Below are 56,015 nucleotides of genomic sequence, written 5' to 3'. Positions count from 1 at the left end.
CGCTGCGTCAGGCGTGGGCCTCAGGGCCCAAACGAAGGCCCACCGTCACCACTGGGCCCGCCGGGCCCACCGCACGGCACCGCCCCGGACACGCCTCGACGATCGGCAAGATGCTCAACCTGCCCCGTTTTGACGCCTCTTGTGCAACGACAGTTGCTCTCCAGCTACACAAACGCTGTTCTCCGGTCACAGAGGCGTGGATACAGTGCTCAGGTAGTCACGCAGTGAAGTCGACTCGGTGCGCCGGAGTGACACCCGGCGTTCCGACCGGCATGGGGAAACGGGGAGCTGCGCGTGCCAACTGCCATTGCCGTGACCGGCGCCGACATGGCGCTGCCGCCACAGGACGAACGCACCCTGCCCGCCGTCGTGCTCCGGGACATCGACCGACGCCCCCTGGAGCAGGCGCTGGCCGAGATGCAGGCCCTGGTGGAACACCACGGGCACGTGATCGTGGTCTGCTCACCGGCCGCGCCCACCGCGGTGCAGCGACGGCTGCACACGCTGCGCTCGCTCATGGAGAGCGACCGCATCGCCCTGTTCCGGCCGGACCTGCCACCTCTCGGACTGGCCGTCCTGGCCCGCCAGTTACGTCAGCTCGCCTCCTGCGACATCAGCCCCGGCGTGCTCGCCTCGGCCGGCCGGCTGCTCGTCCACTACATCCACGCCGGCGCGCTGCTGAACTCCGTCGCCCGCCTCGACCGCGTCCCCGTCGGCCTGAAGTCGCACGCCAAGTCCTGGGTGCCAGGCAGCCAGTTCGGCGTCCTCGCCCACCCCGAGCCGCGGCTCGTCAGGATCACCCCCGAAGCCGCCCTGCCCGGACCCGAGTTCGGCACCTGGATGCTGATCGCCAAAGGACAGCTCCAGTCCGACTGGGTCACGGGCACCCTCGCCCCCTCCTGGAAGGTGCAGGGGCTGCGCGAGATCCCGCTCCCGGCCGAATCGCCCGGCTGGTGGGGCACCGGCAAGCTCATCGAGTTCTGCAGCTACCTGCCCGACCTGTCCGTCCTCTACCAGCTGGTCACCTCCGTCCGGCGCAGCCGGTGCCACTGGTGCGGCATCGACGTCATCGGGGACCGCTGCGTGTTCTGCTCGGCCACGCCACCCGCCCACGACAGCCCACCCCACCAGCAGCTCGAGAACCGAACGGCCGTCGGCTGACGCTGACACCGCTCATCAGCACCGTTCCGATCCCGCTCGACCGATATCCACAACGAGGTTGTACGGTTCATGAACTCCCGTCAGCGCCGCGGCGTGATTCTCCTGCTCCTGTCGGTCGTCTGCGCCCTCGGCGCCTTCGCCGGCGTGCTCTCCGTCATCAGCGACGTGAAGTCGAAGGTCGGCCCCGAGGTCGCCGCGTACCGGCTCAAGTCCGACGTGCCGCCCTACACCACCCTCAGCACGGGCCAGTTCGAGAAGATCGAGATGCCCGAACGGTGGCTGTCCGGCAACGCGGTCACCGATCTGCGGGAGATACAGGGCAAGATCGCCGTGACCACACTGCGCGCGGGCTCCCTGCTCCAGTCCGACATGATCGTCCGCCAGCCGGCCCTCCAGCCCGGCCAGCAGGAGGTCGCCATCATGATCGACGCGGCGACCGGCGTGGCAGGCAAGATCACACCCGGCGCCTCGGTCAACGTCTACGCCACCTTCGAGGGCGCCCGCGAGGGCGACCCCGACCAGTCGAAGATCATCGTCACCAACGCCAAGGTCCTCGACGTCGGCGAACTCACCGCGCTCAAGCCCGACGAGGGCAACCGCACCCAGCAGCCCACCGACGCCGTCCCCATCACCTTCGCACTGTCCGCCCTCGACGCCCAGCGCATCACCTACGCCGAGTCGTTCGCCAAGCGCGTCCGGCTCGCCCTCGTCGCGCCCGGCAGCGACACCACCGTCCCCGAGCGGGACCGGACGTACGAACTCGCGAAGGACAAGTGAGAGGCTGCCATGCCCACGAGGATCCTCCCGGCAGTCGGTGACACGGACGCGGTCCGGTCCGTCACGACACTGCTCAGCCAGCTCCCGGACGCCGAGCCCGTCGCACCCGTGGTCGACTCCACCCAGCTCGTCGACACCCTCGCGCGGCTGGCCGCCGAGTCGGTCGACGAGCTGCCCGAGGTCGTGATCGTCCACGAACGGATCGGCCCCGTCCCCGCGCTGGAACTGATCCGCGAAGTGGCCCTGCGCTTCCCGGCCGTCGGCGTCATCCTCGTCACCTCCGACGCGAGCCCCGGCCTCTTCCAGGCCGCCATGGACTACGGCGCCCGCGGCCTGGTCGCCCTGCCGCTGAGCTACGAGGAACTCGCCAGCCGCGTCCAGGCCGTCGCCCAGTGGTCCGTCGGCGTACGACGGCACCTCGGTGCCGGCGGCGACGTGTTCACCGGCGTCGGCGGCACCGTCGTCACGGTCAGCGGCGCGAAGGGCGGCACCGGCACCACCCTGACCGCGATCCAGCTCGCCCTGGCCGCCCAGGCCTCCGGCCGCAGCACCGCCCTGGTCGACATGGACCTCCAGGCCGGCGACATCGCCTCCTACCTGGACGTCCAGTTCCGCCGCTCGGTCGTCGACCTCGCCGCGATCAACGACATCTCCCCGCGCGTCCTCGCCGACGCGGTCTTCCGCCACGACACCGGCGTCGCCCTGCTGCTCGCCCCCGCCGAGGGCGAACGCGGCGAGGACGTCACCGACCGCGCCGCCCGGCAGATCGTCAGCGCCCTGCGCTCCCGCTACGAGGTCGTCGTCATCGACTGCGGCGCCCAGCTCGGCGGCGCCGGCGCGGCCGCCGTGGAGATGGCCGACCGGGCCCTGCTGATCACCACGCCGGACGTGGTCGCAGTACGGGGCGCGAAACGGGCCGTGCGGATGTGGGACCGGCTGCAGATCCGCAAGGCCGAGGAGACGACCGTCGTCGTCAACCGGCACTCGCGCGCTACGGAGATCCAGCCGCCCCTGATCCAGAAGATCACCGGCACGGAGGTCGCGGCCACCGTGGTCCCCGCCAACTTCAAGGAACTGCAGAGCGTCGTGGACGCGGGCCGCATCCACGAACTGGAGAACAAGAGCGCTGTGAAGCAGGCCCTGTGGGGCCTGGCGGGAGAACTGGGCCTGGTCAAGACCGCGGACGGTGCCCAGAAGGGGGGCCGGGGAGCGGGGAGCTTTCGGCGGAGGAAGGAGGGGTGAGGGTGCTCTTGAGGGAGCGGGACAAGGGTCAGGTCACGATCGAGTTCCTCGGGATGACGCCGACGATCATCGTGACGCTCATCGCACTGTGGCAGGCCGTCCTCGTGGGCTACACGTTCGTCCTCGCGGGGAACGCGGCGGACGAGGCGGTGCGTGAGGGGACGGCGGCCACACGGGGAACGCGGCAGGCCGCGTGTGAGGAGGCCGGGCTCAGGCACCTGTCGGACGCATGGCGATCGGGTGCCGAAGTGACGTGCGGCGGCATCGGCTACGTCACCGCGGACGTGGACCTGGAGGTCCCGGTCCTCTTCCCCGGCACACTGTCCTTCGGGTTCACGGTCAACGGCCACGCCGGTGCGGTCGAGGAGGCGGACTCGGATGCCCCGTGACCCCGAGCGCCGCGACCGCGGCCAAGTCGCCATCGAGTACATCGGCTTCCTGCCGATCCTGCTCCTCGTCGCCCTGGCGGCCGTACAGCTGGGGCTGATCGCGTACACGGCACAGCAAGCCGGTACGGCGGCCCGGGCGGGGGCGCGCAGCGCGTCGCTGGGAGGGCCGTCCGAGGCGGATTGCAAGGCCGCCGTGAGCAGTTGGCTGGCCGACGGAACGAGCTGCCCCCCGTCGATCGGCGGGGACGAGGTCACGGTCACGGCCACCGTGCAGATCCCGTCCCTCGTGCCGGGCTGGAGGTTCGACCCGGCCGTCAAGACCGCCACGATGCCGCGCGACCACTGAAGGAAGAGCTAGGAGCACCGCACTCATGAGCCTGCGAGCACGCATCAACACCCCCGAGGAGAAGGGCAACCGGGGCGAGGACGGCCACATGGTCGCCTCCTACCGGGCCAAGCTCCTGGAGGAGATCGACCTCGCGGAGATGAGCTCGCTGGCCGCCGCCGAACGCAGGGCCCGGCTGGAACGGGTGCTGGGACACATCATCAGCCGCGAGGGCCCGGTCCTGTCGACGGTCGAACGCGCGCAGCTGATCCGCAGGGTGGTCGACGAGGCACTCGGCCTCGGCATCCTGGAGCCGCTCCTGGAAGACGCCTCCATCACCGAGATCATGGTCAACGGCCCGGACGCGATCTTCGTGGAGCGCGGCGGGCGGGTCGAACAACTGCCGCTGCGCTTCGCCTCGAACGATCAGCTCATGCAGACCATCGAGCGCATCGTCTCCACGGTCAACCGCCGGGTCGACGAATCGAACCCGATGGTCGACGCCCGCCTGCCCTCCGGCGAGCGCGTCAACGTCATCATCCCGCCGCTGTCCCTGACCGGCGCCACCCTCACCATCCGCCGCTTCCCGCGCTCCTTCACCCTCCAGGAGCTGATCGGCCTCGGCTCGCTCGACGAGCACATGCTGTACCTGCTGGCGGGGCTGGTGCAGGCGAAGTTCAACATCATCGTCTCGGGCGCGACAGGCACCGGCAAGACGACCCTGCTGAACGCCCTGTCGGGGCTCATCCCCGAGGGCGAACGCATCATCACCATCGAGGACTCCGCCGAACTCCAGCTCCAGCAGCCGCACGTGATCCGCCTGGAGTCCCGCCCGCCCAACGTCGAGGGCAAGGGCCAGGTGACGATCCGCGACCTCGTCCGCAACTCCCTGCGCATGCGCCCCGACCGGATCGTCGTCGGTGAGGTCCGCGGCGGCGAGTCCCTCGACATGCTCCAGGCGATGTCCACCGGACACGACGGTTCCCTCGCCACCGTCCACGCCAACAACGCCGAGGACGCGCTGATGCGGCTGCAGACCCTGGCGTCCATGTCGGACGTGGAGATCCCCTTCGTGGCGCTGCACGACCAGATCAACAGCGCGGTCGACGTCATCGTGCAGCTGACCCGGTTCGCGGACGGCGCCCGCCGCATCACCGAGATCGCGCTGATGGACAGCCACGGCAGCGACCCGTACCGACTGGTCACGGTCGCCCGCTTCCACGCGCAGCCCATGACCTCCGACGGCCGTATCCACGGCGTCTTCGAGTACTTCCCGCTACCGCGCCGCACCGCCGACCGCCTCTACATGGCGAGCCAGCCCCTTCCCCAGGCGTTCGGCATCGCCCGGACAGCGGACCAGCTAGCCACCCGAGAAGCCAGGTAGGACCGACCGATGGAACTGCAACCGCTCATCACGCTCACCACCGGCATCACCCTGCTGACCTGCGTCCTCGTGGTCGCCGGCCTGCACTCCTACGCCATGGGCAAGGCACAGCGGCAGGCCCTGGTGGACCGCCTGTCCGCCACGGGCCAGGTCCCGGCGGGCGGCCGGCGCCGCAACTTCCGCGGCATCGACCGCCGGCTGCGGCGCACCAGGCTCGGCAAGAAGCTCGAACTGCGCCTGGCGGCGACCGGCCTGGACATCACCCCGGGCGAGTTCTTCGTCTACATGCTCGCCACGGTCGCGGGCCTGTGGCTGATCGGCCAGGCGGCCCTGGCACCGTTCTTCGGGCCGCTGGCGGGGCTGTTGGGCATGTGGGTGGCATTCCAGTTCCTCAATTGGCAGCGCCAGAAGCGTATTGAGAAGTTCATCAACCAACTTCCCGAAATGGCCCGGATTCTCGCCAATGCCACACAGGCGGGCCTCGCCCTGCGTACGGCGATCGGCATGGCCGCCGAGGAGATGGAGGCCCCGGCGGGAGAGGAACTGGGCAAGGTGGCGGCACAGTTGGCGGTCGGCGCCTCGATGGACGACGCCCTGGGCGAGCTGGCGGACCGTCTGCCGTCCCGTGAACTGATCGTCCTCGTCACCACGCTGGTCCTGTCCAACCGGGCGGGCGGCCAGGTCGTCAGCGCCCTGCGGAACCTGACGGAGACGCTGGAGGAGCGGAAGGAGACGCGGCGCGAAGTGCGGACGCAGTTGTCGCAGGTGAACATGACGTCGTACGCGGTGCCGGTGCTGGGCGTGGGCGCTTTGTTCATGTTGAACGCCATCAACGATGGCTCGCTGGACCGTATGACTGGGTCACCGATCGGTCAGGCCTGCGTGATCATCGCCTTCAGCCTGTATGGCGTCGGTTTCTTCCTCATCCGCCGTCTGTCGCGCATCGACGTCTGAAGCACCGAGCCATAGGAGAAGGAGCGCCACATGGGACTTCTGCTGGCACTCGTCATGGGCCTCAGCGTGTGGGGAGCCTTCGCCGGCATCCGCATGTACCGGGCGGAGGCGCGGCTTCCTGGCGACCTGGCGCTGGCCTTGGAGATCGGTGGAACCCGCACCAACGCCGTGGGGTCGCTGGTCGACCGGCTCGGCATGCGATACGCGCCCTCCGTTCTCCGCTTGATGGGGCCGAAGCGCGTTGCGAAATATCGGCGCAAGATCGACCTCGCAGGTAACCCCGGAGGTCTCACCATCGACCGGTACGCGGCCAGGCGTGCGGTGTACGGAGTGATCGGCGGGTTCGGGGGCTTCATCGCCCTGACCAAGGGCAGTGTCTTCGCAGCCCTTCTGATGTTCGCCTTCGCCGCCTTCTGGGCCGACGTTGGGATTTGGTCCGCGATCCGTATCCGCAAGGACGCGATCGAGCGGACGTTGCCGGACTTCCTGGACGTACTCGCGGTCGTCGTCAGCGCAGGGTTGGGGTTCCGCCAAGCGCTCGATCGAGTCGCGTCCAAGTATGAGGGCCCTTGGGCCGACGAGCTTCGGATCACCCTGCGTCAGATGGATCTCGGGATGGGCCGACGGCAAGCCTTCGACGAACTGCGCAAGCGCAACGATTCGGAACAGGTAGCGATGTTTGTGACGGCGCTCCAACAGGGCGAGGAACTGGGTGCGCCGATCGTGGACACCCTTGTTGCGCTTGCGAAAGACATGCGTCGCACGGATGCGCAGAACGCCCGCCGCAAGGCCGCGCGTGCGGTCCCGAAGGCGACCCTGATGATCACGACCTTCATGGTTCCGGCCACGATGATTCTCCTCGGCGCGGGAATGCTGCTTGGCTCCGGCACGGACTTCAGTTCCATCACGGGCGAGTAGAACGGGGCGACGGCATGTCGACAACTCAGGAACGCACCAGGTTGCTGCGCCTTCGCCCGAGGACGCCTGAGATCACCACTCCACCGGCAGGTACGGTCCTCCCGGCTCATGTCCGGACGGGTGCGCCGGACATTCCGGTGACGTACGCGACGCCTGCCCTCCCCCCTGGCTGGGTGCGGGCGGACGCGCCGGCGTCGACAGGGCCCGTGGAACCCGCCCCCTCTTGGCCGGCGGCACAGGGGGAGGCCCGGACCGAGCGGACGGTGCGGATCAGGAAGGGGGAGCACAGGCGCGCGGAACTTCGGGATGCGAAACTTGTGAAGTCGGCACCGCAAGCCGGCGAGTCGACCCCGGTGGTGGCTCCGGCTCAGGCCGCTGGTTCGTCGACGACCGGCCGGATACTGGCGGCGACGTCCGACCCGGCGACCATCCCCATTCAGATCAACGCCCTCCAGGCCATGTGCCGTCAGGTCTTCGGCTTCCGCCTGGCCATGATCGCCTTAGCCGCTCCGGCTGCCCTCATCAATGCCAATTCCGGTCTGAGCACCCGTCTGGTCGGCATCGCGGTGGTCGTCACCTTCATGGCTTCCTACGTCCTCTTCCGGGACTGGGAACGCTTCGGACCCCTCCTGCTGCGCCATCCCTCCCTTCTGGCACTGGACACTCTCTTCGGCTCCTTGCTCCTGATCTCCGCGGGCCCGGACACCACGCTGGCCTACGTGAGCGTCTGCACGCCTCTGCTCGCCGGCCTCGTCTACGGCTGGCGTGGCGCGGCCGTTTTCGCGTCGCTCCAGTCATTGATCCTCATGCTGATCTACGCCACGTCGGCGCGCCAGCACGCCGGAATCGCCGAGTCGTCCCTCCTCCCCGGTCTCTGCCTCATCGCCGGCGCCGTCGGTTCCAGCCTGCGCAACCTCATGCTCCGCTTCGGCGCCGCCACCCAGGCCCTCACGACGGTCCAGGCCCGTCTCGCCGTGACGGAGGCGGTCAGCGCCGAACGGGCCCGTCTGGCGCGGGAGATGCACGACTCCGTCGCCAAGACGCTGCACGGAGTGGCCCTGGCCGCAGACAGCCTGACCGGGTCGGCAGGCGCCGCTCGTATGGACAGCAGACTGATCAAGCAACAGGCCGAACTGGTTGCTCGTTCAGCCCGCCGGGCGGCAGCGGAATCCCGTGAGCTTCTCGCAGACCTAAGGCGCGAATCCGACCCGGAACACGGCACGGACGTGCTGGTGGAACTGGCGGCGCGCACGCGAGATTTCAGCACCCGTACCCAACTCCCCGCCACCTACCGCCCCACGGGCGAGCTTGCCGTCCCGCCGGTCCCACCCGCGGTGGCTCGCCAGCTTCTCACCATCGCCTCGGAGGCCATGGAGAATGCCCACCGCCACGCCCACGCCACCCGCGTCGACGTCAGCGCGGGCGTCCACGGCGACCTGCTTCGCATCAGCGTCTACGACGACGGCCGCGGCCTCCCCCCGGGTACGACCCTCGAACAACTGCGCCGTGCGGGCCATTTCGGCTTGGTCGGCATGGTGGAACGAGCCGCCTCGGTGGGCGCCCGCATACGCATCGGCCGCGGCAGTCAGGCCCAGGGCACAGAGGTTCGCCTGGAACTCCCGCTGGCAGCACTGAGCGCATCCACAGTCTGATCCATACGACCCGAGAGGAGGCCCCTGATGCCGGACCCGATCAGCCCACACCCCGGCGCACCCCAGCCGCCGCCCCTGCAGAACCTCTTCGCCGCGCCACCGACCCACCGTCTCCGGGTCGTCGTGGCGGACGACAACCCCGTGGTCCGCGCGGGTCTCACCGCACTGCTCTCCGGCCGCGCGGACATCGAGGTCGTGGCGGAGGCCGCCGACGGCCGCCAGGCCTACGACGCCGCCCACGAGCACCGCCCGGACGTCGTCCTCCTGGACGTCCGCATGCCCGGAGTGGACGGCATCTCGGCCCTGCCCTACCTCGTACAGATCGCGCCGGTGGTGATGCTGACCTACAGCAGGGAGTCGGAGATCGTCCAGGAGGCCCTGCGCCGGGGTGCGGGCGGCTACCTGGTCCACGGCGAGTTCACGGCCGATCAGCTGGTCGACGCCGTACGGGACATCAAGGAGGGCCGGGCCCACTTCACCCCCACAGCGGCGGGCGCCCTGCTGGCCCAACTCCGCAGAGACCCGGCCCCGGCCCCGACGGCGCCCCTTCCGGAGGGCCTGGGCCAGTCATCGAGTGCGACTGCATACGGAACTTCCACCTCCGTAAAATGGCATACGCAACCTCAGAATACCGCTCCAGCAGGCAATTTGCCGCACCTCCCTGCCCCACTCCCACCCATTTCTCCAGAAAACCTTTCGCAAGTGCAACCGCATGTGGGACAGTCTTCGTCTGAGTGGACGAGTGGCCGTCCGGCCGCTCCCGACAGGTCGCGGTTCCAGTTGAGCACGAGGGAGGCGGAGATCATGGACCTCATCGCGTCCGGCATGAACAACCAGCAGATCGCCGCCACGTGCTTCATCAGCGAGAAGACCGTCAAGAACCACATCAACCGCATCTTCGCCAAGCTCCACAGCACCAGCCGCTCCGAGGCTGCGGCGAAGTGGATCGGCACGGCGCCGGACACACGTCGGGGACTGGGGTGACCTCCGATGACGCGATGGGCGAACAACCCGTTGGGCCCGAGTGATTGGGCCCGGAATTGGGCCCTGGGGCCCTCTGGAGGACAGCACCTTCCGCCGTACGTTCCTCGTGTCGAAAGCGACACAGCCGAACCCGGAGGGGAACACCATGAGCGACCTGATGCTGAAGACCGCCGTCGCGACCAAGGTCCGTGTGAACGGCTGGAAGAACACGACGGTCGAGGCGATGCAGCGCCGCGCCGGCGACAAGGGCCAGACGGCGGTCGAGTACCTGGGCATCATCGCGGTGGTGGTCGCGATCGTGGTTCTGATCGCGTCGACGAATATTGGTCAGACGATCGTCAACAAGCTGACCACGCAGATCAACAAGGTCGCCCCTTGATCCGACCTCATCGGTACAGCGACGCAGGGCAGGCATTCCCCATCTACATCACTGTGGTGGGGAGCCTGCTCTTCCTCGCGTTCGCTTACTTTGCGGTCGGCCAGGCCGCGGTCAATCGGAACGGCGCCCAAACGGCCGCAGACGCGGCGGCTCTTGCGGCGGCGCAGGACCGGCGGGACCAACTCGCCGGAGCGTGGCTGAACGACGTACTCGACCCGGCGAAGTGGCAGGACATCTTCAACGGTGATGCCGAAGCGACCGGCGACCCGTGCCTGCGGGCACGTCAGCTGGCCGCGTGGAACGACGCCCGAGTGCTTGGCTGCAATTGGGCCGGTCTCCTCGGGTTCACGGTCGAGGTCGAGACCAACAAGCCCGTCGGCGAGTCGGTCATTCCCAGCACGGCAGACCATCGGTCGAGTGCGTCCGCCACCGCTGTGATCGAGAAGCGCTGTACGTTCAAGCCGCTCGCTGAGGATGCGCCCGAGAAGGTGTTGCCCCGGCTCCTCTGCAATGACGGGGAGATCTGGGATCTGAAGCCGGGTGATCCGCCTGTGAATTTTCCGAAACCCGAGGACCTCTTCGACGTCCATCTGGCCGACTGACAGCGAACGACGAGTTGAAGGAAGCAGAGCCATGAGCATTCGGTTCACTACGAAGGTCCGCAGGGGGGCGGTTGCCTTGACCGTCGCGGCCGGAATGGCTGTGGCCGGCTGTGGAGGCGGTGGCGGTGATGACGAGAAGCCGAAGCCTTCGGTGTCCGCCCCCAAGACCAGTGGATCCAAGCCGAGTGCTCAGGAGGGGCAGGCCAGTGAGCCCTTGGCTGAGGTGAAGGGGCCGAGCGGCCTCCTTCTCCAAATCAACTCCGCGGAGCGCGACTCCGGTGGGTTCATCACGGTGAACGGCACCTTGAAGAACGACGGCTCCGACATTGTCACGATCCCAGCCGAGCTGAGTGGCAACGAGACCGAGATCATCAACAATGGCAGGTCGCTCGGAGGCGCCACACTCGTCGACTCGAAGGGCAAGAAGCGTTACTACGTACTGCGCGACACGGATGGGCGCCCGCTGACGACCACGGGATTCTCGGCGCTCAAGGCAGGGGAATCCATGGCTGTGTTCCTGCAGTTCCCCTCGCCCCCGGCGAACACGGCCGAAGTCACCTTCCAGTTGCCGCTGTTCCCGAGCGCGCTCATCAAGATCTCTGGGTGAGGCGCACCGTGACCATTACACCAGCCTCGGGCCGCGTGGCGGCGAAGCACCTCTCCTTGATCGCCACTGCCGTGGCCCTCGTGGTCACCACCCATCTCAACGCCGCTGTGAGCGCCCACGCCGACGAAGGCCCAAGCGTCCCCCCCGGTACCGAACCCTCCGCCAGTGCACCGGTCAAGGTCGACTCCAACGACCCGGACCTGAAGCTCCCCGAGGGCGCCACTCTGGCCACTGCCAAAGTCCTCGACATCAAGCAGGTCGTAGAAGACCAAAGCGGCGACGAACGCCGCGAGGACACCAACGCCGACGTCAAGTTCGCCCTCCAGGCCGAAGTCCTCTTCGCCAAGGACAGCGCGAAGCTCGGTGCCCAGGCCAAGGCACGCATCTCCGCGATCGCCGAGGAGATCAAGACGCAGAACGCCACGAAGATCCGCGTCTTCGGCTTCACTGACAACCTCGGCTCCTCCGCCCACGGCGACGTCCTGTCCCGCAAGCGGGCCGACGCCGTGCAGAACGTCCTCGACCAGGAACTGACCGACTCCAACGTCACCTACGAGGTCCGCGGCTACGGCGAGCAGTACCCCATCGCCGACAACTCCACGGAGACCGGCCGCAAGAAGAACCGCCGGGTCGAGGTCTCCTTCCCCCGCCAGGAGAGTTGAGTCGGAGGAAGTGGGCCCAGGGTTGGGGCCACGGGCCCATGCGTGGGTGATCGACGTTCCTTAGCCTCGGCTCGATGTCCGTCCTGAACGGCCGTTTATCGAGCTGAGCTGAGGTCGCGCATGTCCCCTGCCGGTGACCGGATACCCCCGTACGGGACGGGGGGCGCAGAGAACAGCCCGTCCTGGGAGCGGCGTACGCCGTTGCCGAGGGAACTGGGCTGGGCGCAGGTACTGCTGTGGGTGCAGTTCGCGCTGACGGCGGTCTACGTGGTCACCGTGCTGTCGGTGGTGACGTACCACTCCGGGGAGATCTTCGGGATCCTGGTGTACGACTCGCTGCCCAGCGTGGCCGGTGTCTACCTGGCCCGGCGCCTGTGGCGGGGCGGGGTGTGGACGAGCCGCGCACTGATCGCCGTACAGGCGTGGATCGTGTGGCTGTCGTTCGGCACCCTGATGCACGGCGATCTGCGGGGCATCACGCAGGCGGCGTTGCCGGTGGCGGTCATCGTGCTGTTGCGCCGTGCCCGGTCGCGTGAGTGGTTCGAGAGCGCTCCCGAGGACAGGGAGGAGCGGCGGCCGTTCAGCCTGGAAAGAATGATCCGCTGGCGCCGGGACGAGGGCCAGACCGCGGTGGAGTACGCGGGGCTCATCGCGGTGGTCGCGGCGATCATCGTCGCGCTGTCGATGGGCGGCCTCGGCGGGCGCATCGCCGACGGCATCCAGTCGGCCATCTGCTCCGTGACGGGCACGGCCTGCCCCGCTCCGCAGGGCGATGGCACGGAGACGGGTGCGGCCGGGGACGACGACGCCGCCCACCAGGGCGATGCGGACGCCGGCGCCGACGGCGGCAACGGCGCGGACCCGGAAGGCGGCGCTCACGCGGACGGTGGTGCGGGCGCAGACGGCGGGACGGGCACGAACGGCGATGCGGGCACCCAAGGCGACTCGGAAACCCAGGGCGACGCGGGCGGCCAGGAAGGCACGGAAGCCGACGGCGGAACCGAAGCCAGTGGCGACACGGAATCCGGTGGCACGAACGCAGCCACGGGCGACGGCGACACGGGCGACGGCGACATCCCCGCGTCGGCCCAGATCATCACCTACGACGGCGCGGGCCCGAACGACACGGTCCCCCTCGCTCCGGGACCGTTCGAGGACAAGTCCCTCTGGGGCGACGTACACGACCAGGAACGCCACGACAGGACCTTCATGGACCATGTCCGGGGCTTCTTCGTGGCCCCGACCAAGAGCTTCCTGGCCGACACCATGGACGTCGTCAGCGACCCGGTCGGTTCGATCAAGGACACCTGGAACGGCCTGAAGGGCTACACCACGAACTGGTGGGGTGAAAAGTCCGACGAACTGGGTGAGGAGTGGGACAAGGGGAACTACCTCTCCTCCGTGTGGGGCTGGGTCAACTCGCCCGAGGACTTCGTCTCCGACCTGGCGGTCGACACCTTCGTCGACAAGGAGAACTGGGAGAAGGGCAACTACGGCGCCTCCATCGGCAACACCGTGGTCAACGTCATCGGCATCTTCAGCCCGAAGACCATCACGAAGTTCACCAAGTTCAAGAAACTTGCCGAGGTCGGTGAATCCCTCGACAAGGCGGCCGACGCGGCGGAGAAGGCACGTAAAGCGGCCAGGGCGGGCGACTTCGACGGCGCGAAGAAGGCCGCGGACGAGGCCCAGAAGCACGCCGACGAGGCCAAGGAGAAGGCCGAGAAGAACGGCAGCTGCAGCATCGCGATCGGGCGCGTCCCGTACGGCGGTGGCGCGCGTGTCGGCGGCGCCGCGGGCACCGGCACGGGCGTCCTGGCAGCCCCGCAGGGCGGCCTGATCGTCGTCGCCGAAGGGGGCGGCAAGGAATGCACGGGCGACGACGCGGACGACGCACGCCGGGCCCAGCAGGAGGCGCTGGACGCACGGGCCGATCTGCTGCGGGAGGTCATGAAGGACGCCAAGCGGAACGAGCGGGTGAACCTGCAGGAGAGCATGCTGGACAACCTGCTCAAGAGAGCCGAGCACGACGTCGACCCGGACTCGAAGGACATCAGCAAGAAGCAGGCGGCGGACGCGATCGACGACGTGACTGACCTGCTGCGGCAGAAGAACATCGACCCGATGAGCCGGCAGAAGCTCGCGTCCAAGGCACTGAACTCGGCCAACAAGGACCAGCTCGCCGAGAATCTCGCCGAGGCGAACATCACCAAGCGCGTGGCCAAGGACGAGGCGGCGGACGGCACCACCGTGTACTCGGACATCGGTGACAGTCCTGAGCGGGCGAGAAAGGGAGAGTCACCGGTTCGCGACGACGGCCGGGGCGGCGAGATCGACGTCACGGGCATCCCGGACGCCGACGTCGCCTACCGGGGCAAGGACGGCAAGGTCCATGTCGTCGAGGTCAAGAACCGGGCGAACGCCACCACGCAGGCGTCCCTGCCCGGCCAGGTCGAACGGCTGGGGGACTGGCAGAAAGCAGCGCCGGGCCGCGTGGCCCGGTACGAGATCGCCACCAACAAGGACTGGCAGAAGATCTTCGACCGGTTCCAGTACAAGAAGCAGAGCAGGGCGCAGAAGGCGGCAAACGAGCCGAAGGTACGCCCGGGCGGCACGCCTGCTTCGACGATGGCCGAGCACGGTGTGGGAGCACGCATCGCGGGACAGGACGTCTCCCCGGAGCAGCTTCGGAAGATGAATGACGCCTGGAACGCCAAGAGCGACACCGAGAAGTACGAGGCCATCCGATCCGGCAAGATGACGGACCCGAAGACCGCGATGGCCTACCTGGGGGTCGCATGACGCACAACGAGAACACGGCCGCGATCCTCGACGACCTCGCGGCGACGATCGCGGCCGCCCCGCCCACCACGCACGGCTGGACGGAGGACGAGTACGAGCTCTACGAGCGGTTCGAGAAGGAACCCGACCTGCCGCTCACCGACGGACGGCGACAGCGCTTCGTGTCCGCGCGCGCCCGCGAACGGGCGGCCCACAGGATCGAAAGCCTGCTGCGCTCCTTGCGGGAGGCTGTTCGACGGGGAGAGGCCCCGCCTGCTGCCGAGGTCGCGGCGGCGGCCGAGTCGTGCGTCCGCGCCGATCTGGCCGTGCTGTCGGCGATCGACCTGTTCAAAGATCTCGGCACGCCCTACGGCGAGCAGGCACTGGCTCGTGTGGTGGTCGACGATTCGGTGGGCGAGTACGACCGGTGCTGGGCCCGCACGCATCTCATCACGCTGCGGACGCCGGTGTACGAGGAGATGGCGGCTCGCTCGGTCGAGGGCGAGGAACCGCTGTTGCCCGAGGTCGTACGCGACTTTCCGTACGGCAGGCATGGCGGTGTCACCACACCCGATGACCCGGAGGCGACGGAGGAGCTGACCGCCCGTGCTCGGGCCGTTCTCGAGGCGCTGCTGCCCGAGCGGCCGCTGGAGCAGCCGGAGCCGCCGTCCGAACCGGAAGGCCGCTGGTGGGAGCGAGAGGAAGAGCGGCCCGGTTGGGAGGAAGTACGCATCGTGCTCGCCGCTTTGATGCCGGACGCACGGCGCGTCACCCGGGAACGTATGACCGAGGGCTGGCACGAGTGCGTACGGCTCGGCATCGACCTGCAGGACGCCGACCCCGAGGACTTCATCGACCGATGGGTGACCCGCATCGGCGCCTGGATCGTGGAGCGGATCTTCTCCTGGCTCGCGTTGCACCTGTGGAGAGCAGGTCACTTTCCGGCTTGGTCGACGGAACTGGCAACTCTCCATGCACAACGCGGTGTCGCCGTCGAACAGGCATCAGTCCTGCTCACCGAGGCAGCGGACGCCCACTCCTGAGGCCATGGCAGCGGGGGCAGCGCGGCCGGACCATCCCGCCCACACCTCGGGAAGCCGCCGGGCCACGGACGGAGAGCGACTCGTGGACACTCACCTACTGCCCAGCGCCCTACGCGAGCTGCCGCCGCCTTGGCGCGATCTGACATACCGCAGGTCTCAGGCACTGGAGGCACTCGCCCCCGCTGAGGAGAGACGCGAGCAGGCTCGGCGCGTACTGCGCGCGTGTCTGCCGGACCGACGGCAGAGTGTGCACGACTGGGACGTGGAACTACGGGACTTCTACGACGACCACACCTTGGACGAGGCAGACTTCTGGCTGACCCGGATCATGCCGACCACTTCCCAGGTCACTCGGGAGCGGGTGGTGCAGGTGGTCGGGACCTGGGCTGACATGGGGATTCCCACCGCGCCAGAGCCACCGACTGAACAGTGGGTCGACAGGGTGGCGGCGGAGTGGGCCGCCTCGGTGCGGCAGGCGCTTGCGCACGACGCCTTCGCTTTCATCGACCGTGAAGCCACCGCCGGATTGCTGAACGATGAGGAGGCCGAAGACGCCGCGCTGCTCGCGGCCGCGTTCGCGCGGCAGCGCTGTAGCGCGGTACAGGAGACCATCTGGTTCCTCCACCGCACGAATGTCGTGCCGGGCAGCTGGGAGGCCTTGGCGCGACTGGCCATCAAGCCGACCCTGACGGCCGCGACGAGGAGCGCCGCACAGGAGTGGTCGCCGTGACGCCCCTGCATGCAGGAGGCCGGGCACACCCCCGGGTCTCCGTTCAGCCACCGAACCAGACGACTAGCCGGACGTTGTCCGCGCCATGGAGTCCGGCCAGGGTGCCCATCACCTTCCACACCGGTTGCCATGGTCCGTCGGCCGGTACCAGGTCGCGGTAGGCAGGGGAGACAGGTCGGTACACCTCGTCACCGAGCATGAGTTCCCCGTCGGCCGGCCACTGCGAAGGAGCGATGTTGCCCTCTCCGAACGCGACGGCGGCCGAGTCGTACAGCTCATCCGGGAGCGCTGTCAGTCCCTCGGGCACGAGGGATCCTGCGCGGCCACGGCACCAGCGGCGGACCCAGTACCGAGACGGGCCGTCGGTGCAGGGGGCATCCCACTCGACAGCGGACAGTTCACGCCAGGAGAACCCCGAACGACTGTGGCCCTCGTAATCGTCCGCATCCCTTCGTACCGTGTCCGAGACGTCCACAGGGGCTCCGCGGTCAGAGAAAAGAGCTCTGACGGGCTCCACGCTCCGGACGTCGAAGAGTGCTGACCACGACTTGTGATCACGGGCCCAATAGAGGTGCCTGAGCTCGGAAAAGGGCTCCCGCAGCGTGTGTTCCGTGCCGTAGCGCCCAGGGGCGTGCCTGCATTCCAGCCATCCATACAAGTCGGCACATAAAGGGCCCCAGAATGCTCTTATCCGTCCTCCGCCGGTACCACGACCTCCACCCGGGCCCCTTCCCGCATCCCCCACTCGCCCATCGCCCCGGCCATCGCCTCGATCACGTGCCGGGCCCGGAAGCGGGGCATACCCAGCCGCCCCGGACGCATGGTGCGGACGGTGAGGACACGCAGGCCGCGATCGAGATAGGCGACATCGATCGGCATGCGCATGCGGAAGGTGTGCACGCTGTTGGCGGGGGAGAGCAGTATCGCCCCGTCGAGGGCGTCCCGCCCCAACAGTCCCTTGGTCCGCGCCCGGTAGGAGGTGGCGACCTCCAGCGGGACCCGGACGGACGGCACTCCATCGCCCCCGTGCACGACCAGTTCCCCATGCCCGTCCCGCCAACGCCGGCCCATCCGGACCCCCTCCGTCCTGCCACCCGTCCGTGGCTCCACGGCCCCGAACGTATCCGGATCCGATAGTCCCTCACATGGGCCCACGGACCCAACGGGCCCATGTTCTTTGCTGGTTCCTGACTGAAACGCCCGGCGCGGCACCGCTGTTGGCGCTGCCGCTCGGCGCGTTACGCAACCGTTACGGCTCAAGGGTGACGATGAACCGCCGATTTCTCCCCATACACCCCGGCAGTTGACGACCTTCACCCTGGTGCGGCCGCACCCCGCTGTATAGCTTTGGTTCGCTCAAGAGAAGCCTCGCCACCTCCCGGGAGCCGAACGTGACCCGCCGCCCCACCCTCCTCGCAGCGCTCACGCTGACCGCCGCTGCGGCCCTGACGCTGTCCGCGTGCGGGAGCGATGACAGCTCCAAGAGCAAGGACAACGACAAGATCGCGGGAGCGGACACCGGGGACAAGGCGTCCGTCTCCCCTTCACCGAGTGCAGCGGACTCGGCCGACCGGCCGAAGATCGACCTGCCGTCTGACCTCTCCTACACCTTCGACTGGCCCAAGACGGGCGATAAGGAGAAGGACGCGATCCTGGCCGACAGCGAACAGTCCATCAAGGCAGTGGACCTGGCGATCGTCAACCAGAACGCTCTCGACAAGCCGTACCTCTACTACTACGAGGGCGAAGCCGCCGCAGGAACACAGAAGTTCATTCAGGCTTATGTCAAGGCCAAAGCGCGTGTCACGGGCGCATATCGCTTCTACGACCCTGTAGTCAACGTCAAGGGTGAGGGCACCGGGTCGCTCGTGTATTGCGAAGACCAGAGCAAGGCCTACGACATGTATCTGAAGAACAAGAAGGTCAATAGAACCCCCACATCCAAGAACAGCTACGTGCTCTACAACACTCTGCTGCAGAAGAACGACAAGGGCGTGTGGGTCGTTGAGAAGATCCTTTCCCAGAGGGGGAGCGACAGGTGCCAGCCCTGAGACCAGCTTCCCGGGCTTTGATCGTGCCCGTTGCGATCGGTTCGATGCTGCTGTGCGGAAGTCCCGCGGAGGCGGACAACGTCATTGGTGGCGGATCACAGATGCCTCCTCCGAAGACGGACGCCCACGGTGACTCAGACGGCGGCACCCTGTCGTCGAGCGCAGGAGTCGTCGTCTTCGACCGTTCCCACAACGGCTCGGGCCAGGCGGCAGGCCCGGTGACTTCTTCGACGCCCTGGACCCCGCCGGCTTGCTACTACGCTCCGAAGTACACGCCGGAGCAGCTGCAGAAGTACCTGGAACCGACTTGGGAAGCCGGCTCGACGGGCTACGAGTGGGATGCCGCGCAGCGCGATCGCTATGTCAACGGTCACCCCTACAAAGACTTCAACAAGGACAAGGCCGGCAAGGGATACTGGTGGGACTTCTACGTCACGCCCGGCCGGGAGGGGGACCCAGGGGCGCTTGACTGCGACAAGCCCATCTTCTGGGTGGACGAGAACGACGATCCACCGGCCGACATCCCGCAGGCCATCACTACCGAGGTCCTCGCGCAGCTTGCCTACGCCGAAGTGCGCGTCCCTTCGACGGAGATGAATCTCGCCCCGCGGGCGAGCACAAAAGTGAATCTGCCTACTTGGGCGTGGCTGGACGCGGCGGAGTTCAAGCCTGTGTCCGTGACGGCCTCCGTTCCACTGCTCGGCATTCAGGCGACCACAACCGCCGAACCCGTATCAGTGAAGATCGAGCCGGGCACCACCGACGCCGAGACGTACCCCGCTTCGGGCGTTTGTCAGATCCAGAACGGACGAATCGGTGAGCCCTACGCCAAAGGTAAGGCCAACGTGAACCCGTCCTGCGGCGTGAAGTACCTACGGTCGTCGGGCGATGGTTCGTATCAGCTCAGGGCGACGGTCACCTGGAAGATCCACTGGACCGGTACAGGCGTGGTCGGTGAACAGCGTTTGCCGGACGGTTCTTTCGGCGGGGAGCAGAATGTAGTTGTCCAGGAGATCCAATCCGTCAACCGATGACGCCGAAGGGCTGGCATACGAGTGGGCCACTCCTGCGAGCCCAGGGAGGCTGGTGACAGCCGCTGGAGAGGTGCTTGCGTTCCGCCAACCATGGAGTTGTGAAGCCGATCTGTGCCGGATTTGGAGGACCTCGTGACCGCGCTAGGCGCTGTATTCCGCCCCCAACTTGCCCCGGAACGGCTCCGATCTGTAGCCCGAATCTCCGATGAGGCAGGACTGGAGCAACTCTGGCTCTGGGAAGACTGCTTCAGAGAAGGCGGGATCTCGACCGCCGCAGCCGCTCTGGCGTGGACCGAGCATGTGCGGGTCGGGGTCGGGCTGTTGCCCGTGCCCTTGCGGAACGTCGCCATCACCGCCATGGAAGCCGCATCCCTGCACCGGATGTTCCCGGGGCGGGCGATCCTCGGCGTCGGGCACGGCGTGCAGGACTGGATGGGGCAGGTCGGCGCACGCGCCGAGTCGCCTCTCACCTTGCTGCGCGAGCATCTCCTCGCGCTCCGGGCCCTGTTGAGCGGCGAGCGCGTCACCGTCGACGGCCGGTACGTCAAGCTCGACGATGTCGCCCTCGACTGGCCGCCGCCCACCCCGCAGACCGGCGTGCTGGCCGGTGCCACCGGGCCGCGGTCGCTGCGGCTCAGCGGAGAGGCCGCCGACGGCACCATCCTCACCGCGGCCACCAACGCCGAGGGCGTCCGCCGGGCACGGCGGCTCGTCGAGGAGGGGCGCGCTGCGGCCGGGCGTGAGGCCGGGCCCCACCCCTTCATCGTCTATCTGCTCACCGCCACCGGGCACGACGCCGACGCCCGCCTGCGCGCGGAGCTCGACGCCGAAGGGCTCGCAGCCGTTCCGGACCTCGGAGTCGCCGGAGCTGCCGGGGCCGTCGCGGAGGCCGTCGAGCGGCTGGTCGAGGCCGGCGCCGACAGCGTCGTACTGCAGCCGACGGCGGACGAACCCGATCCGGAGGGTTTCGTGCGGTTCGCGGCCGAGGACGTTCGCCCCCTCGTCCCCTGAAATCCCCTCGCCCCCCGCAATCCACTCGTCCCCTGAATTCCAGTAGCGGTCCGGTGAGGGGCCGGGCGCCTGGCGGCACGAAAACAGCGGGCGTCCCCGCCCGTGCGATGCCACCATCTCCCCATGGCACAAATCCGGGAACCGCAACCGCACCCCTCACGCCCCATCGCCTACGAGGACCTCGTCGCCGAAGGCGCCTCCGTCCCCACGGAAGGCTGGGACTTCTCCTGGTTCGAGGGGCGGGCGACGGAGGAACGCCCCTCCTGGGAGTACGCCGTGTCCATGGCCGAGCGGCTGGGCCGGGCGAGCGCGGTGCTCGACGTGCAGACCGGCGGAGGAGAGGTGCTGGACTTCGCCCTCGCCAGAGTCGGCGGCGGGGACAGCGGCGAGCCGGCCGGGGCGGCCACCTCCCACACCACCGAAGCCCCCGCCCCGAGGCCGCCCCTCCTCACCATCGCCACCGAGGGCTGGCCGCCCAACGTCGCCAAGGCCACCGCCCTGCTCCGTCCGCGCGGCGTCGGGGTCGTCGCCGCGGCCGAGGACGCCCCGCTGCCCTTCGCCGACGGTGCCTTCGACCTGGTCGTCAGCCGCCATCCCGTCCGCCCCCAGTGGGACGAGATCGCCCGCGTCCTCCGGCCCGGCGGGACGTACTTCGCCCAGCACGTCGGCCCGAGCAGCGTCTTCGAACTCGTCGAGTACTTCATCGGGCCCCAGCCGGACGATGTGCGCAGTGCCCGTCACCCCGACCGTGAGCGCGCCGACGCCGAAGCCGCCGGGCTGGAGGTCGTCGGTCTGCGGGCGGAGCGGCTGCGCATGGAGTTCCACGACGTCGGCGCCGTCGTGCACTTCCTGCGCAAGGTGGTCTGGATGGTCCCCGGCTTCACCGTCGAGGCGTACGAGCCGCGGCTCCGGGATCTGCACGAGCGCATCCAGGCCGAGGGACCCTTCGTGGCCCACAGCACGCGCCACCTCTTCGACGTTCGCAAGCCCGCCTGACGCGCGCACCCGCGCGGGCTGGGCGACGCCTCACGCGTGCGGACCCACCGTCACCTCTCCCACCACCAGCTCGGGCGTCGCCTCCAGCACCTCGCCCACCCGCTCCACCTGCTCGCCCAGCTCCCGGTGCTGCCGCGCGGTCAGCCGCACGAGCGGCTCGACCGTCACGGTCGTACGACGGCCCCGGCGCCGTTGGTGCCACACCCCCGCCACCACACCGTCGACGAGCAGCACCGGGTAGTTGCCCGCCTGACCGCCCCCGAGGGCGCGCTGGTACGCCTTTCCGGGGAACAGCCGCTCGCGGGGCTGCCCCGCGATGACGTACGCGTCGAAGTAGGGGAGCAGCCGCACACCCGCTGCCGGGCCGTCCGGGCCTCCCCGTCCGGGCGAGAAGTCGGTGTCACCCGCCGCCACCCACGCCGGTGTCCCCTCGAAGTCGACCTCCTCGATACGGCCGTCGGCGGCCAGTTCGCCGAACAGGGACGTCGCCCAGCCGGTGGGCGCCGCCAGCCAGCGCGCGAAATGCTGCGGCGTCGCCGGACCGTACGCATGCAGATAGCGCTGGACGAAATCAGCCGGCAGGCCCCCCGCCGCCACCCCCGCGGCCGCCCCACCGCCGCGCCGCACCGGCCGCGTGTAGGTCACCTTGCGACCGCGGTTGGGGCCGAAGCACAGCGTGCCCGCCCAGCCGGCCCGGTGCAGCACCTGGCGCCAGCGCGGCCACAGGTCCTGGAACGCCGGCATCACACGGTCGCCGGCCCACGGACCCGTGCGGGCGACGACCTCCTCGGACAGTTCGTCGACGGTGAGGCACCTGCCGTCGAGCGCCTCACCGATCGCGGTCACGACCTGGCCGGTCTGCTCCTCGGTGAGCCGTACGCCGGGCGGGAACGGGCTCGGTCCGCTGGGCACCGCGGTCAGCGCCGCCGAGAAGAGGGGCAGTTCACGGGCCGGGAGGAGGTGGACCGTGCCGCGTGGGCCGTATGTCTTGACCAGGGACCGGTCGTCCCAGAGCGCGGCCCGTACGTCCGCCCGCGTCGCCCCGTCCGTCCGCATCCCGACCGACAGTTCCGCCGCGGAGAGGACCTGCGCGTGCGCGCCCAGCATCGCGTCGACCACCTCGGCGACCGGCGTCCCCGCCGGGGCCGGCCTGGCCAGGAACTGCCGCTCCGCCCGGCGTGCGCTCGCCGCGGCCCACGTGATCTTCAGGGTCGTCGTCATGAGGCGAGGCTAGAACGCAATGAGGACAGAAACCGTCCTGAACGCCGCCCTGGCCGTGAGGTGCTCGCGGGCCGCTCGCGGGCCGCTCGCGGGTCGCTCCTTTCACACACCGCACTTCCGCATCATCCGACGAGGGTTTTCACATCGTTATCGCCCGCGGCTCGCTTCTGAGCGGCCGCGCGCGTAGGTTCTAGGCGGGGTGATTCGCGTAAGCAAAGCTGCGCGTGCGGTACCGCGCAGTGGAGGGGGCTGCGCGGTGCCTGGGGGTCCGTCATCGAGCCGCGCGGCGGCGATACCGGTCGGCAAAGCATTCGTGCGCCGGCGGTCCGGACCGCCGCGGCCCGCGTCCGGCGGTGGCTCCGGGTCAAGCGGGCGTTCACAACCGGGTCACCCGTCGGGGGGATGTCGGGACAAGTCGCCCGAGCGCGCCCCAAGGTGCGGCAAATCCTCCGGCCCCCGGCGCCCGGACGCCTGATTCCCCAGCGTATGCGCCATGTTTCGGCCGACGGCGGGCCCTGAACGAAGGGCTCCGCGGGCATCGCCGTGTCGCCGTGCGGCTCCGGAGAGTAGTTGTGGCACGCCGATGCGCGCAGCATCACTCACGAAGGGTTATGGTGGAAACCCCCCCTCGGGCCGGTCCGTCTCCCCCCCCACGGACCGGCCCGTTTTTCATGGTCCGCCGGGCGGCTCGAACCACCGGCCGGAACCATTCGTTCCGCCCCCGTTGGCGGCCCAGGGCCGCGGCGAGGGTAGGCTTCGCCTCCGGGGACTGCCACACGGGCAGGGACCGCCCGCGGCCACGACCGGGCCGCACGCCGCGGCCTGTCCGATCCGTACGGAGGGGCTGACAATCACGTGAACCTGCGCGACAAGCTGCGCGGCCTGCTGGTCAGGCTGTACGCACGCCGGGTGGAAGGTCACCTGGACCACGCTCAGGTGCCCAAGCACATCGGCGTCATCATGGACGGCAACCGGCGCTGGGCGAAGGCCGCCGGTTCCAGCACCGTCGACGGCCACCGGGCCGGTGCCGGGAAGATCGAGGAGTTCCTCGGCTGGTGCACCGAGACCGACGTCGAGGTCGTCACCCTCTGGCTCCTGTCCACGGACAACTTCGACCGTCCGCAGGAGGAGCTCGTCCCCCTGCTCGGCATCATCGAGGACGTCGTCCGCACCCTGGCCGCCGACGGCCGCTGGCGTGTGCACCACGTCGGCACGCCCGACCTGCTGCCCTCGGGGCTGCAGACCATCCTCAAGGAAGCCGAGGAGACCACCGCGCACGTCGACGGCATAGTGGTCAACGTGGCCATCGGCTACGGCGGCCGTCAGGAGATCGCCGACGCCGTACGGTCGATGCTGCTCGACGCCCAGGACAAGGGCACCTCGCTGGAGGCCCTCGCGGAGGCCGTCGACACCGACATGATCGGGCGTCACCTCTACACGAGCGACCAGCCCGACCCCGACCTGGTCATCCGCACCAGCGGCGAGCAGCGGCTGTCCGGATTCATGCTCTGGCAGACCGCCCACTCGGAGTACTACTTCTGTGACGTGTTCTGGCCGGCGTTCCGCAAGGTGGACTTCCTGCGGGCCATGCGCGACTACGCGGCCCGCCACCGGCGCTACGGCGGCTGACGTACCCGCAGCGGGGCGCGCGGATACGGGACGTCCCACGTCACACCACCTCCCGGCACCCGGTCGAGGGCGCGCGGTAACGCCGAGTTCACCGGCACGCCGTCATATGCCGTGGCATGGCGACGCTCGTTCGAGGGCATAACCCAGACAGGTCGACGCCCGAACCACGGGTGTCGGATCTCAGCGGACGGCACGGGGCCGTCCGCCCGGGAGGCCCTTTGCACCAGCCCGATCGTGCGGTCACAGCACGGACGAAGAGGCGGAGGGCCGGTTCTCGGCCCGCGCAGGGCGGCCGACGACCGGTCCAGCTCCATACCGTCGCTCCCCGACCTCATCCGAGGGGGTACGTCCTTCCGTGGTGACCAGCACAAAGCGCCACAAGCCCGACCGGCGCACCTATGTTCTCGACACCAGCGTCCTGCTGGCCGACCCGAACGCCCTGAACCGCTTCGACGAGCACGAGGTCGTGCTCCCCATCGTCGTGGTCACGGAGCTGGAGGCCAAGCGGCACCATCCCGAACTCGGCTACTTCGCCCGGCAGGCCCTCCGCCTGCTCGACGAGTTGCGGGTGCGGCACGGTCGCCTCGACGCCCCCATCCCCACGGGTGACCTGGGCGGGACCGTCCGTGTCGAGCTCAATCACTCGGACCCCAGCGTGCTGCCCAGCGGCTACCGCCTGGGGGACAACGACTCCCGCATCCTCGCGGTCGCCCGCAACCTGCAGGCCGAGGGACTCGACGTCACCGTCGTGTCGAAGGACCTCCCGCTCAGGATCAAGGCGTCCTCCGTCGGGCTCCTCGCCGAGGAGTACCGCGCGGAACTCGCCATCACGGACTCCACCGGCTGGACCGGAATGTCCGAACTGACCCTGCCGGGCGAGCAGGTGGACATCCTCTTCGAGGAAGGGCACGTCCACGTCCCCGAGGCAGCCGAACTCCCGGTGCACACGGGTCTGACCATCCAATCGGAGCGCGGCAAGGCGCTCGGGCGGGTCACACCCGAGGGCAACATCCGGGTCGTGCGCGGGGATCGGGAGGCGTTCGGCATCAAGGGCCGCAGCGCCGAGCAGCGGATCGCGCTCGACCTGCTGCTCGACCCGGACGTCGGGATCGTGTCCATGGGCGGCCGGGCCGGCACCGGCAAGTCGGCGCTGGCGCTGTGCGCCGGTCTGGAGGCGGTGCTGGAGCGCCGTCAGCACCAGAAGGTGATGGTCTTCCGTCCGCTGTACGCGGTGGGCGGGCAGGAGCTGGGCTATCTGCCGGGCTCCGAGGCCGAGAAGATGAGCCCCTGGGCGCAGGCCGTGTTCGACACGCTCTCGGCGGTCACGTCCCGGGAGGTCATCGAGGAGGTCACCGCGCGCGGGATGCTGGAGGTCCTGCCGCTCACCCACATCCGCGGACGCTCGCTGCACGACGCGTTCGTGATCGTGGACGAGGCCCAGTCGCTGGAGAGGAACGTTCTTCTCACCGTTCTCTCCCGGATCGGGGCCAATTCACGGGTGGTTCTCACCCATGACGTGGCCCAGCGGGACAACCTCAGGGTCGGCCGGTACGACGGTGTGGTCGCCGTCGTCGAGAAGCTGAAGGGGCATCCGCTCTTCGCCCATGTGACCCTGACGCGGTCCGAGAGGTCCCAGATCGCCGCCCTTGTGACCGAAATGCTCGAAGACGGGCAGATCTGACCGGTCAGTAGTAAGTAATGGCGGTTATGCGATAGTTGGCGCCGTCCGGAAAAGGCCAAGAGCCTAGCCGGACGGCGCCTTCGCGTGTGGCCGTTCCGTGGAATTTCCTGCGTCAAACGAGATGTGAGCTTTCACACGCAACTCGGAATTGCCTTGCCCCGTCGTGTTGCGGCAGAGTCTCACTCCTGTCAGGCCCCGCATACGACACAGCTGTACCCCCAGCGGTACGGCACCACAAAAGCAACAGCACCAACTGCATAGCGATGTCGTATGCCGCCCGAGCAACACGCGGCGCTCCCCCCGGGGGAGTTGCCCACCGGGCCCGCGCCTCCCGTGACCCCGCAGTTGGGGAGGCCAGTGCCAGGGGCACGATTGCGTCCGCGAGGGTCACCGAAGCGGGCGATGCTGGAAGGAAACCGTGTGAGCCGGATCTCGGTCCGGGGATTCGCAGTGGCTTCGGCCACGGCGGTCACCGCTGTCGGAAGCGTCGTCGGCGTTGCCTCGGGCAGCACCGCGCAGAACAACGACGCGGAAGCGACGGCAACCGGCGCCACGCTGCTCGCGGACATCCCCGCGGGCCAGCAGGCCCAGGTACAGACCGCGTCGCTGACGCAGCAGGCCGACGCACAGGCCATTCAGGCGGACGCGAGCGCGAAGAAGGACGCCGAGGAGGCCGCCCGCAAGGCCGCCGCCGAGACGGCCATCGCCAAGAAGGAAGCCGCTGAGAAGGCCGAGAAGGCCGCCGAGGCCGCGGCCAAGGAGCGCGCGGAGGCCAAGGCCGCCGCCAGCCGTTCCAAGGACATCTCCGACTTCCCCGTCGCGAGCTCGTACAGCATCGCCCAGATCCAGGCGATGGCGCGGCAGCTGGTGCCGTCGGGCCAGTTCCAGTGCTTCAGCAACATCGTGGACCACGAGTCCGACTGGAACTACAAGGCCGTCAACCCCTCCTCCGGGGCCTACGGCATGTTCCAGGCGCTGCCCGGCTCCAAGATGTCGTCCGTCGGCGCCGACTGGCGGACCAACCCGGCCACCCAGATCAAGTGGGGCCTCAACTACATGAACGACCGCTACGGCAGCCCGTGTGACGCCTGGTCGTTCTGGCAGGCCAACCACTGGTACTGAGCCGACCGGCCCCCGGCCGATCCGTTCCTCCGCTCGAGCCCCGCACCGTCATCCGGTGCGGGGCTCGCGCCATGTACGGTCGGACGGAGGGCTCCCCGGGGGAGTGGTGTGCCAAGACGGGGGAAGAGGACGGATCATGTCGCGAGTGCCAGGGTGGCTCGGCCGGCTCGGTGCCGGGCTGACCGAGATGAGCGAGCGGTACAACGAACGCCGCGCCGAGGCCGAACGGGAGCAGGACGACCCCGAGTCACGGACGCTCGCCGGCGATCAGGTTCCGCCACCCCCGGACTACGCGCCCGACGTCGCCACCCGCCCCGATCCCGCGCTGGCCGTGCCCTGGGGGGTGCGGGTCGCGGCCGAGGCCGGCTGGCGGCTCCTCGTCCTCGCGGGCACCGTCTGGGTGCTGATGCGGGTCATCAGCGCCGTCCAGCTCGTGGTGCTCTCCTTCGTCATCGCGCTGCTCATCACGGCGATGCTGCAGCCGACGGTGGCGCGGCTGCGGCGCCACGGCGTGCCGCGCGGGCCGGCCACCGCGCTGACGGCCGTCCTCGGCTTCGTCGTCATCGGCCTCATCGGCTGGTTCGTGACCTGGCAGGTCATGGAGAACATCGACGACCTCTCGGGCCAGATCCAGGACGGCATCGACGAGTTGCGGAACTGGCTGCTGAACAGCCCCTTCCACGTCACGGACAAGCAGATCAACGAGATCGCCACCAACCTGCGCGAGGCCGTCGGGGCGAACACCGACCAGATCACCTCCGCCGGGCTCGAGGGCGTCACGGTCGTCGTCGAGGCGCTGACCGGGATCCTGCTGTCCGTCTTCTGCACGCTGTTCCTGCTCTACGACGGCAAGCGGATCTGGGAGTGGACGCTGAGGCTGGTGCCGGCGGCAGCACGGCCGGGAGTGGCCGGGGCCGGTCCGGCGGCGTGGCGGACGCTCACGGCGTACGTGCGGGGCACGGTCATCGTCGCGTTGATCGACGCGATCTTCATCGGGCTCGGGATCTACTTCCTCGATGTGCCGATGGCCGTGCCGCTGGCGGTGTTCATCTTCCTGTTCGCGTTCATCCCGCTGGTGGGTGCGGTGGTGTCCGGCGCGCTGGCGGTGGTCGTCGCGCTGGTCACCCAGGGGGTGTTCACGGCCGTCATGACCCTGGTGGTGGTGCTGGCGGTGCAGCAGATCGAGGGGCACATCCTGCAGCCGTTCATCCTGGGCCGGGCCGTGCGGGTGCACCCGCTGGCGGTGGTGCTGTCGGTCGCGGCGGGCGGTGTGGTGGCCGGGATCGGCGGCGCGGTGGTCGCCGTGCCACTGGTGGCGGTGACGAACACGGTCGCCGGGTATCTGCGGTCGTACTCGCAGAAGTCGGCGCTGCGGCACTCGGTACGGCCGCGCGGGGCCACAGCGGTCAGCGCGGAGCCCGCTCCTGACGCCCCGTCGCAGTAGCGGCACCCCGAACACACCACAGGGCCCCGCCCACCGGTCAGGTGGGCGGGGCCCTGTGGTGCGGGGCGGGCGGCCGGGGTTACTCGGCCAGGACCGCCTCGGCGTCCAGCGTGACGCCGACCGCCTGGATCACGGAAGCGATCTTGAACGCCTCCTGGATGACATCGCGGTCCAGGCCCGCCTTGCGCAGCACCTGCTCGTGCGAGTCGAGGCACATGCCGCAGCCGTTGATCGCGGAGACCGCGAAGGACCACAGCTCGAAGTCGACCTTGTCGACGCCCGGGTTGCCGATGACGTTCATCCGCAGGCCCGCGCGCAGGGTGCCGTACTCGTGGTCCGACAGCAGGTGACGCGTGCGGTAGAAGACGTTGTTCATCGCCATCACCGCGGCGGCGGCCTTGGCCGCCGTGTAGGCCTCCGGCGACAGGTTCGCCTTGGCCTCCGGCTCCAGCTCGCGCAGCACGATCGGGGAGCGCGAGGCGATCGCCGTCGACAGGACCGTGCCCCACAGCTGCTGCGCCGGCAGGTCGGAGTTGCCGATGACCGAGCCGAGGTTCAGCTTCAGGTCCTTGGCGTAGTCCGGTATCGCGGACTTCAGTGCGTCGAGGGACATGTCAGATCACTCTCCGGCGAGCAGCGCGACCGGGTCGAGGGTCTCCTCGCCCTTGGACCAGTTGCAGGGGCAGAGCTCGTCCGTCTGGAGCGCGTCCAGGACCCGGAGGACCTCCTTGGGGTTACGGCCCACCGAACCCGCGGTCACCATCGAGAACTGGATCTCGTTGTTCTGGTCCACGATGAACACCGCGCGCTTGGCGAAGCCGTCCTCGCCCTCGATGCCCAGCTCGCGCATCAGCTCGTGCTTGGAGTCGGCCATCATCGGGAAGGGCAGGTCACGCAGGTCGTCGTGGTCCTTGCGCCAGGCGTGGTGGACGAACTCGGAGTCACCGGAGAAGCCGAGGACCTGCGCGTCGCGGTCCGCGAACTCCTCGTTCAGCTTGCCGAAGGCGGCGATCTCGGTCGGGCACACGAAGGTGAAGTCCTTGGGCCAGGCGAAGATGACCTTCCACTGACCCTCGTAGGTCTTGTGGTCGATCTGCTGGAACTCCTTGCCCTTCTCCAGCGAGACACAGGCGGTCAGGTCGAACTCGGGGAACTTGTCACCGACAGTGAGCACACGCTCTCCTTGCAGCGAAAGAAACACCCGGATCGCGGGTGTTTCCCGTGGGTTGGACTCTGTTGATGTTGGCACAGGCTCGATTGATTACGGAAATAGCTACACTCGGTCGGGTTGATCGGAGGTAGTTATCAGTGACTGTCGGTGGCAAGCGCAGGCAGCCCAGTCTCGCCCAGCTCCGTGCCTTCGCGGCGGTGGCCGAGCACCTTCATTTCCGGGACGCGGCCGCGGCGATCGGCATGAGCCAGCCCGCCCTCTCGGGCGCCGTGTCGGCCTTGGAGGAGACACTCGGAGTGACGCTCCTCGAGCGTACGACGCGCAAGGTGCTGCTCTCACCCGAGGGGGAGCGGATCGCCGTACGGGTCAAAGCGGTCCTGGGGGAGATGGGAGCGCTCATGGAGGAGGCCGAGGCGGTCCGGGCGCCCTTCACCGGGGCGCTGCGCCTCGGGGTCATCCCGACGGTGGCGCCCTATCTGCTGCCGACGGTGCTGCGGCTCGTCCACGACCGGTATCCGCACCTCGACCTCCAGGTGCACGAGGAGCAGACCGCCAGCCTCCTCGACGGTCTCACCAGCGGGCGCCTCGACCTGCTGCTGCTCGCGGTGCCGCTGGGCGTGCCCGGGGTGGTGGAACTGCCCTTGTTCGACGAGGACTTCGTGCTCGTCACGCCGCTCAACCACTGGCTCGGCGGGTGGGAGGGCATTCCGCGCGATGCGCTGCGCGAACTGAACCTGCTGTTGCTGGACGAGGGGCACTGCCTGCGCGACCAGGCCCTCGACATCTGCCGGGAGGCCGGCCGCGACGACGTACCGGTCACCACGACCGCCGCCGGGCTGTCCACGCTGGTGCAGCTCGTCGCGGGCGGACTCGGCGTGACGCTGCTGCCGCGCACCGCACTGAAGGTGGAGACCTCCCGCAGCAACCAGCTCCTCACCGGGTACTTCGCCGACCCGGCCCCCACCCGCCGTATCGCACTGGCGATGCGGTCGGGGGCCGCGCGCGGCGCGGAGTACGAGGAACTGGCGGCCGCCCTGCGGCAGGCGCTGCGACCGCTGCCGGTACGGGTCCTGGACCACGACGCCTGACGCCCGCGTCCTGGGCCGGGCCCCGGTCGATACGGGGCCCGGCCCAGGACGCCGACGGTCCGTGCGGGATCCGGTCCTACTCGGTCCGCAGCCCCTCCGGCCGCATCAGCTTCAGCAGCGGCGGCAGGCTCAGCAGGGTCACCACGAGGACGACACCGGCGCCGATGCCCGTCATCGACAGCACACTCGGCCAGTCCACCCGGACCGACGTGTCGGTCATCCGCAGCAGGACCGCGCCCAGGGCCATGCCCACCGTCGCGGCGAGCAGCAGGCCCAGCCCGATGGGGATCGCCGTCTGCCACAGCACCGACAGGCCGAGGGTGCGGCGCCGGGTGCCGAAGGCCACCAGGGCCGACAGCAGCTTGCGGCGTTCGCGCAGCTGCTCCAGCTGCGAGACCAGGAGGCTCGCCCCGATCAGCGCGAGCACGCAGGCGGCGCCGACGGACAGGCCCGTGCGGATGGCGGCGTAGCGCTCGTTGCTCTCGATGCTGTGCCAGGTCATGGGCTGGACCGCGGGGTCGAGCCGCGCGGCCGTGTTGCGCACCTGGTCGTAGGCGTCCGGTGCCGAGAGGTCCAGGCTCAGGAAGAGCCGCGCGGACGTGAACGCCGCCAGCTTCTCGGGCAGCGCGCCGGGCGTGACCAGGATGCCGCCGCGCTCGTACCCGGTGGGGTCCTCGCGGGACTGGGCCTGGCGGATGTCCTGCGGCACGGTCCAGGAGACCCGGGGGTCGCCCGCGTGGGCGTCGTCGCCCTCCGGTTCGGCCCACAAAGTCGTGCCGGGCTTGGCCAGGTGGTCGCTCTCGCTGTCGTACTCGGAACCCTTGACGGCGAAGACGTCCCCGTCACGGCAGGAGGGGAGCGTGGCCACCTCGCGCAGCGACGCGCAGTCGGCCAGGGTGACCTGGGCGTAGGAGTCCTCGCTGCGCCGGTCGCGCAGATAGACGTCGGACAGGGCGGTGACCTTGCGTACGCCCTCGGTGGCGCGGTACTTCCCCATGATGGCCGCGGCGTCGGCGCCGTCCGGGAGGTCCACGCTCATCTGGGCCCGGGAGACGTCGTACTGCGACGCGCTGGTGTAATTGCCCTCCACCCCGGCGAACAGCATCTGCAGCGCGATCGCCCCGGCCACCGCCACCGCGATGCCGTTGACCATCCGGGCCGCCGCACCACTGCTCAACTGCAACCTGCGCACGGCCAGTTGCCACGACACCGCGCCCGGTCCGAGCCGTGTCACGACCGTCTCCACCACCCAGGGCAGCAGGGCCGTGACGCCCACCAGCAGCAGCATCACGCCGCCGACGACGAGGTACTGGTTGAAGTTCCCGTCGCCGTCGCCCTGCCCGATCATCGGGAAGAGAAGGGCGAGCCCGCCGAGCGGCAGCAGCAACCGCCACCACAGCCTGCGCCGCGCGGGTTTGGCCGTGCGCACCACGCCGAGCGGCTCGATGACCACACCGCGCAGGGCGAGGATCGTCACCACGACCGCGGCCGCCGGCACCGCCAGCGCGACCAGGACGGCCAGCACGGGCGAGGGGTTCAGATAGCTCGGGAACACACTGACGTGGAACACCTCGGCGGAGGCCGCCAGCTGGCGTCCCAGCAGGAAGAACCCGAAGCCGAGGACGAGCCCGAGCACCGAACCGGCGAGTGCCTCACCGGCCGCGATCCGCCGGGTCATCCGGCTGTCGGAGCCGACCAGCCGCAGGGCCGCCAGCCGGCGGTCACGCCGCTCCCCGCCGAAGCGCACGGCAGCGGCGATGAACACGGCGACCGGCATCAGCAGCACGACGAAGACGACCAGGACCAGCAGGAGCAGCACCGGGTCCCAGGGGTCGGACCACCCCAGATCGTCGTTGCCGAAGTGGTCGATCCGGGCGCCGCTCACGGGGCCCCCCAGCAGCTTCGCCAGTCCCTTGCCGCCCGCGAAGTAGGCGAGTTCCTGCGAGCCGACCAGCCCCTGCTCGCCGATGGTCCCGGCGATCCGGTAGTCCAGCCGCTCCCGCAGCAGCTTGCCGTCGTCGGAGGCGAGCAGCTCCTTCAGCGCGGGGGAGACGACCATCTCGCCCGCCGCCGGGAACTCCGGGACGCCGGGCGGCAGCGGAGCCCGCGGGCCCTCCGCCTCCAGCAGCCGGCCGCGTACGTCCATGTCCCGGAACGTGGTGTCCGTGTCCAAGACGACCAGGGTGTCGTCGGCCTTCGGTATCTCCTGCTGGCCGAAGGTGTGGTCGCTGCGCGCCTCCTCACGCCGGTCGCGTTCCGCCAGCGCGTTGGGGATGGCGGTGGTGAGCAGCAGCAGCGCCACCCCGAGTCCGACACCGACGGCGGTGAGCAGCGCCCGGATCCACCCCTCGCGTCCGCCGGCGAGGGCGAACCGGGCCCCCATGGCGAGGTCCCGGCTCCACTGACTGACGCTCATACGACGCGCTCCATGTCACGGGACTTGCCGTCCCGGACGACGATCTCGCGGTCGGAGTACGCGGCCACCCGCGCCTCGTGCGTGACGAGCACCACGGCCGCGTTGGCGGACCGGGCGGCGTCCGTGAGCAGTTCCATCACCCGCTCGCCGTTGAACGAGTCGAGTGCGCCGGTCGGTTCGTCGGCGAACACCACCCGCGGGTTCGTCACCAGCGAGCGGGCCACGGCGACCCGCTGCCCCTGACCGCCGGACACCTCGCCGGGCCGCTTCTTGCGCAGGTCGTCTACCTCCAGGCGTTCCATCCACTCAAGCGCGGTCCGCTCGGCCTCCTTGCGGGACGAGCCGTTCAGCCGCAGCGGCAGGGCGACGTTCTCCACGCAGGTGAGTTCCGGCACGAGCTGCCCGAACTGGAACACGAACCCGAACTCCGAGCGCCGCAGCGCACTGCGCTCGGCGTCGCTCATCGCGGTCACCTCGCGCCCGGCGTACGTGATCGAGCCCGAGTCGGGCATGACGATCCCGGCGAGGCAGTGCAGCAGCGTCGACTTGCCCGATCCGGACGGGCCCATCACGGCCACGACCTCGCCGGGGTGGATGGAGAACTCGGCGCCGTCGAGCGCGCTCGTCGGGCCGTAGGCCTTGCGCAGGTCCTGGGCGATGAGGAGGGAACCGGCGGGGATCGTCATCGGGTCACCGCCTCGCGGAGCTTGTCCAGACGCGCCGCGGTCAGCTCGAGCCAGCGCAGGTCCGCCTCCAGGTGGAACAGCGCGTGGTCGCAGATGAGCTGGTCGGCCAGATCGCCCTTGCGCTTGCGGTCGGTGAGGATCCGCATGCTGCGCAGGTGCTCGGAGCGCTGGGTGTCGAGGATGTCACCGGCGTCGCGGTGGGTGAGCAGTGCCAGGACGACCTTGGTGTAGAGGGTCGACTGGAGGTACGGCTCCGGCTTCTCGGGCGTGGCGAGCCAGCGCGCCACGTCGGTGATGCCGGCCTCGGTGATCGCGTACCGCTTGCGCTCGGGACCGCCGCCCGCCTCGATGCCGTCGACCTCGACGAGCCCGTTCTTCAGCAGGCGGGACATCGTCGAATAGACCTGGCCGTAGTGGAGCGGCCGGTCGTGACCGAACTTCTCGTCGAAGGCCCGCTTGAGGTCGTAACCGTGGCGCGGGCCGGACTCCAGGAGTCCCAGGAGAGTGTGACCGATGGACATGGCAAGGACTGTACACCGCGTGTATACGCACTATGTATACGCCGAGTGTGCAGTCCATGGCGGGGCGTGCGGGAGCGCAGGTGGGGGGTCGTTGTCACGGTTCCGCAACAGCCACTCGCCGTCGCGGCCGGAGAACGACCCCGCGGGGTGGTTCAGGCCTTCGGCGATCCGCCCGAGCCGCCGGGCGAACCGCTCGATCCGGCGGGCGATCCGCCCGAGCCGCCGGGCGAACCGCTCGATCCGCCGGGCGGCCGACCCCGGCGGGGCAGGGGCCCGGTCTCCCGGGGCAGCCGTCCGGCCTCCGCCAGCGCCTTGCGCAACAGGAACTCGATCTGCGCGTTGGCCGACCTGAGCTCGTCACCGGCCCACCGTGCGAGCGCCTCGTACACCGCGGGGTCCAGCCGCAGCAGCACCTGCTTGCGCTGCTGCTGCGGCCGGCGCTGCGGGCCCTGACCCTCGGGAGGGACCGTCACTGGTAGAGGGACCCGGTGTTGAGGACGGGCTGCGCGGCCCGGTCACCGCACAGCACCACCATCAGGTTGGAGACCATCGCCGCCTTCCGCTCGGAGTCCAGCTCCACGATGTCCCGCTCGGTGATCCGGGCGATCGCGGCCTCCACCATGCCCACCGCGCCGTCCACGATCTGCCGCCGCGCCGCGACCACCGCTCCGGCCTGCTGCCGCTGGAGCATCGCCGAGGCGATCTCGGGGGCGTAGGCGAGGTGCGTGAAACGGGACTCGATGATCTGCACACCGGCCGCCTCCACGCGCGCGTGCAGCTCCACCGCGAGCTTCTCGGTGATCTCCTCGGCGTTGCCGCGCAGCGAGAGGCCGTCCTCCTCGTGGGCGTCGTAGGGGTACTCGATGGCGATGTGCCGCACGGCCGCCTCGGTCTGAGTGGAGACGAACTCGATGTAGTCGTCCACCTCGAAGGTGGCCTGGGCGGTGTCCTCGACGCGCCAGACCACGACCGCGGCGAGCTCGATCGGGTTGCCGTAGGCGTCGTTGACCTTGAGTACGGCGGTCTCGTGGTTGCGGACGCGGGTGGAGATCTTCGTGCGGGAGGTGAAGGGGTTCACCCAGCGCAGGCCGTCCTGCCGGATCGTGCCGCGGTAGCGGCCGAAGAGCTGGACGACCCGGGCCTCGCCCGGCGCCACCATGTTCAGCCCGCACATGGCGAGGAACGCCGCGAGCGCGACCAGGATGCCGCCGATGATCAGCGCGGCCTGTGCGCCGCCGGCGTGCACCGAGGTGGCGACCGCGATCAGTCCGGCGCCGGCCAGCAGCCCGAGCAGGCCCAGCAGCAGGGCGAGCCCACCGCCGATGCTGTGCGCGGCGAACTCCCGTACCCGGGGTGCCGGCATCTCGGGCACGTCGGCCGTGACCTGCGGTTCCGTTGTGGACATGGGTGATCCCCCGTTTCTCCTGGGAAGCCGCTCCTGCTTAGCTTCCGTCTAGCTAAGTGATATCACTTTCTGGCGTGCTGGCAACCCTGGGGGTGTCTCGAACGTCGGTTCCGTTGGGAATGGGTGCTGATTGTCACGTCCGCAAGGGGCCGGATCGGCTGCCCTATCTCTTATCTCCCGGTGTTAGCTTTCTGAGCTGACCCGAGCGGCGAACCTGTGTGACATGTGAGCACACATGAACGAAGCGGAGCAGATCGGACTCATGGGACGAGCGGAAGAGAGACGCGCCCGACAGCGCGGTGGGCGCCGGGCGGCACCCCAGAGCCACCGTTCGTCGGCTGCGGCCGGGAAGAGCGGCATACGCAGGCTCTTCACCTGGAAGAAGCTCCTCGGCACCTTCCTCGGCGTGTGCCTGCTGGGCATGGGCGCCTTCATCGTGCTGTACATGGTGATCGACATCCCCGAGGGCAAAGCCGACGCCAAACGGCAGAGCAACATCTACAAGTACAGCGACGGCTCGATCATGGCCCGCGACGGCAAGGTCAACCGCGAGAACGTCGATCTGTCCCGGGTCCCCAAGGGCGTGCGGCTGACCTTCGTCGCCGCCGAGAACAAGACCTTCTTCAAGGACTCCGGCGTCGACTTCAAGGGCACCGCCCGCGGCCTGTTCAACACGCTGTCGGGCCGCGGCGCGCAGGGCGGTTCGACGATCACCCAGCAGTACGTCAAGAACTACTACCTGACGCAGGAGCAGACCGTCTCGCGCAAGCTGAAGGAGATGGTCATCTCGCTGAAGCTGGACCGGGAGAAGTCCAAGGACTACATCCTCGCCGGCTACATCAACACCAGCTACTACGGCCGCAACGCCTACGGCATCCAGGCCGCCGCGCAGGCCTACTACGGCATCGACGCCGAGAAGCTCGACGTCGCACAGGGCGCCTACCTCGCCGCGCTCCTCCAGGCCCCCAGCCAGTACGACTGGGCCGTCGCCTCGAAGGACGGCAAGAAGCTGGTGAAGGCGCGCTGGAACTACGTCCTCGACAACATGGTCGACGAGGGCTGGCTGAGCGCGTCCGAGCGATCCGGGATGCGGTTCCCGATACCCAAGGAGCCCAAGCCCGCCCCCGGCATGGAGGGCCAGAAGGGCTACCTGGTCAACGCGGCCAACGCGGCACTCGAGAGGCAGCTCGTCGCCGAGGGCACCGCCGACAACACCAAGGAAGCCGAGGCGCTGGTCAACGCCGGCGGCTGGACCCTCACGCTCAACATCGACAAGAAGAAGCAGGCGGCGCTGGAGAAGTCCGTCCGGCAGCAGCTGACCGCCAAGCTCGACCCCGACAAGCGCAAGGTGGACGGAGACGTCCAGGCCGGTGCCGCGTCGGTGAACCCGAAGACCGGCGCCGTGGTCGCGATGTACGGCGGCGAGGACTACTTCAAGCACTACACCAACAACGCCACCCGCGCCGACTACCAGCCCGCCTCCACCTTCAAGCCGGTCATCCTGGCCGCGGCCCTGGAGGAACAGGCCAAGACGCAGGACGGCAAGCCGATCACCGCCAACACGATCTATGACGGCACGAGCAAGCGCCCGGTCGTGGAGGACGGCACCAAGGTCGGCTTCGCCCCCGAGAACGAGGACGACCGGAACTACGGCCCGATCTCCGTCCAGACGGCCATGAACAAGTCGGTCAACTCGGTCTTCGCGCAGATGGGCGTCGACGTCGGCATGTCCGAGGTGGTGAAGGTCGCCGGCAAGCTCGGCATGGACACCGACGGCATGGCGGCCGTGCCCGCCCAGACCCTGGGCAGCATGGGCGCCAGCCCCCTGCAGATGGCCGGTGTCTACGCGACCCTCGACAACCACGGCAGGAAGGTCACCCCGGCCGTCCTGAAGTCGGCGGAGCACCTCAACCAGAACGTCACCATGCCCGACCCGGTCGGCGACCAGGTCATCAGCCGGGAGGCCGCCGACTCGGTCACGTCGGTGCTGACCGGCGTGGTCGACGACGGCACCGCCCAGGCGTCCGTGCGCAACAACCCGCTGCGTGACGGCCAGCAGGTCGCGGGCAAGACCGGTACGTCCGACAACAACAAGTCGGCCTGGTTCACCGGCTACACCCCGAAGCTGGTCACCTCGGTCGGCCTGTTCGGCGAGGACGCCAAGACGCACGCCCAGGTCGCGATGTACAAGGCGGCCGGCGAGCCCCGGATCAACGGCGGTGACTTCCCGGCGCGGATCTGGGCGCAGTACACCTTCGGTGTGATGGGTGACGTCAGCAGGTTCGACCTGGAGACCCAGCAGGGCGCGGCCGTCCAGCCGGTCTGGACGCCGACGCCCACGCAGGAGCCGACGAAGGAGCCGACCGAGGAGCCGACGACGAAGGAACCGTCGTCGTCCCCGCCGCCGACGACCGAGAAGCCGTCGTCGTCCCCGCCGGCCTCCCCGTCGACGACCCCGCCCACCCAGACCCCGCCCGCGTCCCCGCCGACGACACCGCCGGGCGACGGCGGTGACCCGTTCGACCCGGTCAGGCCGGGCGGCGACGACCAGTAGGGGACGACCGGCGGCAGACGCCGAAGGGCGCCCGGTGTGCACACCGGGCGCCCTTCGCCTGTCCTCGCGGCCCTTCAGCCGCGGTTGAGTTCGAACCAGACCACCTTGCCCGTGCTGAGGCGGGTCGCGCCCCAGCGCCGGGCCAGCCGGTTCACCAGGTACAGCCCGCGCCCGCCCTCGTCGGTGGCGCGAGCCTGCCGCAGCCGCGGCAGCTGCGGCACGTCGTCGCCGACCTCGCAGCGCAGGACGTCCGTACGCAGCAGCCGCAGCGTCACCGGCCGCGAGGCATACCGGACGGCGTTGGTGACGACCTCGCTGACGAGCAGCTCCACGGAGTCGCTGAGCTCCTCCAGGCCCCAGCGCGACAGAGCGCGCCGGGCCAGCCGGCGGGCCCGGCCCGGTGCCGCGTCCTCCGGCTCCAGGAACCAGTACGCCACGTCGCTGGGGGCGATCCCGTCGAAGCGGGCGGCGAGCAGCGCGATGTCGTCGTCCCGGTCGCCCGGGCCGAGCATGTCGAGCACCTCGTCGCACAGGGCTTCCAGGGGCGGAGGATGGTCCGGCCCGGTGAGCTGCGCGACCGCGGCGAGCTTCTCCCGCAGCTGCTCGATGCCGGTCCACACATCGCGCAGCCGGGACTCGACCAGGCCGTCGGTGTAGAGGAGCAGGGTCGCACCGGCGGGTGCGTCCAGCTCCACCGCCTCGAAGTCCACGCCGCCGACCCCGATGGGGGCACCGGCCGGCACGCGCAGCACCTCGGCGCGGCCGCCCAGGTGCAGCAGGACGGGCGGCGGATGACCGGCGTTGGCGATGGTGATGCGGTGCGATACCGGGTCGTACACGGCGTAGAGGCAGGTCGCCATGCGGTCCACGCCGAGGCGCTGGGCCTGTTCGTCGAGGTGGTGCAGGACCTCCTGCGGCGGCAGGTCGAGGCCGGCGAGGGTCTGGGCGGTGGTGCGCAGCTGGCCCATGATGGCGGCCGACGTCATGGAGTGGCCCATGACGTCACCGACGACCAGCGCGACCCGGCTGCCGGGCAGCGGGATCGCGTCGTACCAGTCGCCGCCCACCCGGGCCGTCTCCGCGGCCGGCAGGTAGCGCGAGGCCAGCCGCACGCCCGTGGGGCGGGGCAGCGTCTCGGGCAGCATGGTGCGCTGCAGCTCGTCCGCGATGTACGCCTCGCGGCCGTACAGCACGGCCTTGTCGATGCCGAGGGCGCTGTGCGTGGCGAGCTGGGCGGCCACCAGCAGGTCGTCCGGGTCGAACGCGATGCGCTCGGGGCGGCGCAGGAACAGGGCGGCACCGATCACCCGGCGCCGGCCGCGCAGCGGGGCGAGGATCGCGCGCTGCCCGTCCGGCACGGCGAACTCGCCGTCCTCGCCGAGCAGCTCCGGCAGCGCGGCGCGGGCCGCGGGAGCGTCGGTGAACACCGGGCGCACCCCGCGCAGCACTTCGGCGAGGGCGCTGCCGGGCCGTACCTCGCACAGCTCGGCGCCGACCGTGTCCAGGTCGCTGGGCTCGGGCTGCGCGGCCGGCAGGAAGCCGTTCTCGGTGTCGCGCTCCGCCGGTATCCGGTCGGTGCGGCGCAGCCGCAGCACCAGCGGACCGGTGGGCCGCTCGTCGCCGACGGGCAGCGGGTCGCGCAGATAGACCAGGATCGCGTCGGAGAAGGTGGGCACGGTGGCCCGGCACAGCCCCATGACGATCTCGTCGAGGTCGATGCCACGGGCGATCCGCCGGGTGGCGGCCCCCACGAACCTGAGCCGGTCGCCGTCCCGCCGCATCGGCGTGGGGCGGCCGGGCGGCAGGCTCTGGCCGCTGCGGCGCTCCTGCCCGTCGGTGGTCACCGCCGGCCGGCCCTGTTCGTCGGCCGGCTGGACGGGAATGCCCTCGGGGGCGGGGCGCGGCCGAGGCGTCTCGCGCTCGGCGGTCTGCTCTGCACCCGGTTGGGAGTGCTCGGAGGCGGGGTCGCTCACGGTGTCCTTGCCCTTGCCGAACGGCGTGGAGGTGCCCGGCTCCGACGTGCCCGGCGCGCTGTGTGCCGTCGTGACCGGAACGCTGACGTCGCCGCCTGGGCGGCCCTGTACCGGTAAGGTGCCGGCGCCGGGTGCGCGCGCCGGGGCCGGGGTATGCACGAGGGCCCCGCGGGGGTCCGCGGGGTCGACGCCCGCCTGGGGGCGTTCGAAGGAGGTCGGCTGCTCCGTCACGCGTGTCGAATCCATCCGTCCGGGGCTGCGCGCCGCGCGCGCAGTTGGTCCCGCCGAAACTCCGATACCCGGAATACGTGCCCCAGGAACGGAATTCCCGCGTGGTCAGAGGTTGTTCCTGTGCCACCGGCGGACCGTCTGCGGCCCCCGGGGGCCTGCTGACGGCCCCAGGGGCCTGTGGCGCAGGCCCTGCCGGTGTTGCCCTCGTACCCCTCGCTCACGTCCTGCCGCCCCTCGGTGACGATCGGTCAAGCTCAGCGCGTGCTCCGGTAGTTGCCGCCGCGCGCCCTTGCGGAGGACGATCCTACGTTTCTTGCCCGGGGGCGCATCAAGGGTCTCATGAGGACACATGCGCGGGCGTGCGGTCCCAGTCCTCCGGCAGTGACGGTACCGTCCAGGACGGATCCGGGCGCCAGTGCTGCCAGCCTTCGGAGAACGGCGTGCCCCAGGCGCGGATCACCTCCACGGCGTCCCGTCCCGCCGCCCGTACCTTTTCCGCCTGTTGGTCGTCCATCAGCCCGTCCCGCCGGGCCTGGGCGAACTCGTCCTCGTCGCGCCAGTGCCAACTGCGGTCGGGGTGGACGGAGATGTCCAGGAAATGGTCCACGGAGTCGACGCCACCGGACCAACGGACCAGCGGCTCCTCCAGGTTCACGTACCAGTTCTTGAACTGCCAGCCCGGCTCCCAGAACAGCCACACCGACCAGGGCTCGCCGGGCCGGGCCAGCTTCATCACGCCCGTGCCGAACCACCGGCCCCGCTGGACGGTCCGCGGCTTGGTGTAGCGCGACTCCAGTGGTTCCAGGTGCACGGGCGTACCGTCGGCGAGCACGGGCTTCACGCACTCGGTCCCGGGCGCCAGCCACACGGCGAGCAGGTCCGTGTCGTCCCGGACGACGGTGACGGGACGCGCGATGTGCACCTGCGTGCCGCCGTTCTCCCGGTACCGCCACAGAATCCGGCTCCCGGGCGCCCAGAAGCCTGCCGCACCACCCGTTTCCACGTGTCTCATCGCTTCACCGTCTGCCATGACCAGATATTAGGTGCCGTAGGCATACGACGCTGCGGCGCGTGTCACGGTTCACGCGCCGGGCACACGAACGTGCCCCCGCGTCACGGGTGCGTCATCCGCAGGACATCGAGCGCCTCGTCGAGCTGCTCCGAGGTCAGGTCCCCGCGCTCCACGTACCCGCCGTCCAGCACGACCTGACGGATCGTCTTCCGCTCGGCCATCGCCTTCTTGGCGACCTTCGCGGCCTCCTCGTAGCCGATGTACTTGTTGAGCGGGGTGACGACGGAGGGGGAGGACTCGGCGTACTCCCGCGCCCGCTCGCGGTTCGCGGTGATGCCGTCGACGGTCCGGTCGGCGAGCAGCCGCGTCGCGTTGGTGAGGAGCCGGACCGACTCCAGTACGTTCTTGGCGATGACGGGCAGCATCACGTTGAGCTCGAAGTTCCCGGCGGCGCCGGCGGTCGCGACGGTGGCGTCGTTGCCCACGACCTGGGCGGCGACCATCAGCACGGCCTCCGGGACGACCGGATTCACCTTGCCCGGCATGATCGAGGAGCCGGGCTGAAGGTCGGGCAGGGCGATCTCGGCGAGGCCGGTGCGCGGCCCGGAGGACATCCAGCGCAGGTCGTTGGCGATCTTCGTCAGCCCCACCGCGATGGTCCGCAGCTGCCCGCTGGTCTCGACGATGCCGTCCCGGGCGCCCTGGGCCTCGAAGTGGTTGCGGGCTTCGGTGAGGGGCAGCCCCGTCGTACGGGCCACTTCCTCGATCACGGCGGCGGAGAAGCCGGGCGGGGTGTTGATGCCGGTGCCCACGGCCGTACCGCCGAGGGGCAGTTCGGCGAGCCGGGGGAGGGAGACCTCGAGACGCTCGATGCCGTACCGCACCTGGGCCGCGTACCCGCCGAACTCCTGGCCCAGCGTCACGGGCGTGGCGTCCATCAGGTGGGTCCGCCCCGACTTCACGACGTCGGCGAACTCCTCGGCCTTGCGCTCCAGGGAGGCGGCGAGGTGCTCCAGCGCGGGGATCAGATCGCGCGTCACGGCGGCGGTGGCGGCGATGTGGATCGAGGAGGGGAAGACGTCGTTGGACGACTGGGAGGCGTTGACGTGGTCGTTGGGGTGCACGCCGCGGCCGAGCCGCTCGCTCGCCAGCGTGGCGATGACCTCGTTGGTGTTCATGTTGGACGAGGTGCCGGACCCGGTCTGGAACACGTCGACCGGGAAGTGCTCGTCCCACGTCCCCTCGGCGACCTCCCCGGCCGCCTCCTGGATCGCCTGCGCGATGTCCTTGTCCAGGACCCCCAGCTCGGCGTTGACCTTGGCCGCGGCGCCCTTGATCCGGGCCAGCGCCTCGATGTGCGCGCGCTCGATGCGCTGACCGGAGACGGGGAAGTTCTCCACGGCCCGCTGGGTCTGGGCCCGCCACTTGGCGTGCGCGGGCACCCGCACCTCGCCCATCGAGTCGTGCTCGGTGCGGTACTCGGTCCTGTCCTGCTCGTCGGTCATCGACGATCACCTCCACGTGTCACAGCGTCCGCGCCGCGACCACTGTTCCCCGTGGAGGCGAATCATCACCGCCCTTGTCAGGCGAGTCCGGAGTGGCGTACCGGAATGGACTTGCATCCTCCCCTCCGGGAAGGGATTCCCGGCTCGGGCTCCCTCCTGGAGCAGCGCCCCACACAGTCTTGCGCCATCGGCCCGGCCCTTGTGGTTGTGCCGGCGCCGCCCTACGGGTGGTAGAGCTCTTGGGCGCGGGCCAGATCGATAGGCCCGTCCTGGTGCAGATGCAGGAAGAAGTCCAGCTGCCACGCTTGCGCACTGCTGGCCTGGCGGTTGGTGGTGGTCACCCAGGGCGGGTAGACGCGGAAGGCCCGTTTCCCACCGGAACCGTTCGCTGATACGACACCGTGCCGGCGGAGCGCGTCCATGGGAAGGACGAACTGGCCGAAGTGGGACTGGTCGCGGGTGCTGATGACGAAGAGGTCGACGGGGTCCGTGGCGTCGAAGGGCTGGATGGGCCCGGCCGGGGACCTCTTCCAGACGGTGACGAATTGGCCGGCCTTGGTTGGGGTCGTCTTGGCTGCGCGGAACCGGATGGAGAGGCCGTCAAGGGTGAAGTCGTGGGCGGCATAAGCGGCGCCCTCGGCTTCGGGTACCGGCTGCGAGCAGGTGAACCCGCAGGGGTCATAGACGAGTGCCTTCGCCGCGATGAGGTCTCCGTGGGCCGGGGCGGTGTTCGACCACGGTCTGGGATGGAGATCGGATGAGCACTCGCGGTTCCTCGTCATTCGTCCACCCTGTCACGGTTGCCCGGACGCCTGTGGAGTGCGTCCGCTCGCGTCCGACGGTGAAGCGGTCAGACATGGCCGGTCGGGCCGGATACGGGTACTGCGCCCGCAGGCCCCGGTTCTTCCGGGGCCTGCGGGCGTTCCTGGTCTGCACCCCGACCGGGATGCCCACCCGGGAGTGCGATCAGCTGATCGAGTCGGTCGACGGCACCCTCAGGGCCGGCTCGACCTGGAACAGCACGGCGGGCGAACCTTCGAGGGCGTCGCCGTCCGCGTCGGCCAACGCGTCCTCGCGATGGCCGACGCGATCTGGCACCCCCACAAGACCCACCAGCAGGTCACACGATCACCGATCGCCTGCGACCACTGGTCATTCGGAACAACTCGTCCAGGTCAGGCCAGGCCCGGACCCCGGACCGGGATCGACGTGAAGGTCGGCTGCGGCGCCGGGTCCTGGAAGAAGTCGTTGCCCTTGTCGTCGACGACGATGAAGGCCGGGAAGTCCTCCACCTCGATCTTCCAGACGGCCTCCATGCCGAGCTCCTCGTACTCGACGACCTCGACCTTCTTGATGCAGTCCTGGGCCAGGCGCGCGGCCGGGCCACCGATGGAGCCGAGGTAGAAGCCACCGTGGGCGTCGCAGGCGTCGGTGACCTGCTTGCTGCGGTTGCCCTTGGCCAGCATCACCTTGGAGCCGCCCGCCGCCTGGAACTGCTCCACATAGGAGTCCATCCGGCCGGCCGTGGTCGGGCCGAAGGAGCCCGACGCGTAGCCCTCGGGCGTCTTGGCCGGACCCGCGTAGTACACCGGGTGGTCCTTCAGGTACTGCGGCATCTCCTCGCCCGCGTCCAGCCGCTCCTTGATCTTGGCGTGCGCGATGTCACGCGCCACGACCAGCGGGCCGGTCAGGGACAGACGGGTCTTCACCGGGTACTTGGTGAGCTCCGCGAGGATCGTCTCCATCGGCTGGTTCAGGTCGATCTTCACGACGTCGCCGCTCTCGTCGAGCTGCTCGTCGGTCGTCTCCGGCAGGAACCGCGCCGGGTCCGTCTCCAGCTGCTCCAGGAAGACGCCCTCGGCGGTGATCTTCGCGACGGCCTGGCGGTCTGCGGAGCAGGAGACCGCGATGGCCACCGGGCAGGACGCCCCGTGCCGGGGCAGGCGCACCACGCGCACGTCGTGGCAGAAGTACTTGCCGCCGAACTGCGCGCCGATGCCGATCTTCTGCGTCAGCTCGAAGACCTTCTGCTCCAGCTCCTTGTCCCGGAAGCCGTGCCCCAGCTCCGAGCCCTCGGCGGGGATCTCGTCCAGGTAGTGCGCGGAGGCGTACTTGGCGGTCTTCAGCGCGTACTCGGCGGACGTGCCGCCGACCACGATCGCCAGGTGGTACGGCGGGCAGGCCGCCGTGCCCAGCGAGCGGATCTTCTCCTCCAGGAACCTCATCATGGAGGACTCGTTCAGGACGGCCTTCGTCTCCTGGTACAGGAAGGACTTGTTGGCCGAGCCGCCGCCCTTGGCCATGAACAGGAACTTGTAGGCGCCGCCGTCGGCCGCGTACAGCTCGATCTGCGCGGGGAGGTTGGAGCCGGTGTTCTTCTCGTCCCACATGGTGAGCGGGGCCATCTGCGAGTAGCGCAGATTGAGGTTCTGGTAGGCGTCGTAGATGCCGCGGCTCAGGGCCTCCTCGTCACGGCCCTGCGTGAGCACGTTCTGCCCGCGCTTGCCCATGACGATCGCCGTGCCGGTGTCCTGGCACATGGGGAGGACGCCCGCCGCCGCGATGTTCGCGTTCTTCAGCAGGTCCAGCGCCACGAACTTGTCGTTGCCGGAGGCCTCGGGGTCGTCGATGATCCGGCGCAGCTGCGCGAGGTGGGCCGGGCGCAGGTAGTGCTGGATGTCGTGGATGGCCTCCTCGGCGAGCTTGCGCAGCGCCTCCGGCTCCACCTTCAGGAAGGTCCGCCCGTCCGGCCCCTCGACCGTGGAGACACCCTCGGAGGTCACCAGCCGGTAGGGCGTGGTGTCCTCTCCCTGGGGGAGCAGATCGGTGTACGCGAACTCAGGCATCTCAGCCCATTCCTCACTCGACGGACGGCGGCCCGCCTCCGTTGGCGAGCGCCAACCAGCGTAGAACCTGCCGCCGACGGCGAGCTTGTGAGGTAAGGCTCAGTTCGTCACACCCGTCCGGGACGCAGGGGTGTCGCGATCTATCGTGTTTGGGTACGCTGCTGCCGTGGACCTTCAGAAGCAGGACCTCCAGAAGCCGGACCCACGGCAGCCGGGCCCGCCCGCCGTCTCCGAGCTGCGCGCCTCCGACGCCGAGCGCGACCGCATCGCCGACATCCTGCACGACGCCCTGGCCGAGGGCCGCCTCACCGCGGACGAGCACGCCGAGCGGGTCGAGGGGGTGCTGCGCGCCAAGACCGTCGGCGAGCTGGAGGTCTTCATACGGGACCTGCCCGCGGCCCATCGCCGGGGCACCGGCCCCGTCCACCCCGCGGCCCCCCGGCGTCCCACCGCGGGCGCCATCCCGATCGACCCTGACGACAACGTGGTCGCGGTGTTCAGCAGCGCCGCCCGCAAGGGCCGCTGGCGCGCGGGCCGCCGTATCCACGCCTACGCGATCTTCGGCAGTGTCGAGATAGACCTCAGCGAGGCCCTCTTCGATCACCAGCAGGTCGTCGTCAAGTCGTTCGCGATCTTCGGCAGCGTCGACATCCGCGTCCCGGAGAACGTGTCGCTGCGCGGCATGGGCGGCGGCGTCCTCGGCAGCTTCGAGGTGGCCACGCTCGACTCGGGCGAACCGGAGGCCCCCGTCGTCTACGTGGACGGCTGGGCCGTCCTGGGCAGCGTCGAAGCGCGGCCGAGGCGGGGCAAGGTCGTCGCGGACATCCTGGACCGGGTGCAGCGCAAGGCCGACCGGAGTTTGCGCAAACATCTGGGGCATTGACAGTCGCGAATCCCCCGAATCCGGCGGTTCGGAACTCAGTGCATAGGCGCGCGCACAGCGGGTAGGCCTTGCTGCATCGTCTCTCGCTCGCGAAGCCGTCGTCAGGAGTAGACCGTGCTGCAACCGCCGCATTCGTCCGTGCAGGTAGCTGCCGTTCCGGCCCCGCGGGTGCCAGCGCGAGACAGGGACCAGGACGCCCCGTGGCACACCGAGGCGGTGTGCCGGCGTGACGAGGCCGGCCTGTTCTTCGCCCCCTCCAAGGAGCCGACCGCCGCGAGGCTGTCCCGGGAGGAAGCGGCGAAGCGGGTCTGCGCCCGCTGTCCCGTGATGGTCGAGTGCCGCGAGCACGCCCTGCTCCAGCCCGAGCCCTACGGCGTCTGGGGCGGCCTCACCGCCGCGGAGCGCCGCGTGGTCCTGGCCCGGCGCCGCCGCCGCGAGATGGAGCTGAAGAAGACGGCCCGCCCGGCGGACCGGATAGCCGCGGCCGGCTGACGGCCGAGCAGCACGAAGAGGGCGTCCCCACCGCACCGGGGACGCCCTTTCGTTCCGTCGGCCTGCCCTGGGGTCGCGAGCTGCACGACAGACGTACGCGCCGCGACCCGCACCCCCGGGCCGAGCGGCGCTACTTGCCCTTGTCGAAGTCGATCGCGCTGTACGCCCGCAGCTTGCTCAGCCGGTGCTCCGAATCGATCCTGCGCACCGTGCCCGACCGCGAACGCATCACGATCGAGTCGGTCGTCGCGGTCTCCGCCCGGTAGCGAACCCCCCGCAGCAGCTCGCCGTCCGTGATGCCGGTCGCCACGAAGAACACGTTCTCGCCGGTGACGAGGTCCTCCGTCGTCAGCACGCGGTCGAGGTCGTGCCCCGCGTCGATCGCCCGCTGCCGCTCCTCGTCGTCCTTGGGCCACAGCTTGCCCTGGATCGTGCCGCCCAGGCACTTCACCGCGCACGCCGAGATGATGCCCTCGGGCGTACCGCCGACGCCGAGCAGCAGATCGACCCCGGTGCCCTCCCGCAGCGCCAGGATCGAGCCGGCCACGTCGCCGTCGGAGATCAGCTTGATGCGCGCACCGGTGTCCCGGATCTCCTTGATGATGCCCTCGTGCCGCGGCCGGTCCAGGATCACCACCGTCACGTCCTCCGGCGCGGACCGCTTCGCCCTGGCGACCCGGCGGATGTTCACCGCCACCGGGGCGTTGATGTCGACGAAGTCGGCCGCCTCCGGTCCGGTGACGAGCTTGTCCATGTAGAAGACGGCGGACGGGTCGAACATGGACCCGCGCTCGGCGGCGGCCAGCACCGCGATCGCGTTCGTCATGCCCTTCGCGGTCAGCGTGGTGCCGTCGATCGGGTCGACGGCGATGTCGCACTCGGGGCCGGTCCCGTCTCCCACGCGCTCCCCGTTGAACAGCATCGGGGCTTCGTCCTTCTCGCCCTCGCCGATGACGACGACGCCGTTCATCGAGACGGTGGAGACGAGGGTCCGCATGGCACGCACCGCGGCACCGTCGGCGCCGTTCTTGTCACCCCGTCCGACCCAACGGCCCGCGGCCATCGCCGCCGCCTCGGTGACCCGGACGAGCTCCAGGGCGAGGTTGCGGTCGGGGGCCTCGGAGGGCACATCGAGTTCGGACGGCAAATGATGATGCTCGGTCATCGGAGCGCACCTTTCTGTACGGCGACGGCCGGATGAGGGTGTTGTCGCCCGACTCTATCCCCGAGTCGCCAAATTGAGCAGGGGCCCCCACGGATGAGCGCCGCAGGGACCTGCGACGATAGGGGACGTGGCACGCGAGAACGGCAAGCAGAAGACGGCGCGGGACATGATCCTCTCCATGGGGGTCATCATCCTGGTGGCGGGCTTCGTGTACCTCTTCATCCCGCACGACGACAGCCCTCCCGACGTCAAGGCCGTCGACTACCGGGTCGAGCTGCTCACGGCACGCCGCGCCGCCTCCTACCCGGTGGCCGCGCCCCAGGGGCTGCCCGACGCGTGGAAGGCCACCTCCGTCCGTTTCCGGGGCGACGAGTTCGACGCCTGGCACCTCGGCTTCCACGACCCCGAGGGTGAGTACGTGGCGGTCGAGCAGTCCACTCAGCGGCGCCCCGTCTTCCTGGACGAGGCGACACAGGGCGCTCATGAGACAGGCAGGACCCAGGAGATCGACGGGAAGACCTGGACCCGTTACGAGGGCGGCCGCTACGACGCCCTGGTCCTGGAGGGCGCCAAGGGCTCGACGACGGTCGTGACGGGCACCGCGTCGTTCGCGCAGCTGACGAAGATGGCCGAGGCGCTGGAAACGAAGTGAGCGCATGAGGAAGGCCCCCGGTGCTGTCGCCGGGGGGGGGCTTCCTCATGCGCGTCGCGGGTGCGGCTCAGACGGTCGTGACGACCTGGTCGAAGTCCAGGCGCGGGGAGCGCGGGTGCCAGGCGTCCGGGCCCGGGCGGCCGATGTTGACGACCATCAGCGGGGTGTGGTCGTCGTCCAGGAACTCCTTGCGGACACCCTCGAAGTCGAAGCCGGTCATCGGGCCGGCGGCGAGACCGGCGGCACGGACGCCGACGATGAAGTAGGCGGCCTGGAGGGCGGCGTTCAGCGCGGCGGCGTTCTCGCGGACCGGGCGCTCGGTGAAGAAGACGTCCTTGATCTGCGGCGCGGCCGGGAACAGGTGCGGCAGCTCCTCGTGGAACTCGTTGTCCGCGGAGAGGATCGCCACCAGCGGGGCGCTCGCGGTCTTGGGCCGGTTGCCTTCGGCCATGTGCGCCACCAGGCGCTCGCGGGCCTCGGGGGAGCGGACCAGGGTGATGCGCAGCGGGGTCTGGTTGAAGGCGGTCGGGCCGTACTTGACCAGGTCGTAGATCGCCTGCACCTGCTCGTCGGTCACCGGCTCGTCGGTGAAGGTGCTGGCGCTGCGGGCCTCACGGAACAGAAGGTCCTGGGCTGCGGGGTCAAGAACGAGGGACATGGATGCACTTTCTCGCGACTGTCGATCCGGATCACCGGCTGACGTCCCGACCGTACGCGAATGAAGTTCAACGTTCAATCAATGAAGGGGTGTCGTGCATCACGAACCGAACGCCCCTGGTCACTCCGCGTCCGCGCCCTCCGCGGTCTCCTCCGCCAGCGCCGCGTCCAGCCGCGCCCGGGCCCCGTCCAGCCAGCGCCGGCACACCTTGGCCAGCTCCTCGCCCCGCTCCCACAGCGCGAGGGACTCCTCCAGCGTCGTACCGCCCGCCTCCAGACGCCGGACGACCTCGATCAGCTCGTCCCGCGCCTGCTCGTACCCGAGCGCCTCGCTCGTGCCCGCTGTCTCGTCAACCTCGCTGGTCATCCACCCACCCTATGTGTCCACTCGTACGGAGAACTCACCCTCGGAGACCCGCGCCCGCAGGGGCTCGCCGGGCGCCACCTCGCCCGGGTCGCGGACGGCGTGCCCGTCCGCCTTCTGCAGCACGGCGTACCCGCGCTTCAGGGTCGCGGCGGGGGAGAGCGCCACCACCCGCGCGTGCGTGTGGGCCAGCTCCGAGTCCGCCCGGTCGAGCTGGTGCCGCAGGCAGCGCCGGCCCCGGTCGAGCAGGTCCGCCACCTGTTCGGCCCGCACGTCGATCATCCGGTGCGGGTCCTCTATCGACGGCCGCGCCAGCGCGTGCGCCAGCCCGCGCTCCTCGCGCTCCACCAGCGCCGCGACGCACCGCCGCGCCCGGTTCCGCAGCAGCCGCACCCGCTCCAGCTCCTCGCCGACGTCCGGCACGACCTTCTTGGCCGCGTCGGTCGGCGTGGACGCGCGCAGGTCGGCGACCTGGTCCAGCAGCGGGTTGTCCGGTTCGTGCCCGATGGCGGACACCACCGGCGTACGGCACTGCGCGACCGTACGGATCAGCTGCTCGTCGGAGAACGGCAACAGGTCCTCCACGCTGCCGCCGCCCCGCGCGACGATGATCACGTCCACGTCGTCGATCGCGTCGAGCTCCTTGACGGCCTGCACGACCTGCGGCACGGCGTGCACGCCCTGCACGGCGACGTTGCGCACCTCGAAGCGCACGGCGGGCCAGCGGTGCCGGGCGTTCTCCAGCACGTCCCGCTCGGCGGCCGAGGCCCGACCGCAGACCAGCCCGATCAGCTGCGGCAGGAACGGCAGCGGCTTCTTGCGCTCCGGCGCGAACAGGCCCTCGCGCGCCAGGGCCTTCTTCAGCTGCTCCAGCCGCGCGAGCAGTTCACCGACCCCGACGGGCCGTATCTCGGCGGCCCGCAGCGACAGCTGGCCCCGCGGGGCGTACCACTCGGGCTTCGCGAGGACGACGACCCGGGCACCCTCGCTCACCACGTCCGCGACGGCGTCGAACACCTGCCGGTAGCAGGTGACGCCGACGGAGATGTCGTAGGAGGGGTCCCGCAGTGTCAGGAACACCACACCGGCGCCCGGCCGCCGCGACAACTGCGTGATCTGCCCCTCGACCCACACCGCGCCGAGCCGGTCGATCCAGCCCCCGATGAGCCGCGACACCTCACCGACGGGCAGCGGTGCTTCCGGAGTCGTGTTCACAGCCATGCCCGCGAGGGTAGTGGGCGCCGCCGACAACGCGGCTCAGCCACCCTGCCGACACCGGCACCGCCTCACGGCGCCGGCGACACGCCGGCCGTCCCTCCCGCACCACCGGCACGAGCGTGCCCAACACGCCCACCAGGGCCGTCGGCGCGATGAACACGCTCCGTGGACGAGCGGGTCACGGAAGCCGGGACCGCGCCGCAGCGCGCGTTCCCCTGCGGCCTCGGAGGCCGCCGTCCCCGTCTCGGACGCCGTGCCTCCGCCCCCGCCGTACGCCACTCGCGTCACGCCACGTCGGTCTTCCCTGGGACGGTGCACCCACGCGATCTTCGACCCGCCGAACGCGGCCTTACGATGGGACGCATGTCTGCTTCGCCTGGCCGCCGTGTCCTGCTCGCCGCCCCCCGTGGCTACTGCGCGGGTGTGGACCGCGCCGTGATCGCCGTCGAGAAAGCCCTGGAGCAGTACGGCGCTCCGGTGTACGTCCGGCACGAGATCGTCCACAACAAGTACGTCGTGCAGACCCTGGAGAAGAAGGGCGCCGTCTTCGTCGAGCGGACGGAGGAGGTGCCCCCGGGGAACATCGTGATGTTCTCCGCGCACGGCGTGGCCCCCGTCGTCCACGAGGAGGCCAAGCAGGGCCGCCTCGCCACCATCGACGCCACCTGCCCGCTCGTCACCAAGGTCCACAAGGAAGCCGTCCGCTTCGCGAACGAGGACTACGACATCCTCCTGATCGGCCACGAGGGTCACGAGGAGGTCATCGGCACCTCCGGCGAGGCCCCCGACCACATCCAGCTCGTCGACGGGCCGGGCGACGTGGCGAAGGTCGAGGTCCGTGACCCCTCCAAGGTCGTCTGGCTCTCCCAGACCACGCTGTCCGTCGACGAGACCATGGAGACCGTCGACGCCCTGAAGGACAAGTTCCCGCAGCTCATCTCCCCGCCCAGCGACGACATCTGCTACGCCACGCAGAACCGTCAGCTGGCCGTGAAGCAGATGGGCGCCGAGTCGGACCTCGTCATCGTGGTCGGCTCGCGCAACTCCTCCAACTCCAAGCGGCTCGTCGAGGTCGCCAAGATCGCGGGGGCCCGCGAGGCCTACCTCGTGGACTTCGCCGACGAGATCGACGAGGCCTGGCTGGAGGGCGTGAGCACGGTCGGTGTCACCTCCGGCGCCTCCGTCCCGGAGGTCCTGGTCGAGCAGGTCCTGGAGTTCCTCTCCCGGCGCGGCTTCGAGGACGTCGAGATCGTCAAGGCGGCCGAGGAGTCCATCACGTTCTCCCTGCCCAAGGAGCTGCGGCGCGACCTGCGCGAGGAGGCAGCCGCCCTGGCCGCCGAGCGCGGCGGCGCCGGGACCGGTGAAAATTCCGGGGAGTGATCGGGGACGGGCCGGGCAGCACCGCCGTCCGGCCTGTGACTGTCAGTCGTTCGTCGTAACGTAGGGCCATGCAGATCTTCGGAGTGGACATCGGCGGATCCGGGATCAAGGGTGCGCCGGTGGATCTGGACAAGGGCGACCTGGCGCAGGAGCGCCACAAGGTTTTCACCCCCCACCCGGCCACGCCCGACGCGGTGGCCGACGGCGTCAAGCAGGTCGTCGACCACTTCGGCTGGACGGGCCCGGTCGGAGTGACCTTCCCGGGTGTGGTCACCGACGGAGCCACGATCCGCACGGCGGCCAACGTCGACGACAGCTGGATCGACACCGACGCCCGCGCGCTGCTCGGCGAGCGGCTGGGCGGGCTCCCGGTGACGGTGGTCAACGACGCGGACGCGGCGGGCGTGGCCGAGATGCACTTCGGCGCCGGCCGCGACCGCCGGGGCACGGTGATCCTGCTGACCCTCGGCACCGGCATCGGCAGCGCGGTCTTCGCCGACGGCGTCCTCGTGGCCAACACCGAGCTGGGCCACCTGGAGCTCGACGGGCACGACGCGGAGAAGCGGGCCTCCAGCAAGGCGCGTGAGGACCACGACATGACGTGGGAGCACTGGGCCGTGCACCGCGTGCGCAAGTACCTCGCCCACGTCGAGATGCTCTTCTCGCCGGAGCTGTTCATCCTCGGCGGCGGGGTCAGCCGCAAGTCCCACAAGTTCCTGCCCTACATCGAGGGCATCAAGGCCGAGATCGTCCCGGCGCAGCTGCAGAACAACGCGGGGATCGTGGGGGCGGCGATGCGGGCGGCGGAGCACTACTAGGGCCGCGGCACTAGGGTCCGTCGTTCGGATCACGCCGCGGACGCGAGGGCCGGCACCGGACAGCACCGTCACCTTCCTGCGGCCTGCCAGACGACAGACCCTGGGCCGGGCCGTCTCGGACCGAGCGGGGTGAGACCGGCGGCCGGGCGCGGTCGTCCGTCGCCGGTGCGGGGTCAGAGAGGCGGCCGTCCGCCGGCCGTCCGTCGCCGCCGGCGCACCACGCCGATCCGGCGGACGATCACGATCAGCCCGGTGATCAGCGTCCCTCCGTACAGCCAGCCCGCCTGCGTGGCGAGTGCCGTCACCAGGCCCATCAGGGTGCCGCCGGTCCCTGCCTCGTCGTCGGCCACCGGGATGAGCCCCGCGGCGAACCCGATGGGCACCACCACGGGCGCCGTCATCAGGTCCCCCGGGCGCACCCAGAGGGCGGTCAGCGCGCACACCGGCAGGAACAGCACGCCGTAGGCCGTCAGGGACGCCCCGAACAGCGCGGCGCACAGCGCGCCCAGCAGGAACATCGCCGCCGTGCAGAACAGCCCGCTGCCCAGCCCGGTCAGCCGGGGGTTCGGCAGCCCCGCGACGGCGGGTGACGGTGCGGTCGCGGGCCGCCGTACCGGCGCCGGGCGGCGCCGGGGCCCGGGTGGCCGTGCAGCACGCACGGGCTCACCCCCCGCCCCCCGCCCCGCCTGGGACGGCACGGGTTGGCGGGGCGGCCTGGGCCGGTCCCGTCGCGGTCCGTACTCGGGAGATCGCGTCCTGTATTGCTCCACCGCACCAACTTAGGTCGTTCAATATGCCGAATAGGCCGACTGACACGCCGTCGGCCGATGCTTGGCCAAGCGTTCGATACGTCGCCGGGACGGTTCCGGACACGCCGTAGACTGGTGGATCGGCCGGTCCCCTGGCCCTCCACTCACGGAAACCCGGCCCCCTGGCCCTCCAATCACGGGAAGTCGCAACGTGTCGCTCACGATCGGAATCGTCGGTCTGCCGAATGTCGGCAAGTCGACCCTGTTCAACGCCCTGACCAAGAACGACGTGCTGGCGGCCAACTACCCGTTCGCCACCATCGAGCCGAACGTCGGCGTGGTCGGCGTCCCCGACCCGCGTCTCACCAAGCTGGCCGAGATCTTCTCCTCGCAGCGGGTGCTTCCGGCCACGGTCGACTTCGTCGACATCGCCGGCATCGTGCGCGGCGCGTCCGAGGGCGAGGGCCTCGGCAACAAGTTCCTCGCGAACATCCGCGAGTCCGACGCGATCTGCCAGGTCATCCGCGCCTTCAAGGACGAGAACGTCGTGCACGTGGACGGCAAGGTCTCGCCCAAGGACGACATCGAGACGATCAACACCGAGCTGATCCTCGCGGACCTGCAGACCATCGAGAAGGTCCTGCCGCGCCTCCAGAAGGAGTCGCGCATCAAGAAGGACATCGCGCCGAAGGTGAAGGCCGTCGAGGAGGCGAAGGAGATCCTGGAGAAGGGCGACACGCTGTTCTCCGCGGGCATCGTCCAGGGCTCCGGCAACGAGGAGCTCCTGCACGACCTGCACCTGCTCACCACCAAGCCGTTCCTCTACGTCTTCAACGTCGACGAGGACGAGCTGACCGACGACGACTTCAAGAACGAGCAGCGGGCCCTGGTCGCCCCGGCCGAGGCGATCTTCCTCAACGCCAAGCTGGAGGCGGACCTCGCCGAGCTCGACGAGGAGGAGGCGCTGGAACTCCTCCAGTCCGTCGGCCAGGAGGAGCCCGGCCTGGCGACCCTGGCCCACGTGGGCTTCCGCACCCTGGGGCTCCAGACGTACCTGACCGCAGGCCCCAAGGAATCCCGCGCCTGGACGATCAAGAAGGGCGCCACGGCCCCCGAGGCGGCCGGCGTCATCCACACCGACTTCCAGAAGGGCTTCATCAAGGCGGAGGTCATCTCCTTCGACGACCTGGTGGAGACGGGCTCGGTGGCGGAGGCCCGCGCGAAGGGCAAGGCGCGCATGGAGGGCAAGGAGTACGTGATGCAGGACGGGGACGTGGTGGAGTTCCGCTTCAACGTGTGACCGCTTCAGGCGGTGCGGGCCAGAAGGGGCCTGGCTCGGAAGAGCCGGCCCCTTCCGCGTATCCGGGAGAGTTCATCTGCAGATCAAGTTCACGCCCGACAGTCGCAGGGACATCGGGGCGGGCTACGCGCGGGCCTGGCAGGCCGGCCG

Annotated in this window: 53 protein-coding genes and 1 pseudogene; 34 read left to right on the top strand and 20 right to left on the bottom strand. The window is 69.8% G+C overall.

The genetic code is table 11. The features are described 5' to 3' along the window. Positions 1-327 precede the first annotated feature (327 nt). From AB0937_RS15620 to AB0937_RS15540, 17 genes are all read left to right on the top strand, one after another. Positions 328-1,161 (top strand): hypothetical protein, encoded by an 834-nt coding sequence (locus AB0937_RS15620; protein WP_366712192.1) that lies wholly within the window; start codon positions 328-330, stop codon positions 1,159-1,161. 69 nt (positions 1,162-1,230) lie between these two features. Beyond that, a complete protein-coding gene (cpaB, locus tag AB0937_RS15615; protein ID WP_366712126.1) occupies positions 1,231-1,938 on the top strand; it encodes a Flp pilus assembly protein CpaB in 708 nt (235 codons plus the stop codon). 9 nt (positions 1,939-1,947) lie between these two features. Then, complete coding sequence (locus AB0937_RS15610) at positions 1,948-3,180, top strand: AAA family ATPase (RefSeq protein WP_366712125.1); 1,233 nt, start codon at positions 1,948-1,950, stop codon at positions 3,178-3,180. A gap of 53 nt (positions 3,181-3,233) precedes the next feature. Beyond that, positions 3,234-3,569 carry a pilus assembly protein gene (locus tag AB0937_RS15605; protein ID WP_366712190.1) on the top strand — a complete coding sequence of 112 codons (336 nt, stop codon included), beginning with the start codon at positions 3,234-3,236 and terminating at the stop codon, positions 3,567-3,569. After that, positions 3,559-3,915 carry a TadE/TadG family type IV pilus assembly protein gene (locus tag AB0937_RS15600; protein WP_366712123.1) on the top strand — a complete coding sequence of 119 codons (357 nt, stop codon included), beginning with the start codon at positions 3,559-3,561 and terminating at the stop codon, positions 3,913-3,915. The genes AB0937_RS15605 and AB0937_RS15600 overlap by 11 nt, the downstream gene beginning before the upstream one ends. A 25-nt stretch (positions 3,916-3,940) precedes the next feature. Next, positions 3,941-5,278: a CpaF family protein gene (locus tag AB0937_RS15595; protein ID WP_366712121.1), complete on the top strand. Its 1,338-nt coding sequence runs from the start codon at positions 3,941-3,943 to the stop codon at positions 5,276-5,278. 9 nt (positions 5,279-5,287) lie between these two features. Continuing rightward, positions 5,288-6,232 carry a type II secretion system F family protein gene (locus tag AB0937_RS15590; RefSeq protein ID WP_366712120.1) on the top strand — a complete coding sequence of 315 codons (945 nt, stop codon included), beginning with the start codon at positions 5,288-5,290 and terminating at the stop codon, positions 6,230-6,232. Positions 6,233-6,262: 30 nt separating this feature from the next. Beyond that, positions 6,263-7,150 carry a DUF5936 domain-containing protein gene (locus tag AB0937_RS15585; protein WP_366712119.1) on the top strand — a complete coding sequence of 296 codons (888 nt, stop codon included), beginning with the start codon at positions 6,263-6,265 and terminating at the stop codon, positions 7,148-7,150. 14 nt (positions 7,151-7,164) lie between these two features. Then, positions 7,165-8,802: an ATP-binding protein gene (locus AB0937_RS15580; protein ID WP_366712118.1), complete on the top strand. Its 1,638-nt coding sequence runs from the start codon at positions 7,165-7,167 to the stop codon at positions 8,800-8,802. Positions 8,803-8,829: 27 nt separating this feature from the next. Then, entirely contained in the window at positions 8,830-9,786 is a 957-nt protein-coding gene (locus tag AB0937_RS15575) for a response regulator transcription factor (RefSeq protein ID WP_366712117.1), read from the top strand. A gap of 145 nt (positions 9,787-9,931) precedes the next feature. Then, a complete protein-coding gene (locus tag AB0937_RS15570; RefSeq protein WP_366712116.1) occupies positions 9,932-10,165 on the top strand; it encodes a hypothetical protein in 234 nt (77 codons plus the stop codon). Then, on the top strand, positions 10,165-10,767 hold the full coding sequence (locus AB0937_RS15565) for a pilus assembly protein TadG-related protein (RefSeq protein ID WP_366712188.1): 603 nt from the start codon (positions 10,165-10,167) through the stop codon (positions 10,765-10,767). The genes AB0937_RS15570 and AB0937_RS15565 overlap by 1 nt, the downstream gene beginning before the upstream one ends. A gap of 31 nt (positions 10,768-10,798) precedes the next feature. Beyond that, positions 10,799-11,374 carry a hypothetical protein gene (locus AB0937_RS15560; protein WP_366712115.1) on the top strand — a complete coding sequence of 192 codons (576 nt, stop codon included), beginning with the start codon at positions 10,799-10,801 and terminating at the stop codon, positions 11,372-11,374. Between the two features lie 80 nt (positions 11,375-11,454). Continuing rightward, positions 11,455-12,036, top strand: a complete 582-nt coding sequence (locus AB0937_RS15555; protein WP_366712187.1) for an OmpA family protein — start codon at positions 11,455-11,457, stop codon at positions 12,034-12,036. 120 nt (positions 12,037-12,156) lie between these two features. Further along, positions 12,157-14,838: a hypothetical protein gene (locus AB0937_RS15550; protein WP_366712114.1), complete on the top strand. Its 2,682-nt coding sequence runs from the start codon at positions 12,157-12,159 to the stop codon at positions 14,836-14,838. Continuing rightward, positions 14,835-15,860 carry a hypothetical protein gene (locus tag AB0937_RS15545; protein ID WP_366712112.1) on the top strand — a complete coding sequence of 342 codons (1,026 nt, stop codon included), beginning with the start codon at positions 14,835-14,837 and terminating at the stop codon, positions 15,858-15,860. Before AB0937_RS15550 ends, AB0937_RS15545 begins: the two co-directional genes overlap by 4 nt. A gap of 262 nt (positions 15,861-16,122) precedes the next feature. Next, positions 16,123-16,590, top strand: a complete 468-nt coding sequence (locus AB0937_RS15540; protein ID WP_366712111.1) for a hypothetical protein — start codon at positions 16,123-16,125, stop codon at positions 16,588-16,590. A gap of 43 nt (positions 16,591-16,633) precedes the next feature. On the opposite strand, the gene AB0937_RS15535 is transcribed toward AB0937_RS15540, so the two are convergent. Both AB0937_RS15535 and AB0937_RS15530 read right to left on the bottom strand, forming a co-directional pair. Then, positions 16,634-16,897: a hypothetical protein gene (locus AB0937_RS15535; RefSeq protein WP_366712109.1), complete on the bottom strand. Its 264-nt coding sequence runs from the start codon at positions 16,895-16,897 to the stop codon at positions 16,634-16,636. A 380-nt stretch (positions 16,898-17,277) separates the two neighbouring features. Further along, entirely contained in the window at positions 17,278-17,661 is a 384-nt protein-coding gene (locus tag AB0937_RS15530; protein WP_366712185.1) for a DUF192 domain-containing protein, read from the bottom strand. Positions 17,662-17,981: 320 nt separating this feature from the next. On the opposite strand from AB0937_RS15530, the gene AB0937_RS15525 reads away from it, so the two are divergent. The 4 genes from AB0937_RS15525 (at position 17,982) to AB0937_RS15510 (ending at position 21,682) form a co-directional block, all read left to right on the top strand. Beyond that, positions 17,982-18,641: a hypothetical protein gene (locus AB0937_RS15525; RefSeq protein WP_366712107.1), complete on the top strand. Its 660-nt coding sequence runs from the start codon at positions 17,982-17,984 to the stop codon at positions 18,639-18,641. Then, positions 18,629-19,675 (top strand): hypothetical protein, encoded by a 1,047-nt coding sequence (locus tag AB0937_RS15520; RefSeq protein ID WP_366712105.1) that lies wholly within the window; start codon positions 18,629-18,631, stop codon positions 19,673-19,675. The genes AB0937_RS15525 and AB0937_RS15520 overlap by 13 nt, the downstream gene beginning before the upstream one ends. A 132-nt stretch (positions 19,676-19,807) precedes the next feature. Next, positions 19,808-20,686 carry an LLM class flavin-dependent oxidoreductase gene (locus AB0937_RS15515; protein WP_366712103.1) on the top strand — a complete coding sequence of 293 codons (879 nt, stop codon included), beginning with the start codon at positions 19,808-19,810 and terminating at the stop codon, positions 20,684-20,686. A 123-nt stretch (positions 20,687-20,809) separates the two neighbouring features. Then, positions 20,810-21,682: a class I SAM-dependent methyltransferase gene (locus AB0937_RS15510; RefSeq protein WP_366712101.1), complete on the top strand. Its 873-nt coding sequence runs from the start codon at positions 20,810-20,812 to the stop codon at positions 21,680-21,682. 30 nt (positions 21,683-21,712) lie between these two features. On the opposite strand, the gene AB0937_RS15505 is transcribed toward AB0937_RS15510, so the two are convergent. Next, positions 21,713-22,903, bottom strand: a complete 1,191-nt coding sequence (locus tag AB0937_RS15505; RefSeq protein ID WP_366712099.1) for a winged helix DNA-binding domain-containing protein — start codon at positions 22,901-22,903, stop codon at positions 21,713-21,715. An 855-nt stretch (positions 22,904-23,758) separates the two neighbouring features. Here AB0937_RS15505 and AB0937_RS15500 point away from each other — a divergent pair. From AB0937_RS15500 to AB0937_RS15485, 4 genes are all read left to right on the top strand, one after another. Then, entirely contained in the window at positions 23,759-24,532 is a 774-nt protein-coding gene (locus AB0937_RS15500) for an isoprenyl transferase (protein ID WP_366712098.1), read from the top strand. Positions 24,533-24,887: 355 nt separating this feature from the next. Next, on the top strand, positions 24,888-26,213 hold the full coding sequence (locus tag AB0937_RS15495; protein WP_366712096.1) for a PhoH family protein: 1,326 nt from the start codon (positions 24,888-24,890) through the stop codon (positions 26,211-26,213). A 402-nt stretch (positions 26,214-26,615) separates the two neighbouring features. After that, a complete protein-coding gene (locus AB0937_RS15490) occupies positions 26,616-27,335 on the top strand; it encodes a transglycosylase SLT domain-containing protein (RefSeq protein ID WP_366712094.1) in 720 nt (239 codons plus the stop codon). A gap of 136 nt (positions 27,336-27,471) precedes the next feature. Continuing rightward, a complete protein-coding gene (locus AB0937_RS15485) occupies positions 27,472-28,779 on the top strand; it encodes an AI-2E family transporter (protein ID WP_366712093.1) in 1,308 nt (435 codons plus the stop codon). Positions 28,780-28,858: 79 nt separating this feature from the next. On the opposite strand, the gene AB0937_RS15480 is transcribed toward AB0937_RS15485, so the two are convergent. Together AB0937_RS15480 and AB0937_RS15475 are read right to left on the bottom strand one after the other, a co-directional pair. Further along, complete coding sequence (locus AB0937_RS15480; protein WP_234846701.1) at positions 28,859-29,392, bottom strand: alkyl hydroperoxide reductase; 534 nt, start codon at positions 29,390-29,392, stop codon at positions 28,859-28,861. 6 nt (positions 29,393-29,398) lie between these two features. Next, the gene (locus AB0937_RS15475) at positions 29,399-29,953 is read right to left on the bottom strand and encodes a peroxiredoxin (protein WP_366712092.1); all 555 of its coding nucleotides are present in this window, start codon (positions 29,951-29,953) and stop codon (positions 29,399-29,401) included. A 134-nt stretch (positions 29,954-30,087) separates the two neighbouring features. On the opposite strand from AB0937_RS15475, the gene AB0937_RS15470 reads away from it, so the two are divergent. Further along, positions 30,088-31,038 carry a hydrogen peroxide-inducible genes activator gene (locus AB0937_RS15470; RefSeq protein WP_366712091.1) on the top strand — a complete coding sequence of 317 codons (951 nt, stop codon included), beginning with the start codon at positions 30,088-30,090 and terminating at the stop codon, positions 31,036-31,038. Between the two features lie 76 nt (positions 31,039-31,114). Here AB0937_RS15470 and AB0937_RS15465 read toward each other — a convergent pair whose 3' ends face one another. From AB0937_RS15465 to AB0937_RS15445, 5 genes are all read right to left on the bottom strand, one after another. Then, positions 31,115-33,454 (bottom strand): FtsX-like permease family protein, encoded by a 2,340-nt coding sequence (locus AB0937_RS15465; protein WP_366712090.1) that lies wholly within the window; start codon positions 33,452-33,454, stop codon positions 31,115-31,117. Then, the gene (locus AB0937_RS15460) at positions 33,451-34,140 is read right to left on the bottom strand and encodes an ABC transporter ATP-binding protein (RefSeq protein WP_366712089.1); all 690 of its coding nucleotides are present in this window, start codon (positions 34,138-34,140) and stop codon (positions 33,451-33,453) included. Before AB0937_RS15460 ends, AB0937_RS15465 begins: the two co-directional genes overlap by 4 nt. Beyond that, the gene (locus AB0937_RS15455) at positions 34,137-34,661 is read right to left on the bottom strand and encodes a PadR family transcriptional regulator (protein ID WP_142160021.1); all 525 of its coding nucleotides are present in this window, start codon (positions 34,659-34,661) and stop codon (positions 34,137-34,139) included. Before AB0937_RS15455 ends, AB0937_RS15460 begins: the two co-directional genes overlap by 4 nt. 152 nt (positions 34,662-34,813) lie before the next feature. Continuing rightward, the gene (locus AB0937_RS15450; RefSeq protein ID WP_366712087.1) at positions 34,814-35,134 is read right to left on the bottom strand and encodes a hypothetical protein; all 321 of its coding nucleotides are present in this window, start codon (positions 35,132-35,134) and stop codon (positions 34,814-34,816) included. Next, the gene (locus AB0937_RS15445; RefSeq protein ID WP_366712086.1) at positions 35,131-36,066 is read right to left on the bottom strand and encodes an SPFH domain-containing protein; all 936 of its coding nucleotides are present in this window, start codon (positions 36,064-36,066) and stop codon (positions 35,131-35,133) included. The genes AB0937_RS15450 and AB0937_RS15445 overlap by 4 nt, the downstream gene beginning before the upstream one ends. A 262-nt stretch (positions 36,067-36,328) precedes the next feature. On the opposite strand from AB0937_RS15445, the gene AB0937_RS15440 reads away from it, so the two are divergent. Then, positions 36,329-38,620, top strand: coding sequence for a transglycosylase domain-containing protein (locus tag AB0937_RS15440; protein WP_366712183.1), 2,292 nt, complete (start codon positions 36,329-36,331; stop codon positions 38,618-38,620). Positions 38,621-38,694: 74 nt separating this feature from the next. Here AB0937_RS15440 and AB0937_RS15435 read toward each other — a convergent pair whose 3' ends face one another. The 4 genes from AB0937_RS15435 to AB0937_RS15420 form a co-directional block, all read right to left on the bottom strand. After that, positions 38,695-40,839 (bottom strand): SpoIIE family protein phosphatase, encoded by a 2,145-nt coding sequence (locus AB0937_RS15435; protein ID WP_366712085.1) that lies wholly within the window; start codon positions 40,837-40,839, stop codon positions 38,695-38,697. A 322-nt stretch (positions 40,840-41,161) separates the two neighbouring features. Beyond that, positions 41,162-41,854: a DUF402 domain-containing protein gene (locus AB0937_RS15430; RefSeq protein WP_366712084.1), complete on the bottom strand. Its 693-nt coding sequence runs from the start codon at positions 41,852-41,854 to the stop codon at positions 41,162-41,164. Positions 41,855-41,937: 83 nt separating this feature from the next. Beyond that, positions 41,938-43,341: a class II fumarate hydratase gene (locus AB0937_RS15425; RefSeq protein WP_366712083.1), complete on the bottom strand. Its 1,404-nt coding sequence runs from the start codon at positions 43,339-43,341 to the stop codon at positions 41,938-41,940. A gap of 221 nt (positions 43,342-43,562) precedes the next feature. Further along, positions 43,563-44,123, bottom strand: coding sequence for a MepB family protein (locus AB0937_RS15420; protein ID WP_366712081.1), 561 nt, complete (start codon positions 44,121-44,123; stop codon positions 43,563-43,565). Positions 44,124-44,149: 26 nt separating this feature from the next. Between AB0937_RS15420 and AB0937_RS15415 the strand changes: the two are divergent. After that, positions 44,150-44,439: pseudogene (locus AB0937_RS15415) on the top strand (IS982 family transposase); the annotation flags it as partial. Between the two features lie 77 nt (positions 44,440-44,516). Here AB0937_RS15415 and AB0937_RS15410 read toward each other — a convergent pair. Next, complete coding sequence (locus tag AB0937_RS15410) at positions 44,517-46,187, bottom strand: fumarate hydratase (RefSeq protein WP_366712080.1); 1,671 nt, start codon at positions 46,185-46,187, stop codon at positions 44,517-44,519. Between the two features lie 166 nt (positions 46,188-46,353). On the opposite strand from AB0937_RS15410, the gene AB0937_RS15405 reads away from it, so the two are divergent. Further along, the gene (locus AB0937_RS15405; RefSeq protein ID WP_366712078.1) at positions 46,354-47,070 is read left to right on the top strand and encodes a DUF1707 domain-containing protein; all 717 of its coding nucleotides are present in this window, start codon (positions 46,354-46,356) and stop codon (positions 47,068-47,070) included. Between the two features lie 114 nt (positions 47,071-47,184). Beyond that, positions 47,185-47,562, top strand: a complete 378-nt coding sequence (locus tag AB0937_RS15400; RefSeq protein ID WP_366712076.1) for a WhiB family transcriptional regulator — start codon at positions 47,185-47,187, stop codon at positions 47,560-47,562. A gap of 130 nt (positions 47,563-47,692) precedes the next feature. Here the strand turns inward: AB0937_RS15400 and glpX are convergent, their stop codons facing one another. Then, a complete protein-coding gene (gene glpX / locus AB0937_RS15395) occupies positions 47,693-48,727 on the bottom strand; it encodes a class II fructose-bisphosphatase (protein ID WP_366712074.1) in 1,035 nt (344 codons plus the stop codon). Positions 48,728-48,854: 127 nt separating this feature from the next. Between glpX and AB0937_RS15390 the strand changes: the two genes are divergently transcribed. Next, a complete protein-coding gene (locus AB0937_RS15390; RefSeq protein ID WP_366712072.1) occupies positions 48,855-49,379 on the top strand; it encodes a DUF4245 domain-containing protein in 525 nt (174 codons plus the stop codon). 67 nt (positions 49,380-49,446) lie between these two features. Here AB0937_RS15390 and AB0937_RS15385 read toward each other — a convergent pair whose 3' ends face one another. The 3 genes from AB0937_RS15385 to xseA form a co-directional block, all read right to left on the bottom strand. Then, complete coding sequence (locus AB0937_RS15385; RefSeq protein ID WP_366712070.1) at positions 49,447-50,037, bottom strand: malonic semialdehyde reductase; 591 nt, start codon at positions 50,035-50,037, stop codon at positions 49,447-49,449. A gap of 120 nt (positions 50,038-50,157) precedes the next feature. Beyond that, positions 50,158-50,403, bottom strand: coding sequence for an exodeoxyribonuclease VII small subunit (locus AB0937_RS15380; RefSeq protein ID WP_366712068.1), 246 nt, complete (start codon positions 50,401-50,403; stop codon positions 50,158-50,160). A gap of 9 nt (positions 50,404-50,412) precedes the next feature. After that, positions 50,413-51,621, bottom strand: a complete 1,209-nt coding sequence (xseA, locus tag AB0937_RS15375) for an exodeoxyribonuclease VII large subunit (protein ID WP_366712066.1) — start codon at positions 51,619-51,621, stop codon at positions 50,413-50,415. 351 nt (positions 51,622-51,972) lie between these two features. On the opposite strand from xseA, the gene AB0937_RS15370 reads away from it, so the two are divergent. Next, positions 51,973-52,998, top strand: coding sequence for a 4-hydroxy-3-methylbut-2-enyl diphosphate reductase (locus AB0937_RS15370; protein WP_366712065.1), 1,026 nt, complete (start codon positions 51,973-51,975; stop codon positions 52,996-52,998). 68 nt (positions 52,999-53,066) lie between these two features. Further along, positions 53,067-53,816: a polyphosphate--glucose phosphotransferase gene (gene ppgK / locus AB0937_RS15365; protein WP_366712064.1), complete on the top strand. Its 750-nt coding sequence runs from the start codon at positions 53,067-53,069 to the stop codon at positions 53,814-53,816. Positions 53,817-53,989: 173 nt separating this feature from the next. On the opposite strand, the gene AB0937_RS15360 is transcribed toward ppgK, so the two are convergent. Further along, complete coding sequence (locus AB0937_RS15360; protein WP_366712062.1) at positions 53,990-54,586, bottom strand: DUF6542 domain-containing protein; 597 nt, start codon at positions 54,584-54,586, stop codon at positions 53,990-53,992. 190 nt (positions 54,587-54,776) lie between these two features. Here AB0937_RS15360 and ychF point away from each other — a divergent pair, with 190 nt between their 5' ends. Beyond that, positions 54,777-55,865, top strand: a complete 1,089-nt coding sequence (gene ychF / locus AB0937_RS15355) for a redox-regulated ATPase YchF (RefSeq protein ID WP_366712060.1) — start codon at positions 54,777-54,779, stop codon at positions 55,863-55,865. Positions 55,866-56,015 lie beyond the last annotated feature (150 nt).

This window comes from Streptomyces sp. NPDC047880 (assembly GCF_040706515.1).
In the GTDB taxonomy this organism is placed as follows: domain Bacteria; phylum Actinomycetota; class Actinomycetes; order Streptomycetales; family Streptomycetaceae; genus Streptomyces.
This window is presented reverse-complemented; position numbering and strand designations above follow the sequence as displayed.

What these genes read in the sequence shown, in the direction of transcription:
- AB0937_RS15430 (WP_366712084.1), bottom strand. Translation starts at nt 41,854, where the DNA reads ATGGCAGACGGTGAAGCGATGAGACACGTGGAAACGGGTGGTGCGGCA.
- AB0937_RS15485 (WP_366712093.1), top strand. Translation starts at nt 27,472, where the DNA reads ATGTCGCGAGTGCCAGGGTGGCTCGGCCGGCTCGGTGCCGGGCTGACC.
- AB0937_RS15580 (WP_366712118.1), top strand. Translation starts at nt 7,165, where the DNA reads ATGTCGACAACTCAGGAACGCACCAGGTTGCTGCGCCTTCGCCCGAGG.
- AB0937_RS15610 (WP_366712125.1), top strand. Translation starts at nt 1,948, where the DNA reads ATGCCCACGAGGATCCTCCCGGCAGTCGGTGACACGGACGCGGTCCGG.
- AB0937_RS15605 (WP_366712190.1), top strand. Translation starts at nt 3,234, where the DNA reads ATGACGCCGACGATCATCGTGACGCTCATCGCACTGTGGCAGGCCGTC.
- AB0937_RS15420 (WP_366712081.1), bottom strand. Translation starts at nt 44,123, where the DNA reads ATGACGAGGAACCGCGAGTGCTCATCCGATCTCCATCCCAGACCGTGG.
- AB0937_RS15465 (WP_366712090.1), bottom strand. Translation starts at nt 33,454, where the DNA reads ATGAGCGTCAGTCAGTGGAGCCGGGACCTCGCCATGGGGGCCCGGTTC.
- AB0937_RS15530 (WP_366712185.1), bottom strand. Translation starts at nt 17,661, where the DNA reads ATGGGCCGGCGTTGGCGGGACGGGCATGGGGAACTGGTCGTGCACGGG.
- ppgK (WP_366712064.1), top strand. Translation starts at nt 53,067, where the DNA reads ATGCAGATCTTCGGAGTGGACATCGGCGGATCCGGGATCAAGGGTGCG.
- AB0937_RS15455 (WP_142160021.1), bottom strand. Translation starts at nt 34,661, where the DNA reads ATGTCCATCGGTCACACTCTCCTGGGACTCCTGGAGTCCGGCCCGCGC.
- AB0937_RS15550 (WP_366712114.1), top strand. Translation starts at nt 12,157, where the DNA reads ATGTCCCCTGCCGGTGACCGGATACCCCCGTACGGGACGGGGGGCGCA.
- AB0937_RS15600 (WP_366712123.1), top strand. Translation starts at nt 3,559, where the DNA reads ATGCCCCGTGACCCCGAGCGCCGCGACCGCGGCCAAGTCGCCATCGAG.
- AB0937_RS15570 (WP_366712116.1), top strand. Translation starts at nt 9,932, where the DNA reads ATGAGCGACCTGATGCTGAAGACCGCCGTCGCGACCAAGGTCCGTGTG.
- AB0937_RS15410 (WP_366712080.1), bottom strand. Translation starts at nt 46,187, where the DNA reads ATGCCTGAGTTCGCGTACACCGATCTGCTCCCCCAGGGAGAGGACACC.
- AB0937_RS15370 (WP_366712065.1), top strand. Translation starts at nt 51,973, where the DNA reads ATGGGACGCATGTCTGCTTCGCCTGGCCGCCGTGTCCTGCTCGCCGCC.
- glpX (WP_366712074.1), bottom strand. Translation starts at nt 48,727, where the DNA reads ATGACCGAGCATCATCATTTGCCGTCCGAACTCGATGTGCCCTCCGAG.
- AB0937_RS15505 (WP_366712099.1), bottom strand. Translation starts at nt 22,903, where the DNA reads ATGACGACGACCCTGAAGATCACGTGGGCCGCGGCGAGCGCACGCCGG.
- AB0937_RS15590 (WP_366712120.1), top strand. Translation starts at nt 5,288, where the DNA reads ATGGAACTGCAACCGCTCATCACGCTCACCACCGGCATCACCCTGCTG.
- AB0937_RS15490 (WP_366712094.1), top strand. Translation starts at nt 26,616, where the DNA reads ATGCTGGAAGGAAACCGTGTGAGCCGGATCTCGGTCCGGGGATTCGCA.
- AB0937_RS15385 (WP_366712070.1), bottom strand. Translation starts at nt 50,037, where the DNA reads ATGTCCCTCGTTCTTGACCCCGCAGCCCAGGACCTTCTGTTCCGTGAG.
- AB0937_RS15445 (WP_366712086.1), bottom strand. Translation starts at nt 36,066, where the DNA reads ATGTCCACAACGGAACCGCAGGTCACGGCCGACGTGCCCGAGATGCCG.
- AB0937_RS15460 (WP_366712089.1), bottom strand. Translation starts at nt 34,140, where the DNA reads ATGACGATCCCCGCCGGTTCCCTCCTCATCGCCCAGGACCTGCGCAAG.
- AB0937_RS15510 (WP_366712101.1), top strand. Translation starts at nt 20,810, where the DNA reads ATGGCACAAATCCGGGAACCGCAACCGCACCCCTCACGCCCCATCGCC.
- AB0937_RS15440 (WP_366712183.1), top strand. Translation starts at nt 36,329, where the DNA reads ATGGGACGAGCGGAAGAGAGACGCGCCCGACAGCGCGGTGGGCGCCGG.
- AB0937_RS15545 (WP_366712112.1), top strand. Translation starts at nt 14,835, where the DNA reads ATGACGCACAACGAGAACACGGCCGCGATCCTCGACGACCTCGCGGCG.
- AB0937_RS15425 (WP_366712083.1), bottom strand. Translation starts at nt 43,341, where the DNA reads ATGACCGACGAGCAGGACAGGACCGAGTACCGCACCGAGCACGACTCG.
- AB0937_RS15560 (WP_366712115.1), top strand. Translation starts at nt 10,799, where the DNA reads ATGAGCATTCGGTTCACTACGAAGGTCCGCAGGGGGGCGGTTGCCTTG.
- AB0937_RS15435 (WP_366712085.1), bottom strand. Translation starts at nt 40,839, where the DNA reads ATGGATTCGACACGCGTGACGGAGCAGCCGACCTCCTTCGAACGCCCC.
- AB0937_RS15595 (WP_366712121.1), top strand. Translation starts at nt 3,941, where the DNA reads ATGAGCCTGCGAGCACGCATCAACACCCCCGAGGAGAAGGGCAACCGG.
- AB0937_RS15380 (WP_366712068.1), bottom strand. Translation starts at nt 50,403, where the DNA reads ATGACCAGCGAGGTTGACGAGACAGCGGGCACGAGCGAGGCGCTCGGG.
- cpaB (WP_366712126.1), top strand. Translation starts at nt 1,231, where the DNA reads ATGAACTCCCGTCAGCGCCGCGGCGTGATTCTCCTGCTCCTGTCGGTC.
- xseA (WP_366712066.1), bottom strand. Translation starts at nt 51,621, where the DNA reads ATGGCTGTGAACACGACTCCGGAAGCACCGCTGCCCGTCGGTGAGGTG.
- AB0937_RS15620 (WP_366712192.1), top strand. Translation starts at nt 328, where the DNA reads ATGGCGCTGCCGCCACAGGACGAACGCACCCTGCCCGCCGTCGTGCTC.
- AB0937_RS15575 (WP_366712117.1), top strand. Translation starts at nt 8,830, where the DNA reads ATGCCGGACCCGATCAGCCCACACCCCGGCGCACCCCAGCCGCCGCCC.
- AB0937_RS15585 (WP_366712119.1), top strand. Translation starts at nt 6,263, where the DNA reads ATGGGACTTCTGCTGGCACTCGTCATGGGCCTCAGCGTGTGGGGAGCC.
- AB0937_RS15480 (WP_234846701.1), bottom strand. Translation starts at nt 29,392, where the DNA reads ATGTCCCTCGACGCACTGAAGTCCGCGATACCGGACTACGCCAAGGAC.